The organism is Mesorhizobium sp. CO1-1-8, assembly GCF_020164875.1.
Taxonomy (GTDB): Bacteria; Pseudomonadota; Alphaproteobacteria; order Rhizobiales; family Rhizobiaceae; genus Mesorhizobium.
Map to the genome: position 1 here is coordinate 165,457 of NZ_JAIUGZ010000004.1, position 57,671 is coordinate 223,127.

Genomic DNA, 57,671 nt, shown 5'->3' on the forward strand with positions numbered 1-57,671 from the left:
ACCGAACGCGGCGGCATTGCCGAAAGCCTGTGGGTGAACCGGGCGCTGGGCGCCGTCATCAACGGCTTCCGCTCGGTGCCCTTCATCATCCTTCTGGTGGCGCTGATCCCGGTGACGCGGCTGATCGTTGGCACCTCGATCGGCACATGGGCAGCCATCGTGCCGCTGTCGATCGCGGCCACGCCCTATTACGCGCGCATCGCCGAAGTGTCGCTGCGCGAAGTCGATCGCGGGCTGATCGAGGCGGCGCGCGCCATGGGCGGCAACCGCTGGACGATCATCCGCGAGGTGCTGGTGCCAGAAGCCCTGCCCGGCATCGTCGCCGGCTTCACGGTGACGCTGGTGACGCTGATCGGTGCGTCAGCCATGGCCGGCGCGATCGGTGCCGGCGGCCTCGGCGACCTCGCCATCCGCTATGGCTATCAGCGTTTCGAGACGTCGGTGATGATCGCTGTGGTCATCGTGCTGATCATTCTGGTCTGCGGCATCCAGTGGGTGGGGGATCGGTTGGTGGCGCGGCTGGATAGACGGGGATGAGCCGGCTAACTAGATTAGCTAATGATGTCTTCGATGAGGGCTTTCAGTGGCGCCTCGGAACCAACGAAACTGTCGACCATGGCTTGGATCACGCGATCGCGGTCGAGCATGTCCGCATTGAACGGGAAGCCCGCGTGCTCGGCGAGCATGGCAAGGAATGTGAGCTGGGTGCGGCCATTGCCTTCACGAAACGGATGCACGGCATTGATCTCGGCGACTATGTGCGCCAGATGCTTAGCAAAGCTGGTGCCGTCAAGATCGGCCAGGCGCTCAGGGTTGCCTAGTTCCCGGAACACCCGCGCCATCTCGCTGGCGATGTGTTCGGGATAGCAGAACCAATTGCCGGCCTTGCCGATGCGGATGGTGCGCGTCTGACCGGCCCAGCCATATACATCCTGGAACAGGTGCCGATGCAGACCAAGGTAGTGACGGTAATCGAGTTCGCCTGCCGGCAAGGGCTCGTCAGCGCGAGTCAGGAAAAGGGCGAGTTCGACTTCATCAAGTTCGGCCTGGTCGCGGATGTCCAGCAGATTGATGAGCACCGTCGTGCCAGGGTAGCAGAGCGGGTCGAACTCGGCAGCGTAGACCAACGTCTATTTCTTTTTGCGGATTTCTTCCTTGATGAGCGAGCGTCGCTCGTCACCGGACAGTCCCCGCTGCACGCCCTGTCTGAGTACCTCACTCATACGGGGTGACAGCTTCATGCCTTCCACGGCGCTGATTTTCTCGCCGCGCGCGCTCGTCAGCACGAACTGGCCGGTCTTTGCTGAACGGCCGATTCTCGAATTAGGAGACTTCATTCGCAAACCATATCATACCCTAGGAGAGACCGAAACGATTTCCGGGACAGCTGTGCTAGCCGCGTAGTTTGGCCCCTTTCGGATCGAAGAACGGTATCGGCGCCACGACCGATCGCGTCGGCTTGCCGTCGATGACGATGCTGAGTTCGGTGCCGATCGCGGTGAACGGCAGCCGCAAATGCGCGGTGGCCAGCACCTTGCCGAGGGAATAGCCGTGGTCGCTGTAGGTGACGACGCCGGCATCCACGCCATCGGCCAGAACCCGCGCATTCATCGCGGCCGGTCTGTCGCCGTCGAGGATCAGCCCGACCCATTGCTCGTATAGACCCTTGTCGCGGACCTTGAGCAGCGCTTGCCGGCCGACGAAATCGCCCTTGTCGAACTTGATCCAGCGGTCGAGCCCGACATGAAACGGCGTGCGGGTCTCGTCCATGTCGATGCCGTGCGCCGGATAGGCCTTTTCCAGGCCGAGCGTGAACATCGCCAGCACGCCATAGGGTTTCAGGCCAAAGTCCCGGCCGGTTCGCATCACAGCGTCCCAGACGGAGGCCGCCTCGTCGGCCGGCACGAACAGTTCGAAGCCGAGTTCGCCGGTGACGCCGGTGCGCGAGATCAGCACCCGCGTGCCGTTGATATGGCCCGACGTGAACGACCAGCGCTTCAACCCGTCCAGATCGGCATCCGCAATCAATGCTTTCAGCAGGTCGCGCGAGCGCGGACCCTGGATGGTCGGGAAGGCGATGGCCGCCGTGATGTCGGTGACATAGGCCTTGCGACCCTGCGCATGATGCAACAGCCAGGGCAGCATCTTCAGGCGGTTGACCGAGCCGGTCACCAGCATGAAATGCTCCTGCGCCAGCCGGAACACGGTGAGGTCGTCCATGATGCCGCCGTCCTCCCGACAGACCGTGGAATAGCGTACCTGTCCGGGCTTCATCGCAGCGGCGTCGTTGACGATGACATGGTTGACCAGCGCCTCGGCATCCGGCCCCTTGATGTCCATCTTGCCCATGGTGCTGAGATCCTGCACGCCGACATTCTTGCGCGTGTTGAGGTGCTCGTCGGCAATGCCGGAATAGGTTTTGGCCGAGATGAAATCGCCGCCGACACGACCCATGGTCGCGCCCAACCCGACGATGCTGCTGTAGAAGGGGGAGCGCCGCTCAGCCAAGGAAGTCTCCATCACTCATTACCGTCCCGAGACCGTTTCGAAATTCGCTCTGGCGAGTCATATGATGGTGGTTTCGAGAGCCGGAGCGCAGCGGACATTCAGGTCCGTGAGCACCGGAAGCGCAGAAATCGCCTTCAGATGGCCGCCAGAGTAGAGTTTCCAAACGGTCTCAGCTGCCATAGACGTCGAAGGAAAAGTACTTGTCGTTGATTTCCTTGTATTTTCCGTTGGCGCGCAGCGCGTCGATGGCCGCATTGAGCTTGTCGGCCAGCTCCTTGTTGCCCTTCTGCAGCGCGATGCCGACGCCAGGGCCGTGAATGGCCGGATCGGCCATCAGCGTGCCGAGCAATTTGCAGCAGGCGCCGTCGGGCTTCTTCAGCCATTCGGTCAGGATGATCGAGCCGTCCATCATCGCATCGAGACGGCCATTGGCCATGTCGGTGCGGGCATCGTCTCCGGTCGGATAAGCCTTGACGGTCGAGCCTGCGTATTTCTGCTCGGCGAATTTCTGGTGGATGGTCGCGGTCTGCACGCCGAGCGCCTTGCCTTTCAGGTCATCGGGCGAAGTGCCTGCGATGGTCGAATCCTTCGGCACCGCGATAGCCGGCGGCGTCTGGTAGTATTTGTGGGTGAACTCGACCTTCTCGGCCCGCTCCGGCGTGATGGTGATGTTGATGATGGCGTCGAACTTGCCGGCCTGCAGCGCGGGGATCGAGCCGTCGAAATCCTGCACGCTGAACTCGCACTCGGCCTTCATCTCGGCGCACAGCGCCTCCCCCAAGTCGATGTCGAAACCGCCCAGCGTGCCGTCGGCACTGGCGTAATTGAAGGGCGGATAGGCGCCTTCGGTGCCGATCCTGAGTTTTTTGTCCTGGGCGGAGGCGGCGCTCGTGGCAAGGGTGAGAGCGACGGAAGCGGCAAGCACGAAACGACCGAAAAGACGCATGTTCCAGATCTCCGTTGAGCGCGAGAAGTCTACGGGCTTCCAAGCGTGCGGCGGAGACGGAAACGACATGCGCTGCGGCGATCGCGGCGCGGCGCGCGATCGCGCCATCGCGATCGGTGGTGCGTTAGCCAGCGCCCCGCTTGTTCGTCGCCGTCCGGTCGATGGCGAGTTCGCCTGCCGAGAGGACAACGCCAAATTTTTCGCTGGCTTCCTCGGCCGTATAGTAACCCAACGCCACGTCGCGCAGCACCAGATCCGGATCGCGCTGACGCGGATCGCCATAGCCACCGCCGCCCGGCGTGCCGACACGCACGCGGTCGCCGGCCTTCAAAGCGATGTCCTGCTCCTTGGACAGGTGCGGCGGTACATGTTCCTCGCCGTTGCGGACGACGGTCACCGTGTTGACCGCGCCGTCCTTGCCGCCGAGCGCACCCTGCGGGCCGAACCGGCCATGGTCCATGACGAAGGAAGCACGGGCGTCGCCACGCAGGATTTCGACCTCATAGGCGAGGCCGAAGCCACCGCGATGCTTGCCGGCGCCGCCGGAGCCCTCGCGCAAGGCGTAATGGCGGTAGAGCACCGGAAATGCCTGTTCCATGATCTCGACCGGCGGCGATTTGGAGATGCCGATAGTCGAGCAGCCATTGGTTAGGCCGTCATGGCCTGAATTGCCGCCATAGCCGCCGCCGGAGATCTGGTACATGACGTAATCGCGGTCGCGCGCCGGGTCGTTGCCGCCGAGCGCGAAATTGCCGCTGGAGCCGGCGGGAGCCGCCGTCACCTTCTCCGGCAGCGCCTGCACCATCGCAGCGAACACCGCCTCGGCGATGCGCTGGGAAACCTCGGCGGCACAACCCGATACAGGTCGCGGATATTTCGCATCGAGGAACGTGCCCTCCGGCCGCTTGACGATCAGCGGCTCGAAAGCGCCGGCGCTGATCGGCACATCGGGGAAGATGTGGCGCATGGCGAGGTAGACCGAGGACAAGGTGGTCGCCAGCACGCTGTTCATCGGCCCCGCGCAGGGCTTTGATGAACCGGCGAAATCGAAGGTCAGCGTATCGCCTTGCTTCTCGACCGCGAGCGCGATGGTCAGCGGCTCGTTGACCACCCCGTCGGAATCGACAAACGCCTGGGAGCGATAGGTGCCGTCTGGGATGGCCGCTATGTTGGCGCGCATCTGTTCGGCGGCACGGCGGCGCAGTTCGGCGATCGCCTCGACAACGGTTTCGTCACCGTAACGATCCAGGATTCCGTTGAGCCGGTCCTGGCCGATCAGCAGTGCGGCGGCCTGGGCCCTGATGTCGCCGATGCGCTGGTCGGCAACGCGGATGTTGGAGCAGATGATGGCGTAGATTTCCGGATCGAGCACGCCCTTCTTGAACAGTTTTACGGGCGGCAGCCGCAGCCCTTCCTGCTCGACCGCGGTCGCCGAGGCTGAAAATCCGCCCGGCACCGAACCGCCAATGTCGGGCCAATGGCCGGTGTTCGACAGCCAGCAGAAGATCTTGCCATTGCGGTAGACCGGCATGGCGAAGCGTACATCCATCAGATGCGTGCCGCCGAGATAGGGATCGTTGACGATATAGATGTCGCCCGGCTCCGGGGCCAAGCAGCGGCCATCGGCGATCATCTCGACCACCGTCCTGGTCGAATACTGCATGACGCCGACGAACACCGGCAGGCCTTGGCTGCCTTGCGCGATCAGCGAGCCGTCCACGGCCGAATAGATGCCGTCGGAGCGGTCATTGGCCTCGGCGATGACAGGCGAGAAGGCGGCGCGCGAAAAGGTCAGATCCATCTCGTCGCAGACTTGCTGCAGAGCCGCCTGGAGGACCGAAAGGGTGATGGCGTCGAGTTTTTCCATCTCAGGCCTCGCCGATATCGATGATGATGTTGCCGTCAGCGTCGCTGCGTGCGCGGTCGCCGGGTTCGAGCACGGTGGTGGCGTCCATTTGTTCGAGGATCGCCGGGCCTTCGATGACCGCGTCGAGCGGCAGTTTTTCGCGTGCGTATACTGGCGTGTCGTGCCAGCGGCCGGCATACCAGACCGGCCGGATTTCGCGCCGCGCCTCGTCGAGCGTTTTTTCGCGGCCTGCCGGGTCGATCAATCGGGAAAGATCTATCGCCGGGCGGACGCCGGTGACCGATGTGTTGAGGTTGACAAGATTGGCGCGGATTTCCGGCAGCTCGACCTTGAAGCGGGCGAAATAGGCCTCTTCGAAAAGAAGCTGCAGCGTCGCCCGCGTCACCGACGACGACGGCAGCGCCACATTGATGATGTGGGTCTGGCCGACGAACTGCATGTCGGCGGAGTGGGTGACGCGGATCGTCTCCGGCTTCACAGCTTCCTTGGCTATCAGCTCCTCGCCTTCGTTTCGGTGCCGTTCCAATATCTCGTAAAGGTGCTTTTCGTCGAGGACCGCCACCGGCTGGTTGATGGTGTTGACGAAGTCGTGGCGCAGATCGGCAACGACGCAGCCGAGCGCGTTGGTGATGCCGGGACGCGCAGGCACCAGCACCCGGGGCAGGCCGAGTTCGCGCGCCAGAGCGGTCGCATGCAGCGGACCCGCCCCGCCAAAGGCAAACAGCGCGAAATCTCTGGGATCGTGGCCGCGCGACACCGAGACCATGCGGATGGCGCCGGCCATCTTCATGTTGCCGAGCCGCAGCACCGCGCCCGCCGCCTCGACGCCGGACAGGCCGGTCGGCTTGCCGATCTTTTCCTCGAAGATGCCGGTGACGCGCTCTGATGTGACCGGGTTTTCGACCGCCAGCAGCTTCTTCGGCGCCAGCCGGCCGAGCACGAGGTTGGCGTCGGTGATGGTCGGCTCCAGGCCGCCTCGGCCGTAGCAGATCGGGCCGGGATTGGCGCCGGCACTTTCGGGGCCGATCTGGATCAGGCCGGCTGCATCGACGCGGGCGATCGAGCCGCCGCCGGCGCCGACCGTGTGCACCGCCACCATCGGCACATGGATCGGCATCGCATATTCGATCTCGATCTCGTTCGAGACAGCCGGCTCGGCATTGCGGATCATCGCCACATCGGTCGAGGTGCCGCCCATGTCGTAGGTGACGAGGTTTTCGAAGCCGGCGCGCTTGCCCGTATAGGCGGCGGCGATGACGCCCGAGGCCGGGCCGGACATCACGGTCTTGGCCGACTCACGTGTGACGAAGCGTGCCGAGATCATGCCGCCATTGCCGTTCATGATCAGGAAGTCGCGGGCATAGCCTTTTGCAGCCAATTCCTTGCGCAGCCGCTCGACATAGCGCTCAAGGATCGGCTGCACGGAGGCGTTGACCGAGGCGGTGACGCCGCGCTCGAATTCGCGTGCTTCCGACAGCAATGCATGGCCTGCCGTGATGTAGCCGTTCGGCCAGGATTCCGCGGCGATTTCGACGGCACGCCGTTCATGTGCCGGGTTGGCGTAGGAATGCAGGAAATGGATGACAAGGGATTCGCAACCGGCCGCGATCAGCGCCTGCACGGCGTCGCGCATCTCCGCCTCGTCGAGCGGCGTGCGTATCGCGCCCGAAGCCTCGACGCGCTCCGACACTTCGAGCCTGAGATTGCGCGGAATGATCGGCACGAAGCTGCCGGTCATGCCATAGGCCTGCGGCCGCGTCCGCCGACCAAGCTCGATCACGTCGCGAAAGCCGCGCGTGGTGATCATGCCGGTTTTGGCCAGCCGGCGTTCGAGCACCGCATTGGTGGTGGTGGTGGTGCCATGCACGATGAGGTCGATGCCGTCGATCGGAAATCCGGTGGCGCCGAGTGCCGAAACGACACCGAACGCCTGGTTGTCGACCGTGGTCGGCGTCTTGGCTAGATACACCCTGCCACCATCGCGTCCGTCGATCAGGAGCAGGTCGGTGAAGGTGCCGCCGACATCGATACCGGCAACGACATTTCCCTGGGAATCGCGCGCTTGCGCCGAAAAATTCTCTTTCATCGTCGAAACCCGAAATGCACGGACTACGGATATGCGTCAGTTTGGAAAGCTGTTTTAAGGGAGCACCTTGACGCAAATATCGTTTGTATACTAATAAATTCCGGACACAAGAGCTTGCCGCTTTGCAGTGTGCGAACAGCACGCCGGAACCTGAATGGTTCGGGCGTGCAGGTGAAGGTTTGGCGCCCGCGTCCGTGAGTTGGGCCAGAAGGTTGGATTTGATGAACACCACATCCGCTCTCAACACCGTCGGTGCCCGCCCGCTGCAGTTCCCGATTCCGGCCAACGTCTATGCCGAGACCGTCGTCTCGGTGAAGCACTACACCGACCGGCTGTTCTCGTTCCGCATCACACGTCCGCAGTCGCTGCGTTTCCGCTCCGGCGAGTTCGTCATGATCGGCCTGCCCAATGCCGAGAAGCCGGTTTACCGCGCCTATTCGGTGGCGAGCCCAGCCTGGGACGAAGAGCTGGAATTCTTCTCGATCAAGGTGCCGGACGGCCCGCTGACCTCGGAACTGCAGAAGATCCAGGTCGGCGACACCGTCATCATGCGGCAGAAGTCGACCGGCACTTTGGTGGTCGACGCGCTGACGCCGGCCAAGCGGCTGTTCATGATCTCGACCGGCACCGGCATAGCGCCTTTCGCCAGCCTGCTGCGCGACCCCGACACCTATGAGAAATTCGATCAGCTGATCCTGACCCATACCTGCCGCGACAACGCCGAATTGACCTACGGCCAGGAATTGGTGGCGGCGCTGGAAAGCGATCCGCTGATCGGCGAACTGACCACTGGGCGCGTCACGCTCTACAATTCGACGACCCGCGAAGAGTCGGCCTGCATGGGCCGCATCACCGCGCTGATCGGCTCCGGCAAGTTCTATAGCGATCTCGGTATCGACAAGCTCAACCCGGAAACCGACCGCATCATGATCTGCGGCTCGATGCACATGCTGAAGGACGTCAAGGAGCTGGCCGAAAGCCTCGGTTTCGAGGAAGGCTCGCTGAGCCATCCAGCGACCTTCGTTGTCGAGCGCGCTTTCGTCGGCTGAGCCGCACCTAACATCTCGCAGTCTACGTTTTGACTGCACGGTCAAAAATTGCTGCTTCCGCCGCCTTTTTCGATTATGACCGCCCGCAGGACTCGTGAAGTGCAACTTCACGGGCTATCTTCGGCACACGTCGCTGAATGAAAGGGCAGGAGATGAGCAGCACAATCCGCGAAGCCGACGTCGGCTCGTCCAAGGTGACGCCGCTGCCGGCGCGCGCCGCCGCCAATACCCCCCTCCCGCACGACCATCGCATTGCGCGCAATCCAGGCATGAAGCTCGACCTCGGCTTCATGGAATCGGTGCGCAGCGTCAATCGCTCGGCGCTTGAACGCCGTGTTGCCAGCCTGACCAAGCGACGCTCGATCAAGGCCGACAACCAGGCGGCCTGGCTGCTAAAGGCCGTCGCCTGCATGGATCTGACGACGCTGAATTCCAACGACACCGAGGAGCGCGTGCGCCGGCTCTGCGCCAAGGCGATCAATCCGTTCCGCCGCGACATTGTCGAAGGTCTCGGCATATCGGGTGAAACCATCCGCCCGGCCGCCGTCTGCGTCTACCATCCCTTCGTCGCCACCGCCGTCGATGCGGTGCGCGGCACCGGCATCCATGTCGCCGCCGTCTCCACCGCCTTCCCGCATGGCCTGGCCCCCCTGTCGACCCGCCTGCAGGAGATCGAGGCCTCGGTCCGCGACGGCGCCGACGAGATCGACGTCGTCATTCCGCGCGGCCTGGTGTTCGGCGCCAAGTGGCGCGAGCTTTACAATGAGATCGTCTCGATGCGCGCCGCCTGCGGTGACGCGCATCTGAAGGTCATCCTCGGCACCGGCGACCTCGCCACGCTGCGCAATGTCATGCTGGCCTCGATGGTGGCGATGATGGCGGGCGCCGACTTCATCAAGACCTCGACCGGCAAGGAAAGCGTCAATGCGACGCTGCCCGTCGGCCTCGCCATGGTGCGCGCCATCAGGGCCTATTTCGAAGAGACCGGCTATCTCATCGGGTTCAAGCCGGCCGGTGGCATTTCCACGGCCAAGGTCTCGCTCGACTGGCTGGTGCTGATAAAGGAAGAACTCGGCCGGCCGTGGCTGGAGCCCGAGCTGTTCCGCTTCGGCGCGTCGAGCCTTTTGACCGACATCGAGCGCCAGCTCGAGCACCATCTGACCGGACACTATTCGGCCAATCATCGCCACGCGATGGCTTGAGCGCACCACACCCACCCCGATCGGCTATGCCGATCGACCCTCCCCACAAGGGGGAGGGTGAAGGAGGCCCCTGATGAACATTCTCGAACGCTATCACGCCATGGAGTACGGCCCGGCGCCGGAAGCCCGCAACGAGGCCGATGCGTGGCTTGCCGCGCGCGATTTCGGCAAGGCGCTGTTCATCGGCGGCGACTGGAAAGCCGCGTCCGGCGGCAAGACCTTCGAGACCAGCGACCCCTCATCCGGCAAGCTGCTGGCCAAGGTCTCGGACGCCAGTGCCGCCGATATCGACGCGGCGGTTGCGGCCGCCGCCAAGGCGCTGCCGAAATGGTCGGCCGCCTCAGGCTATCAGCGCGCCAAGGTGCTTTATGCCATCGGCCGCGCCATGCAGCGGCATCAGCGGCTGTTCGCAGTGCTGGAGACAATCGACAACGGCAAGCCTATCCGCGAAAGCCGCGATATCGACGTGCCGCTGGCGATCCGCCATTTCATCCACCATGCCGGCTGGGCGCAGGCGCTGGACAAGGATTTCCCCGGCCATAAGGGTGTCGGCGTGGTCGGCCAGATCATCCCGTGGAACTTTCCGCTGCTGATGCTGGCCTGGAAGATCGCGCCTGCGCTCGCCGCCGGCTGCACGGTGGTGCTGAAGCCAGCCGAGTTCACGCCGCTGACATCAATCCTGTTCGCCGAGATCTGCGAACGCGCCGGCGTGCCGAAGGGCGTCGTCAACATCGTCCAGGGCGGCCCTGAGGCAGGCGTCGCCATCGTCAACCATCCCGGCATCCAGAAGATTGCCTTCACCGGCTCTTCCGAGGTTGGCAAGATCATTCGCAAGGCGACCGCCGGCTCGGGCAAGAAACTGTCTCTCGAGCTGGGCGGCAAGTCGGCCTTCATCGTCTTCGAGGATGCCGATCTCGACAGCGCCGTCGAAGGCCTGGTCGACGGCATCTGGTTCAACCAGGGCCAAGTCTGCTGCGCCGGCTCGCGGCTGCTGGTGCAGGAAGGCATAGCCGACGCCCTGATCGCCAAGGTCAAGACGCGGATGAGCCGGCTGCGCGTCGGCAGCCCGCTGGACAAGAACACCGATATCGGCCCGCTCGTCGACTTGACCCAGCTTGACCGCGTCAAGGGGCTGGTTGCCGAAGGCGCCAGACAGGGCGCCGTCTGCTGGCAGCCGGATGCGGCGCTGCCGTCCTCCGGCTACTACCATCTGCCGACGCTCGCCACCGGTGTTTCGCCGGCTAACATCTTGGCTCAGGAGGAGGTCTTCGGCCCGGTCTTGGCGACCATGACCTTCCGCAATACCGAGGAAGCGATCGAGCTTGCCAACAATACGCGCTACGGGCTGGCCGCCTCGGTGTGGAGCGAAAACGTCAATCTGGCCCTGCACGTCGCGCCGCAGCTCAAGGCCGGCGTCGTCTGGGTCAACGGCACCAACATGTTCGATGCCGCCTGTGGCTTCGGTGGCTACCGCGAAAGCGGATTCGGGCGCGAAGGCGGGCGCGAGGGCATGTTCGAATATCTCACGGCGAAGCTGCCGCTCGGCCCGGTCATCAGACCGGCGACGGTCTCGGCGCAACCGGTCGAGCAATCCGACGGCGGCGCGATCGACCGCACGGCAAAGCTGTTCATCGGCGGCAAGCAGGTTCGCCCGGATGGCAAATATTCGCTCGCCATCGCCACCGCCAAGGGCAAGCTTGCCGGCGAAGTCGGGCTCGGCAGCCGCAAGGATATCCGCGATGCCGTCTCTGCCGCCCGCGGTGCCAAGGCCTGGCCGGAGGCGACCGCCTATAACAGGTCCCAGGTGCTCTATTATCTGGCCGAGAACCTTTCCGGCCGTGCCGGCGAGTTCGCCGCCCGTCTCACCGAATTGACCGGCGCTACGCCCAAGGCCGCGCGGGAAGAAGTAGAACAGTCGATCGAGCGGCTGTTCCTCTATGCCGGCCTTGCCGACAAGTTCGAGGGCCGCGTGCACCAGCCGCCGGCGCGTGCTGTGACATTGGCGCTGCACGAGCCGGTCGGCGTCGTCGGCATCGTCGCCCCCGATAGCTCGCCGCTGCTCGGCCTGATCTCGCTGGTCGCACCGGCGCTGGCCATGGGCAACACGGTGGTGGCAGTGCCGTCCGAGCGCTATCCGCTGCTGGCGACCGATCTCTACCAGGTCATCGAATATTCCGATGTGCCGGCCGGCGCCATCAACATCGTTACCGGCCGCAGCGCCGAACTTGCCGGCGTGCTGGCCAAGCATGACGATGTCGACGGGCTCTGGGTGTTCGCCGATGCGGAGACCTGCGCCAAGGCGGAAGCCGAGTCCATCGGCAACCTCAAGCGGGTCTGGAGCGGCAATGGCCGCGGCCTCGACTGGGCATCCGACGAAGCCGCCGGCGACGCCTTCCTGCGCCGCGCCGTCGAGGTCAAGAATGTCTGGGTGCCTTACGGGGATTGATGTCCCGCCGGTGCTGTTGAGATCGTGTTCGGGCTTGACGCACGGACAGATGTTCTTTAAGGAGAAAAAACATCTTTATCAGTGAACGGTCAACGGCGCAGGCTGCACGATCACGCGTGACTGGCACATGACGCCTTGGCCAGCCGCAGGTAGACCCGGACTATCCCCAGTGGACGAGGAGAGCAGTATGGCGGACCTGGCAGGCAAGGTCGTTGTCGTCACGGCAGCGGCGCAAGGCATCGGCAGGGCGAGCGCACTGGCCTTCGCAAAGGCTGGCGCCATCGTCCATGCCACCGACATCAACGAGGCACTGCTGGCGGAACTCGCCAAGACGCCGGGGATCAAGGCCCGCAAGCTGGACGTGCTCAACGACGAAGCCGTCAACGCCGCCTTCGCCGAGATCGGTGTCGTCGACGTGCTGTTCAATTGCGCCGGTTTCGTCCATTCAGGCTCGATCCTCGAGATGAAGGAAGCCGATCTCGATTTCGCGCTGAACCTCAATGTTCGCGCCATGATCCGCACCAGCCGGGCCGTGCTGCCTGGCATGCTGGAACGCGGCGACGGATCGATCATCAACATGGCCTCGCTGGCCAGTTCCACCAAGGGTGTGCCCAACCGCTTCGTCTATGGCCTGACCAAGGCCGCCGTCATCGGCCTGACCAAGGCGATCGCCGCCGACTATGTCGGTAAGGGCATACGCTGCAACGCCATCTGTCCCGGCACGGTCGAGAGTCCGTCGCTGCAGGACCGCATGCATGCGCAAGGCGACTACGATGCCGCCCGCGCCGCCTTCATCGCCCGCCAGCCGATGGGACGGCTCGGCACGCCGGAGGAGATCGCCGATCTCGCCGTCTACCTGGCCGGCGCCACCTATACGTCAGGGCAGGCCTACAATATCGACGGCGGCTGGTCGATCTGACTGCGGAAATCTTGCGCGAGCAGGACGATCTGGCCCTTTCCCGGCGTTTAACAGGGGATCGAAGAGTCTGAAAATCCCGCGCGCCGGCTATCTTGCATGGCGATCGCGCTTGTCCGTAGTCAGGTCGATGGGTACGGTCCGCCGGTTCCTTGAGGAGCAATCGCCTTGGCGGAAAGTTTGCAAAAGGCCGCGAGGCCGCAATCAGGAGAAGGATTTAGATGAAACTGCTGCGCTATGGCGAGGTGGGAAGCGAACGTCCCGGCCTGCTCGATGGGGATGGAACGATCCGTGATCTGTCCGCTCACGTCACCGATATCGGTGGCAAGGCACTCGATCCGGCATCGCTGGCGGCACTCGCCAAGCTTGATCCGAAGTCGCTGCCGGCGGTTTCCGGCAGCCCGCGCCTCGGCGCCTGCGTTGCCGGCACCGGCAAGTTCATCTGTATCGGCCTGAACTATTCCGACCATGCCGCCGAGACCGGCGCCACCGTACCGCCGGAGCCGATCATCTTCATGAAGGCAAGCTCGGCCATTGTCGGGCCGGACGACGACGTGCTGATCCCCCGCGGCTCGGAGAAGACCGACTGGGAAGTCGAGCTGGCCGTGGTCATCGGCAAGACCGCCAAATATGTCAGCGAGTCCAATGCGCTCGACTATGTCGCCGGCTATAGCGTTGCCCACGATGTCTCCGAACGCGCCTTCCAGGCCGAGCGGCAGGGCCAGTGGACCAAAGGCAAGAGCTGCGACACGTTCGGCCCGACCGGCCCATGGCTGGTGACCAAGGACGAGGTAGCCGATCCGCAGAACCTCAAAATGTGGCTGACCGTCAACGGCAAGACGATGCAGAACGGCTCGACCAAGACCATGGTCTATGGCGTCAAATATCTGGTTTCCTATCTCAGCCAGTTCATGTCGCTGCACCCCGGCGACATTATTTCGACAGGCACACCGCCCGGCGTTGGTCTCGGCATGAAGCCGCCGGTGTTCTTGAAGGCTGGCGACGTGGTAGAGCTGGGTATCGAAGGGTTGGGCCAGCAGAAGCAGACGTTCAAGGCTGACGTTTAGGGGCGCCGACTCCCCTTCTCCCCTTGCGGGAGAAGGGGAGAGCGCAAAGCCGCGCTACTTCAGCACCTTCCCATCAGCACCAAACCGATACGTCTTCGCCGGATCCGGCGTAGCATAGAGTGTGGCGCCCGGTTCGGCATCATAGACACCGAAAATCCTGACCGTGATCAGCCCGGCCTTCTCGCAATCGAGATAGAGATTGGTGTCGGCGCCGAGATGCTCGGCGTGCACCACCGTTCCCTTCCAGGCACCGGATTTCGGATCGACGGTCAGATGTTCCGGCCGCACGCCTATGGTCTTGGCGGTTTCACCGAGCCTGGCGCCGTCGACGAAGTTCATCTTCGGCGAGCCGATGAAGCCGGCGACGAACTCGTTTGCGGGCGAATTGTAGAGTTCCATCGGACCGCCGATCTGCTCGATTTTCCCAGCGTTCAGCACCACGATCTTGTCGGCCAGCGTCATCGCCTCGACCTGGTCGTGGGTGACGTAGATCATCGTCGCCTTCAGCCGGCGATGCAGCTGCGCGATCTCCAGCCTTGTGTTGACGCGCAGTGCCGCATCGAGGTTGGACAATGGCTCGTCGAAGAGAAAAAGCTTGGGTTCGCGCACCACGGCGCGGCCAATGGCGACGCGCTGGCGCTGGCCGCCGGAGAGTTCGGCCGGCCGCCTTTCGAGATAGGGTTCCAGCGACAGCATCGCCGAGGCGATGCCGATGCGACGCTCGATCTCCGGGGCGGGCGTGCCGGCCTGCTTGAGCCCGAGGCCCATATTGTTCTTCACCGTCAGATGCGGATAGAGCGCATAGGTCTGGAACACCATGGCGATGCCGCGCTTGGCCGGCGGCGTGGCCGAGACGTCCGCGCCGTCGATGACGACGCGGCCCGAAGTCGAATCCTCCAGTCCGGCGATGACCCGGAGCAGGGTCGACTTGCCGCAGCCGGACGGCCCGACGAAGACAACGAACTCGCCGTCGTTCACTTCGAGGTTGATGCCCTTCAGCACCTCGACCGGCCCGAAGGCCTTCTTCACGTTCTCGATGTTCAGCGAGCCCACGGCTTCGTCCCTGTTCTAGAGTTTGACGGCTGCGCCACTGCGCACGCTCTCATCGGCGGCAAGGCAGACGGCGAGCGATTTGACCGCGTCGTCCATGTGTTTGGTGAGATCCAGATCCTCGCGGATCGCCTTCAGCACGAAGGCCTGTTCGAGGTCGCACAGGTCCTGATGGCCGGGTTCGCCCTCCATCGACAGCATTTCGTCCGGCTTGACGAACCTGCCGTCCGCACCGGTCGCGGCGCTGTGCAGGCGGATGGTCGAGGTCTTGGTGTGGGTGTCGATGTCATCCGACTTCACACCCTCCTTCATGACGATCGACACGCAGCCATTCGGCGAGATGACGTCCTTCACGAAGAAGGCCGTCTCCGAAATCATCGGTCCCCAGCCGGCCTCATACCAGCCGACCGACCCGTCATCGAACAGCACCTGCAGATGGCCGTAATTGTACATCGAGGGCGCAACCTCTTCAGTCAGCCGCACGCCCATGCCGCGCACCTCGACCGGCTTCGCATCGGTGATCTGCAGCATGACGTCGAGATAGTGCACGCCGCAATCGACGATCGGCGAGGTCGTCTGCATCAATTGCTTGTGCGTCTCCCAGGTATGGCCTGAGGATTGCTGGTTGAGGTTCATGCGGAAGACGTAGGGGCCGCCGAGCTTGCGCGCTTCGGCGATCAGCCTGATCCAGGACGGGTGATGGCGCAGGATGTAGCCGATCACCAGCTTCCTGCCGTTGGCCTTGGCCGCCGCGACGACGCGCTTGGCGTCGGCCACCGTCGTTGCCAACGGCTTCTCGACGAAGACGTGGCAGCCGGCCTCGAACGCCTTCACCGCGTAATCGGCATGGCTGTCGGAATAGGTGGCGATGCAGGCGACATCGGGTTTTTCGTCGCGCAGGGCGTCATCGAAGGAGCGCCTGATGCCGTAACCCGACAGCCCGTCCGGCAAGGGCACGTCGGAGCGGTTGACCAGCGCCGCGATCTGGAAACCTGGATTGGTGTGATAGGCCAGCGCATGGCTGCGACCCATATTGCCAAGCCCGGCGACGACGACGCGAAGAGGTGTTTCAGAGTTCACCGAGCTGCTCCAGATATCCGTATTGCTCTCGTCGAGGTCGCATCACCCCGCCCGGCGCTGGGCGCCGACCTCCGCGAAGCGCCGGGTGGGGTGAAGCGCCGGCCTAACGGGTTCACTTGACTGCCCCCGATGTGATGCCGCGGATCAGCTGCCGCGAGAAGATGACGTAGAGGATCAGCACGGGCATGATCGCCAGCGACAGCGCGGCCAGGATGGCGTTCCAGTTGGTGACGAACTGGCCGAGGAACAGCTGCGCGCCGAGCGTCACCGTCTTGGTCTCCTCCGACGGCGCCAGGATCAGCGGGAACCACAGATCGTTCCAGATCGGGATCATGGTGAAGACAGCGACCGTCGCCATCGATGGCCTGACCAGCGGCAGCACCAGCCGGAAGAAGATGGTGTATTCGGACAGGCCGTCGATACGGCCGGCATTCTTCAGATCGTCGGACACCTGCTTCATGAATTCCGACAGGATGAAGACGGCAAGCGGCAGGCCTTGCGCGGTGTAGACCAGGATCAGCGCCGTCAGCGTGTTGACCAGCCCGCTCGCCACCATCAATTGCAGGATGGCGACGGTGCCCAGCCGGATCGGGATCATGATGCCCAGCGCCAGATAGAGCCCCATCAACGAATTGCCGCGAAAGCGGTACTCCGACAGAGCGAAGGCTGCCATGGCGCCGAACAAGAGCACGAAGAACAGCGAGGCGACGGTGACGACTAGGCTGTTCTGGAAATAGTGGATGAAGTCGCCCTGGCCGATCACGGTCGTGTAGCCGATCAGGTCGAAGGTTTTTGGCGTCGGCGGCGTCAATGGCGCGCCGAAGATGCCCGCGCGCGACTTGAATGAGTTCATGATGACGAGGATCACCGGAAACAGTGCGATCATCGTGTAGGTCAACAGGATCGCGTGGGCGCCGATGGTGCGGGGCATGGAACGGGTGGCGGTGCTCATCTCTTGCCTCCTCAGAACTGGTAGCGACGCAGGCGCGTCTGCACGAGGAAGAGATAGACGCAGACGCCGCCAAGGATGATCAGGAACATCATCGTGGCGATCGCCGCGCCCATGTTGGGATCGCCGACCTGCAGCTGGAAGCCGAAGAAGGCGCGGTAGAGGAAGGTGCCGAGAATGTCGGTCGAGTAGTTCGGACCGGCGAGCGCGCCTTGCGCGGTGTAGATCAGGTCGAAGGCGTTGAAATTGCCGACGAAGGTCAGGATCGAGATGATGCCGATCGACGGCAGGATCAGCGGCAGCTTGATCTTCCAGAACTGCGACAGGCCGGTAATCCCATCGCATTCGGCGGCCTCGATCACCTCTTCGGGAATCGACAACAGGGCGGCGTAGATCAGCATCATCGGGATGCCGACGAACTGCCACACCGAGATGAGGCTGAGCGCGGTCAGCGCATATTGCTCCTTGCCGAGCCACGGCGTGAACAGGCTTTTCAGGCCGACGAGATCCATCAGATGCGGCGCCACGCCCCACAGTGGCGACAGGATCAGCTTCCAGGCGAAGCCGACGATGACGAAGGACAAGATGGTCGGCACGAAGATCGCCGTCCGATAGAAGGCCGCGAATCTGAGTTTGGGACTGGACAGCAGGGCGGCCAGCATGACGCCGATCGGGTTCTGCACCAGCATGTGGATGATGAAGAACCAGGTGTTGTTCCTGAGCGCGTTCCAGAAGCCCACCGACCAGTTGGGGTCGCCGAACAGCATGCGGAAGTTTTCCAGCCCGACGAAGACCTGGTGCTGCTCGATGTTGCGGAACAGCGACAGCTGCAGCGTGCCGGCGAGCGGCAGGATCATGATCGCCGTGTAGACGAGCACCGCCGGCGCCAGGAAGATGCCGATGTGCCAGCGGAACGGTCTTTTCGGTCTGATATCTGCGGCCATGAGTTCGGTCCCCGCCGTCTCTCGGTTCCAAAGGGTGTCGATCTAGATGATGCCTCGATACACGGCCCGAACACTCTCGCCCGATGCGGCAAGAACAAAGGCCTGCGACTGATCAGCTAGCCTTTCCCCACAAAGGGAGGGTAAGGCCGAGAGGCGGTGCCGACAATCGGTATCTGAATGGACGCACTTTGAATGATCAGGCTGGTCCGGAACCGGCCAGGCATGCGCCCGGCCGGCTCCGTTGCCTGAGCTCTTACTTGGCCGGATGATACCAGCTGTCGAGACCGGTCTGCAGCTTCTTGGCCGCTGCTTCCGGCGTATCGGTGCCATTGATGACGTTGGCCGATTCAACCCAGGTCTCGTTTTCGAGGTTCGGCGTGCCACGCGACAGAATCTGGTAGGTCGAGCGGATCGTCGACTTGCACTTGCCGCGCCAGGAGACGAATTCCTGCGCCAGCGGGTCTTCCATCTTCACCGGCGAGGAGTTCAGGCTGAAGAAGCCCGGCAGCGCGTTGGCGTAGATGGTGGCGAAATCAGGCGAGGCGACCCAGGACAGGAAGGTCTTGGCTGCATCGACGTTCTTCGAAGCCGCATTCAGGCCCATGCCGATATCGGTATGGTCGGAGATGTAGCAGGTGTCGCCGGCCTTCTCGACCGGGGGCGGGAAGGCGCCCATCTTGAACTGCGCCTGGGTGTTGAACAGGCCGATTTCCCACGAGCCGGCCGGGTAGATGGCGGCGCGGCCGAGCGTGAACAGGTTCTGGCTATCCGGATAGGTCTGCGCCTCGAAGCCATCGCCGAGATAAGGCTTCCACTTGGCCAGTTCCTCATACGGCGCGACCCAGTCCTTGTCGGTCAGCTTCTGATCGCCCTTGATCAGCGCCGCGCGGCCGTCCTCGCCCTTCCAGTAGTTGGGGCCGATGTTCTGGTAGCCCATGGTCGCGGCTTCCCAGAGATCCTTGGTGCCCATCGCCATCGAGATGTAGGTGCCGTCGGCCTTGATCTTGTCGAGCGCGGCGAAGAACTCGTCGCGGGTCTCCGGCACCTTGATGCCGAGCTTTTCGAAGGCGTCCTTGTTGTAGATGAAACCGTGGATGACCGAGGCCATCGGCACGCAGAAGCTCGCCTTGCCGTCGTCGGTCTGCCAGGCGGACTTTGCCACCGGCGAGAAGTTCTCCATGCCGGGCAGTGCCGAGAGGTCGGCAAGATTGCCCTTCTTGAACAGCTCAAGCGACTTGTCGAACGGGCGGCAGGTGATCAGGTCGCCCGCCGAGCCGGCGGCGAGCTTGGCGCCGAGCGCTGCGTCATATTCGGTCGGAGCCGACGGTGCGAACACCACCTTGATGCCCGGGTTCTTGGCTTCGAAAGCCGGGATCAGCTTGTCCTTCCAGATGGCAAGGTCGTCGCCGCGCCAGCTTTCGATGTTGAGCGTTACGTCGTCGGCATAGGCAACCCCGGCAGAGCCGAGAATGCTGGTGCCCAGAAGCAGTGCCGTCAGTAGTTTCGTTGTCATGCTCAGTCTCCCTGTTGACCTTTTTCAGGTTCGGTTTTGATGAGAACGGAGGCTTTTGACGCCTTGCTCCCCTCGCAAGCCTGCTTCACCCGATGGAATCGGGACGAAACAGGCTCTATTTCTTTGTTCGAGCATGATCTTTTCCGAAAAGCGGTTTCCACTTTTCGGGATCATGCCCCAGCGCGGAAAGGGCCGGCCGCAGCTTCTGGCCGGCCTCTTCCAGTATCTTCTGCGCCGCGTCAGTGCTGTCGGCGCCGGCGGCGAGCAGAATGGCGGTCTTGACCGCGCCGCCGCTCTTCTCGAGCAGGCGGGCCGCTTCGTCCGTGCCGCGCCCGCTGACGGCGGCGACGATGCGCGCCGCGCGGTCGCGCAGCTTGATGTTGTCGGCCATGAGATTGACCATGTAGCCGTCATGGACATGGCCGAGATGGATGGCGGTCAGCGTCGACAGCATGTTGAGCGCGATCTTCTGGGCAGTGCCGGCGCCCATGCGCGTCGAGCCGGCGATCAGCTCCGGCGGCGTTTCGAGCAGGATGGCGGTTTGCGCCTGACGCAGCAGCGCAGAGTCCCTGTTGTTGGCGATGCCGATGGTGGCAGCGCCGCAGCGAGCCGCTTCCTCGATGGCCCGCACCGCATAGGGCGTCGTGCCGCTGGCGGAAATGGCGATCAGGCAGTCGCCCTTGCCGAGGCCAGCCTTGGCGACCGCTGCCGCGGCCTCCTCGGTATCGTCTTCCGGCCCGCCGGCCAGCGTGCGGAAAGCGTCGTCGCCGCCGGCGATCAGGATAGCGATGCGGTCACGGTGAATGCCGAAGGTGCCCGGCAGCTCCAGCGCATCGGCCAGTGCCATCAGGCCCGAGCTGCCGGCCGCGGCGTAGGCAAGCTTGCCGCCGCTCTTCAGCCTGCCGGCGATGATCTCGGCGGCCCTGGCGATGGATGGGATGGCATGGCGTACGACCTTGGCGGCTTCGATCTGCGCGTCGGCCAAATAGGAAAGGATGGCTTCCGGGGCCTGGATATCCAGCCCCTCGGCATTTTTGTGAAGCGCTTCGGTGCGCGTTTCGGCCATCCCGGTTTCCTCCAATACCAGAACAATACCAAAAAAATACCACTTGTCCACACGCATTAACGAACTCACTGGTCGGAAATCGCTGAGCCAACGAAATACGTAGATTGTTCGATGGAATATTGCTTAATCTTTCTGAAGCGGAAATTAACCCTTGGCTATTGGTATTTTATTGGTATTATCCGCCCGGAGGAGAACTCACGTGAATTTCGTGCTCGGAATCGATGGTGGCGGCACCAGCTGCAGGGCCGCCCTGGCAACAGCGGAGGGCACGGTGATCGGCCGCGCCAAAAGCGGCGCCGCCAACATCCGCACCGACCTTACTGGCGCCCGCTCGAACATCGTCGAGGCCGCGCGGCTGGCGTTTCTCGCCGCCGGGCAGGATGCGGACCTGATCCCGCAAACGCCCGCAATTCTCGGCCTTGCCGGCGCCAACGTCGGCACCTACCGTCAGCAGCTCGAGGCGATCCTGCCGTTCAGCATCAGCCGTGTCGAGACCGACGCCGAAATCGCTCTGGAGGGCGCTGTCGGCTCCGGTGACGGTGCCATGGCGATCCTCGGCACCGGCACCGCCTATATGGCGCGCAAGAACGGCAAATCGCGGGCCATCGGCGGCTGGGGCTTCCAGGTTGGCGACCAGGGCAGCGGCGCCCGTATCGGTCGCGACCTGCTCGAACAGACACTGCTTGCCTATGACGGCGTCCGCGCGGGTTCACCGCTGACGCAGAGCATGCTGGCGGTTTTCCGCAACAACCCGGAGGACGTGGTCGAATTCACCACCAATGCCAAACCAGGCGATTTCGGCGGCTTCGCGCCCAAGGTGTTTGAACACGCCGAGAAGGGCGACAGCGTCGCCAACTGGATCCTCGACAGGGTGGTCGCCGACGTCGAAGCTTCGCTCGGCGCGCTCGATCTCGCCGACGACGCGCCGCTGTGCCTGCTCGGCGGGCTGGCGCCGCTCTACGCGCCGCGCCTGTCTGCCCGCTACCGGGCGCTGCTGAAGCCTCCGCTCGACGACGCGCTGGGCGGCGCGGTGCAGATGGCGGTTCGACTTTTCGCCGGACAGGCGGAGGCAACTCGATGAGCGAGGCCGCCGACCAGATCTTCGCCACGCTGAAACATCAGGCGCAAAGCGGCGCGCCGCTCTATCTGCAGCTTCGCAAAAGCATCGAGGACGCGGTCAATCGCGGCCTGATCGGGCCCGGCGACGCGCTGCCCTCCGAGCGCGACATCGCCACCAAGGCCGACATTTCGCGGGTTACCGTGCGCAAGGCGGTGCAGGACCTGGTCAAGGGCGGCATACTGGTGCAGCGCCACGGCTCCGGGACCTTCGTGGCGCCACGCATGGAGCGTGTCGAACAGTCGCTGTCGCGGCTGACCTCGTTCACCGAGGACATGGCGCGGCGCGGCATGGCTGTGCGTTCGGCATGGCTCGACCGCGGGCTTTACGCACCTTCGCCCGACGAAATGATGGTGCTCGGCCTGTCGTCGAGCGAACTGGTGGCGCGGGTGGCGCGCCTGCGCATTGCCAACGACACGCCGCTGGCGATCGAGCGCGCCTCGCTGTCAGCCAGCGTCTTGCCCGACCCAACCGATATAGGCTCCTCGCTTTACGCGGCGCTGGAATTGACCGGCAACCGGCCGGTGCGCGCCGTGCAGCGCATTTCCGCCGCCAATCTCGGCGACATCGACGCGCGTCTGCTCGAAGTGCCGCCAGGCATCGCCGGCCTGCACATCGAACGCATCTCCTATCTGACGAGCGGCAAGGTGATCGAATTCACCCGCTCCATCTACCGGGGCGACGCCTATGATTTCGTCGCCGAACTGCGGCTGACAGGGCCGAGCGAAGAGGGCCGACCATGAACACGACAGAAATGACCCACATGCGGCGCGAGATCGAGGAGGTCCCGCAAGCGGTCGCCCGCCTGCTCGACGGCTCCGGCGCGGTGCTGACCGAGGCCGGGCGCGGCATCCGCGAACGCGACCCGCAGTTCGTCGTCACCGTGGCGCGCGGCTCGTCCGACCATGCCGCCACCTTCATGAAATATGCCGTCGAGCTGACCGCGGGCCTGGCCGTGGCATCGGTCGGACCGTCGATCGCCTCGATCTATGGCCGCAAGCTCAGGCTCGCCGGCTCGGCCTGCCTGGCGATCTCGCAGTCGGGCAAGAGCCCCGATATCGTCGCCATGGCCGAAACCGCGCGGGCGGGGGGCGCGCTGACCCTCGCCATCACCAACACCGCCGATTCGCCGCTGGCGCGTGCTTCGGACTATGCGATCGATATCCTGGCCGGCCCCGAGCGCAGCGTCGCGGCCACCAAGACCTTCATCAATTCGGCCGTCGCTGGCCTCGCTCTGATGGCGCATGCCACGGGCGACAATGCGCTGCTGGCGGCGCTTGCCCGCCTGCCGGAGCATTTCGGCAAAGCAATCGCCTGTGACTGGATGAGCGTGCTCTCTGAGACGATCGAGAAGCAGAAGTCGCTGTTCATCCTCGGCCGCGGACCGTCGGCGGCGATGGCCAATGAGGCGGCGCTGAAATTCAAGGAGACCTGCGGCATGCATGCAGAGGCCTACAGCGCCGCCGAGGTCATGCACGGCCCGCTGGCGCTGATCGGCCCCGATTTTCCGGTGCTGGCGCTGGCCGCGCGCGACGCCTCCGAACCGTCCATTGCCGAGGCCGCCGACAGCCTGGCGGCCAAGGGCGCGCCGGTGTTCGTCACCTCTGAACTTGCCCAACGCGCCGTGCGCCTGCCGCATGTCGCCACCGGCCATCCGCTGACCGATCCGCTGACGCTGATCGTCTCCTTCTACATGTTCGTCGAGGCCTTTGCCCGCCATCGCGGTCTCGACCCCGACGCGCCGCGCAATCTTCGCAAGGTGACGGAGACAGTATGAGCGATCGCTTTGCCCTGACTGGCGCCCGGATTTTCGACGGCGACGACTGGCATGAAGACCACGCACTTGTCGTCCGCGACGGTCTCGTCGAGGCCATTTTGCCCACCGGGGCCATCCCCTCGGATATCCGCGTCGTCGACACCGGTGGCGGCACGCTGACGCCGGGCTTTGTAGATGTGCAGGTCAATGGCGGCGGCGGCGTCATGCTCAACGACCATCCCGATGTCGCTTCCATCGAAACCATCTGCCGCGCGCACGCGCCCTTCGGCACGACGGCGCTGCTGCCGACGCTGATCACCGACACGCCCGCAATCACGGCCGCCGCTGTCGCCGCCGGCGAGGCAGCGGCGCGCCAAAAGGTGCCTGGGTTTCTCGGGCTGCATCTCGAAGGCCCGCATCTGTCGGTCGCCCGCAAGGGCGCACATGATCCGGCGCTGATCCGGCCGATGACGGATGCCGATCAGGCGATGCTGATCGCCGCGCGGCAAAAACTGCCGGTGCTGCTCACCACCATTGCCCCCGAATCCGTCGAGCCGGTGCGCGTCGCGGCACTCGCCAAGGCCGGCATCATCGTCAGCCTTGGCCATTCCGATACCGGCTATGCCACCGCCAGCGCTTTTGTCGCGGCCGGCGCCTCGATGGTCACCCATCTGTTCAATGCGATGAGCCAGATCGGCAACCGCGAGCCCGGGCTGGTGGGCGCGGCCATCGACATCGGCACCTTGTCGGCCGGTCTCATCGCCGACGGCATCCATGTCGATCCGGCCACCATCAAGATCGCACTGCGCGCCAAGCAGGGACCGGCCAGGATCGTGCTGGTCACCGACGCCATGGCGACAATCGGCACCGACATGATGTCGTTCACGCTCAACGGCCGCACCATCTATCGAAGGGATGGCAGCCTGAGGCTCGCCGACGGAACGCTGGCGGGCGCCGATCTCGATATGATCTCGGCCGTTCGTTTCATCCACCGCGTCGTCGGGGTCGAGCTTTCCGAGGCCTTGCGCATGGCCTCGCTCTATCCGGCGCAAGCAATCGGCCAGTCGCACCGGCTTGGCCGATTCGCCAACGGCACGGCTGCGGATATTGTCGCGCTGTCGGACGATCTCGACACGAAGGGCGTCTGGATTGGCGGCGAAAAGGTTTTTGCGGCCGGCTCCGGCACTGCGCGTTGATTTTAGGTTCAAGTCGGCTGACGACATGAAACCTTTTGATTTTGAGGTCGTTGTCGGAGCGTATGTCCGAGGCGAAACCCAAATTGAAACAGGCCGACGGCATCAAACCGCGCGGTGCCTTGAAGCCGCGACAGCAAGCGCTGCGTGACCAGAGGCCGCGCCACGAGGATTTGCGCGAAAAAAAGCTGCCGACCGCCGAAGCTGCCCCGGAGGTCGACGGCCAGCCGGGGCCGCCGCCGGAGGCTGTCGAGCCCGATCCGCAACTGACGCCCGAAGAGGCCGAGCAGGCGCGCAGGAAGTACCTGCTACGGCGTTTCTGGATCAGTGGGCGCGGCTACTGGGCCCGGAGCGGCGATGGGCTTGCCTGGCCGCTCACGGTCGGGCTGTTGATCCTGATCTGCGTCAATGTCGGCTTTCAGTACGGAATAAACGTCTGGAACCGCGCGTTCTTCGACGCCATCGAGCAACGCAACGTCCACACCGTCTATGGGCTCAGCGCCATATTCCTGCCGCTCGTGGCTGGAAACGCGGGCCTTGTGGTCGCGCAGGTTTATCTGCGCATGACAATCCAGCGCCGCTGGCGTTCCTGGCTGACCACCGCCGTCATCGCACGCTGGCTCGCCAATGGCCGCTACTATCAGTTGAACCTCGTCGCCGGAGACCACTCGAATCCCGAAGCCCGCCTCACGGAGGATTTGCGGATCGCCACCGAGTCACCCGTGGATTTCATCTCCGGCGTCCTCAACGCGTTCCTGTCGGCCTCGACCTTCATCGTGGTGCTGTGGACGATCGGCGGCGCGCTCACTTTGCCGATCGGCGGCGAAAACCTCACCATTCCCGGCTTCCTCGTCATCACTGCGGTCATCTATGCCGCCATCACCTCCACGTCGATGGTGGTCATCGGCCGCCATTTCGTCCGGCTCTCGGAGCATAAGAACCAGGCGGAAGCCGAATTCCGCTATACGCTGACGCGGGTGCGCGAAAACGGCGAGAGCATCGCACTGCTCGGCGGCGAGGAGGAGGAGCGCAGCGGCATCGACAGGAATTTCGGCCATGTGCTCAGGCAATGGGCGCTGCTGACGGGCCAGCACATGCGCACGGCGCTGGTGTCGCAGGGGTCGAGCCTGTTTGCGCCGGTCGTGCCGGTCCTGCTTTGCGCGCCGAAATTCCTCGAAGGCTCGATGTCGCTCGGACAGGTGATGCAGGCTGCCTCCGCCTTCGCCATCGTGCAGGGCGCGTTCGGATGGCTGGTCGACAACTACCCGCGTCTTGCCGACTGGAACGCCTCGGCGCGGCGCATCGCATCCCTGATGATGTCGCTCGACGGGCTCGAGCGTGCGGAGCAGAGCGACGCGCTCGGACGCATCCAGCATGGCGAAACCGAAGACGGTGCGATGCTCAGCCTCGACGATCTCTCCGTCACGCTCGACGACGGCACCTCCGTGGTCAAGGAAACCGAGGTTGCGATCGAACCGGGTGAGCGTGTGCTGGTGGCTGGCGAATCCGGCTCGGGCAAGTCGACGCTGGTGCGGGCCGTTGCTGGCCTGTGGCCATGGGGCGGCGGCAGCGTCAATTTCCACGCCGACAGGCGACTGTTCATGTTGCCGCAACGCCCCTACATCCCCTCGGGCACGCTTCGCCGCGCAGTCGCCTATCCCGCGGCCGCGGACAAGTGGACGATCAAACAGATCAAGGCCGCCCTCGACAAGGTGGGCCTTGCCTATCTTGCCGAAAGGATCAAGGAAGAAGCGCCATGGGACCAGACGCTCTCAGGCGGCGAAAAGCAGCGTCTCGCCTTTGCGCGCCTGCTGCTGCACCGCCCCGATATCGTCGTGCTGGATGAAGCGACCTCGGCGCTCGACGAGAAGAGCCAGGACACAATGATGGCGACGCTGATCCGTGAATTGCCTGATGTCACCATCATCAGCGTGGCGCACCGGGCCGAGCTGGAAGCCTTCCACAGCCGCAAGATCACCCTCGAACGGCGCCAGGGCGGCGCCAAGCTTGTCAGCGACATCAACCTCGTCCCGCGCAAGCGCAACCTGCTGAAGCGCGCCTTGTGGGGTTCCGGCAGTCGGGTCGAAAGGCCGCGCAAGGAGTAAGGCGCCCCTGCGCCAGGCACCGAGCAACTATGATGCATATATGTCTTTGTAGGTGTCGCGCAGCAGGTTCTTCTGTACCTTTCCCATGGTGTTGCGCGGCAGTTCATCGACGAAGATCACCCGCTTCGGGTGCTTGTATTTCGCCACCCGTCCGGCGATGGCACCGAGAATTTCGGCACCGGTGATCCGCGATGACGGAGCACGCACGACGACAGCGGTGACGCCTTCGCCGAAATCTGGATGGGCAACGCCGATGACGGCGCTTTCGCTAACCCCGTCGAGCGCGTCGATCTCGGTTTCGAGTTCCTTCGGATAGATGTTGTAGCCGCCTGATATGATCAGGTCCTTGCCGCGTCCGACGATATGGACGTAGCCGTCGGCGTCGATGATGCCGAGGTCGCCAGTGATGAAGAAGCCGTCAGCGCGGAATTCCGCCTTGGTCTTCTCCGGCATGCGCCAATAGCCGCCGAAGACGTTGGCGCCTTTGACCTCGATCATGCCGACCTCGCCTTGGGCAAGCGCTGCACCGCTGTCGGGGTCGGCGACGCGAAGCGTGACGCCGGGCAAGGGGAAACCGACCGTACCGGCGCGCCGCTCACCCTCATAGGGGTTCGAGGTGTTCATGTTGGTCTCGGTCATGCCGTAGCGTTCGAGGATCGCGTGGCCGGTGCGCTCGCGCCAGGCCCTGTGCGTCTCGGCCAGCAGCGGCGCCGAACCGGAAATGAACACACGGATGTTTTTCGCCGCCTCGCGGTCCAGCCCGTCCTGCTGCAGCAGGCGCACGTAGAAGGTCGGCACGCCCATCATGGCCGTGGCGCGCGGCAGCAGCGAAACGATGCGGGCCGGATCGAACTTCTGCTCGAACAGCATCGAGGCGCCAGCCATCAGGACGACGTTGGTGGCGACGAACAGGCCGTGCGTGTGGAAGATCGGCAATGCGTGGATCAGCACGTCGTCTCCGGTGAAACGCCAGTGCTCGACCAGCACGCGCGCGTTGGAGGCAAGGTTCTCGTGGCTGAGCATGGCGCCTTTCGAACGGCCGGTGGTTCCCGACGTGTAGAGGATTGCCGCGAGGTCATCCAACCCGCGCGCCACGTCATGAAAATCCGTCGGCAGCCGCGAGGCCTGGTCGGTCAGCGATCCCCGGCCGTCGCGGCCGAGCGTGACGGTGGTGGCGCCCGTCTTTTCCGCCAGCGCGCCGATGTCGGCCGCTCTTGCCGGATCGCAGACGACCAGGCGTGGTTCTGCGTCGCCGAAGAAATACTCCAGCTCGGCCAGCGTGTAGGCGGTGTTGAGCGGCAGGAAGACGGCGCCGGCTCGCAAGCAGGCGAGATAGAGCATGACCGCTTCCGGGCTCTTCTCGACCTGCACGGCAACGCGGTCACCGGGTTCGACATCCAGTTGCAAGAGCGCATGCGCAAGCTGCGCCGAGCGGGCCAGCATATCGCCATAGGTGAGCGAGCGGCCATCATCGGTTTCCATCAGCAAGCGCGCTGGCGCCGGCATCCGGGACCGGAACGCATCGAACAGATGATTGCTCATGAAGACTTCCCTGGGGTGCTACGGCGCTGAGCATCCGCCTGTCGCGGCATGCCTCGGCGGCGAGAGTTCGCGGTTCTTGGCCGCGCCGTCAAGCCCGCCGACAGCGGTTCACGCCAGCCACGCCGACGCAGGTTTAGCGCAAGAAACGAGCGCAAGAGACCCGCCAGGAAACGACTGCTATCGCCGAGCGCGTTTGCCGGCGAGTTCCTTCGTTTCGTCGTCCTGCTCGAAGTGCTTCATGCACATGGCGGCAGTCAACTGGTAGTGGTTGAGCAGTGCCTCGACGGCACCGTCGGCATTGCCGTCCAGGGCACATTCGGCGATCAGACGATGCTCGCCGAAATCGTCGCGCTGGACCCCTTCGCCATCATTGGCCATTTGCCGGTAGCGGTAGGCGTGATCGGAGAGCTGGTCGCAAAACCCCACCAGCCATTGTGACCGGCAGGCCGAAATCAGCACCCTGTGGAAGACGCGATGCAGCCGCTCCCAAGCGGGATTGAGCGAAAAGAGATTCTGCGGAGACAGACGTGACGCGCGTCCCAAGCGATGCAGCGCCAGCACGAGCTGTTCTTCCCATTCGGCGGTGCGGTGGGCGATGGATTCGCGAAGCGCCCGCTCCTCGAGCCAGCAGCGGGTGCGCGTCAGCTCCTCGAGTTCCGACGCACTGACCGGCATGATGAAGAAGCCACGCTGGTCGTGCCGGCCGAGAAGCCCTTCCGAGGCGAGGCGATTGAGAGCCTCGCGGACAGGTGAGGCACCGGCCCCATATTTGGAGACCACCCATTCGACCCGCAGCTTGCTCTCGGCTTCAAGGACACCTCCGAGAAGATCGTCCCGCAATTGCTGATAGACCGTAGTGGCAAGCGTGCTCTTGGGTCCGGCAGCGTCGTCGTTCAGATTGGCAGCTCCGTATGTCACAGCGACTCCTTGTCGTCAGGACTTGTCCTGGGCGATTCGAGTCCGAAAGCATTCGCCTTCTCGTACTTGTACCATACAGCGCGAGCATTCGCCCGCTCAAGCAAAAGATCACGTTATTGTACTTTAGCACAAAGGAATATGCGGCATTCCGGAACTGAATGCTGTAATTCCGCGCATTTTCACAACCTGTGGAAACTTAACATGTTTTGTATGCACGCAGGAGAATCTGTCTTTCAGTTCTTTTGTATGCGCGCGAGATCAACTGTCTGCTTTGGGCACAGACCGGCGGACCTTGAGACCGAATCAGGCACAGTCAGATCCGATGCCGTTGCGCATCAGATCTTCACAAGCCCCGCCCGGCACCAGAACCTTAGCCGCCATGCCGGGCTGACCGCGGGAACACCGCTGGTTAGCCGGCTGCGTTGTCGGCTGCCGTCCTGATCGCCTGGATGTTCTGACGATAAGCCTCGACGCTGCCGCCTTTGAAGATGGCGGCGCCCGCCACCAGCACGTCGGCGCCGGCAGCGGTGACCAGCGGCGCGGTTTCGGCTGAAACACCGCCGTCGATCTCGATGCGGATCGGCCGGCTGCCGATCAGGGCCTTGACCCGCTTCACCTTGTCGACAACAGCCGGGATGAAGGCCTGGCCGCCGAAGCCCGGATTGACGGTCATGATCAGGATCAGGTCGAGCCGGTCGAGCACATATTCGACCACGCTTTCCGGCGTCGCCGGATTGAGCGACACACCGGCCTTCTTGCCAAGGTTCCTGATGGTCTGCAGCGAGCGGTCAAGATGCGGGCCGGCCTCGGCATGGACGGTCAAACCGTCGCAGCCGGCCTCGGCGAAAGCGGCCAGATAGGGGTCGGCCGGGGCAATCATCAGATGGCAGTCGAAGAAGGCCTTGGTGCGGTTGCGGATCGCCTTGATCACCGGCGGGCCAAAGGTGATGTTGGGCACGAAATGCCCGTCCATCACATCGAGATGGATCCAGTCGGCGCCGGCCGCCGCCACCGCTTCGACCTCATCGCCGAGTTTGGAAAAATCCGACGCCAGCACCGAGGGTGCAATCAAGGTCTTTCTGCTCATGGGTGCGGCCTTTCCGAGTGCCCTTCTCGTTGGCCACCCTATCGACTGCCTAATGCGCCACAGCCGACTTGTCGAGGGTGCAGGCGCGGTCGGCGCGCAGGCTGGGGTGAGTGCCGTTATCCGCGATCATGGTGCGGCCAATACCCGCTTGTCCCCACAGCTACGAAGAAAACCCGCCGGATTGCTCCGGCGGGTTTCTGGTCTCGTGTCAAGCAGGTGGTTATTGCTGCTGGAGCTTCAGGATTCTGTCTTGAACCGGATCCTGCTGCTGTTCGACCTGCGGCCTGCGCCGTGGCAGGACCTGCTGCAGCAGGAGGCCGGGATTGAGCTCCAGCGACGGTTGTCCGCGGACCGGCCGGCAGTTCGGATACCGTCCGATCGTGCCTTCCGGGCAGCGCCTCCTGATGATCGGCTGGCACTGGCCATTGATCATCTGCGAGCCCGGTGCGCATTCCACCTCCTGCCTGCGGCATGCGCCGTTGATCACCTCGGTCCCACGCGGGCAGACACACTCGCCGCGCTTGTTGTGGACCTGGCCGCGTATGTCGCATTGCTCCGGCGTGGGCTGCTTGCGCCGGCAGGCATTGCCCCGCACCTCGGTACCCCTCGGGCAGACACAATTGCCGTTGGCGTCGTGGACCTGACCACGGATGGTGCACTGGTCAGGCTTCGGCCGGATCGGGCGGCAGGCGCCGTTTCTGACCTCGTTCCCTTGCGGGCAGACATAGTCTCCATCGGCGTCGTGGACCTGCCCACGGATCTTGCACTGCTCCGGCTTCGGCTGGATCGGGCGGCAGGCATTGCCCCTGATCTCGGTTCCCCTGGGGCAGACACAATCGCCATCCGCATTGTGGATCTGGCCACGGATGGTGCACTGCTCGGGCCTGTCGGTCCTGACACATCTGCCGTTCTCGAGCCCGGTTCCGCGGGGGCAGACGCAACGTCCGTCCTCGGTGCGGATCTGGCCTTCGAGCAGCACACAGCGCTTCGGCTGTTCCGGCTTCGGCACGATACCACCGCCCGGCGAGCACTGGCCGTTGCGGTAGGTGGTGCCTTCCGGGCAAACGCAGCGGCCGGCATCGTTCATGACGAAGCCTTGCGAGCATTCCTTCTTCGTCTCCTGGCTAATGGTGAAGGGATGACAGGCATAGGCCTTGCCGCGATCGCCCTGCACATTGGTCTGATCGCCGCCAAGCACGTCGCCACCGCCCTGCACCCGTGTGTCGGGAGACAGCACGCCGACGCAGTTCTGGCCGCTGACATTGCCCTGCAGATTGGCCAGGCGACCGTCGTCGGGAATGACCACGGTGACATGGTGCACCTGGCTTTCTCCGGCGCCGAGCGTCAGGTTGGCAATGCAGGACGCAGGCAAGGTTGCCGGTTCCGGCGAGCAGCCGAAGGGCGGATCGATCGAGGTGATCTCAACGCCTTCCAGCCTGCCGAGGCCATCCACGCCGATCGCATCGCCGATGCGGACCGGCCCGGAGAAGGCGGTCGCTCCGTCATTGGTGATGGTGATCTCGAACGAGCAGGGTCGGCCGAGCCGGCATTCACGGTCGCCGGTCTTCTCGACACGGATGGCCGAAGAGCCGCCGCCCTTGGCGCAGGCCTGGCCAAAGGGATAGACGACGTCGTCGCCCGGCGCCGGCCCAAAGGAGCCGCGCGCGCAGTTTTCGAACGCGCCATTGGCCGAGACCGTCACGTCGAAGTGGCGACTGGTTCCAGGTACCATGACGGCGCCGGGAATCTGGCATGACAGCGCATTGGCCGGAACCGGTCCGCATGCCCATTCCGCACCGTCAGTGGTGACGGTCTGGATCTGGACGGGCGCGCCGCCGGCCACCAGCGTGGCGGCATCGTTGACCCGCACCGGGCCGGTGGGGGCAGCGGTGCCAAGGCTGGTGACGGTGATGCGGCAAGAGATGACCGCGGCACCGGCGAGCGAGCCGTTGCACACCTTGGTGATGCGCAGGATCGGCTTGCCGCCATTGGGATGACGGAAGCGTTCCTTGGCGCAGGCCTTGTTGTTGGTGAGATCGTTTTCACCGGGGATGGGCTTCACCGTCGCGCAATTCTCGACAGTGTCCGACTGGTAGCCGGCCGGCATGACCGCCTTGACGACGATCGGCGTCGAGCCGCCAGGCACGAGAGAGATGCCCGCATGGTCGCAGCGGAACAGGCCGGGACCGGTCGGTACGCAGATCCATGGCGGGCTTGGGCCGAAGGTCGAGGAGGCCGGCGCGCCGGCCGGATAGCTGTCGATCACCGTCAGCGGCCCGTTATAGGTCGATGTGCCGTTGTTGATGATGTCGATCACGAAATAGCAGATGCCGTCGGCCGTGCAGACCGGGATACGGGCACGCTTCTTCAGGATCAGATCGACTTTCTTTTCGACCGGCGGCTGGCAGTCGCGGTCGCGGTCGCCACGACGGCAGATCGGGATCGAGGCACAGCCGCGATCGTTCGACTGGCTTCCGAACAGCGGCTTGCCGCTGGCGCCATAATTATAGGTGGCGCAGTTGCGCAAGACGCTGCCTTGCCAGCCTCCGGCCGGCTTGAAGCCGAGCTTGAGGTCGACGGAGGCTCCCGGATTGAGCGTGGTCACCGGATAGGTGCAAATCATCGGGGTGGTGCCGGGTACGCAGACCCAGGGCGGATTGGGCCCTGAATCGAGCGTCGATCCGGCCGGCAGCGTCACCTCGTCGAGCACGATCTTGCCGTGATAGGCACCGGTGCCGACATTGGTGACCCTGATGGTGAAGTCGCACCCGCCGCCCATCGTGCAACGCGTCACGCTGGCGCGTTTCTCGACCTTGAGGTCCGGCTCCTTGTCCTTGGGCGGGCACCTGAGGTCACGCGGGATGACGATGTCGATCGTCTGCGTGCAGCACAGGCCCCAGCCTTCCTTCGGACCGGCATAGGTTTCGATGCCGGTGACGATGAGGTGGACGGCGTCGCCTGGCGATGCGCCGACGATCTTCCAGTTGAGCACGCCGCCGCCCGCCGGCACCAGCTGGGTGTCGGGGATGATGGTGATGCCTGATGTGGTCGTCGAAACTTGCACCCATTTGCCGCCCATCTCCGGGCCGACCGGCATGTGATAGATGAAGACGCCGCCGCCGGGCACGCAGTCGACCGTGCCGCGTTCCACCTTGAAGCATTCCTTGCCGGGAGGTGGCGGCGGCGGATTGCACTTGGTGACATCGATCTTGATCGAGGTCTTCACCCCGGTCTTGAAGTCGCCGTCGTCGGGCTTGCCCGGATCCTGCGACGGGATGATGGTCCCCGTGCCCGGTCCGGCCGTCACCTTGATCATGCCCTGGTTGTCGACGATCGTCGGCGCGGGAAATGCCGCATGATCGATCTTGGCCGTGATCGTGAAGTTGATGACGCGCTCGTTGGGAGCGCCGACGCCGTCGAGATCGGAAGTGGAGATGCGGAAATCGGAAACAACAGCTGTGTCGTTCGGATTTGCCGACGTGCTGATCGTCGCCCCCGGCAGCGGTCCGCCGGACGCATCCGTGCCGTCGCCGGACACATTGACGTTGACGATGGCAAGACCGTGCGGAAGCTGGTCCTTGAAGTCGACCCGGACCTTCTTCAGCCTGGCCTCGAGGCTTGGGTCGGCAAGGCCCTGCGGATCGCCGCGCAGGCCGAAGCTCAGCGAATAGACGACGTAGTCGCAGCCTCGTTGAGTGCCTTTCTTGGTGAAGAAGGGCACGACCCGGTCGGGCCTCGGAGTGATGACGCGCGAACTGTCGAGGTCGAGCTTCAGCTCCGGGGTGATCGGGGCAGTGTCTTCCGCAAAGCCTTGCACCGGGGTGAGCATGGCGACCGCGATACCGGCCGCCATCAGCCAGCGCGCGCCGCGCCTGGCGTATGACAGGGGTTTCATGATCGTCTCCATGACGGTGGTTCGAGCGTTCGTTGCGAGCGGGGAGAGTGCGAGATTTTTCATCTTCCCCTCCTCAACGTTCGCAGCTGACGGCTGGGGTTCTGAGCGGCAAAGTCATCTTGCAGCAAGGGTAGTAGCCACCCTTGTCCTTGTCGGACTTCCTGTAGAAGCAGAGCCCGACATCGACTGTGTCGCCCGGATAGTGGCCGGTGATGTCGATTGTGTAAGGCTTGCCGGGCGCATGCGACTGGGATGATGTCACCCCGACGCCTGGTGTCCTGGACTTTGTCTCATTCGAAGGTTGGGCCTTGATCGAATCGCCGCCGAAGCCGGCATGGTCATGGAGATAGAGATCGGCCTGGAGGCCGCGAGGCGTGCAGTAATACCTGATATCCTCGACATCGATGCACGGAGGCAGATTGCCGGGCGGTGGGAAGTCCGGCGGGTAGAAGGGGGGCAGATAGCCGCCCGGGATTTCTTCATAATAGCCGGCGCGGCCCTCACAGGGATGCCAGACGGCAACGTCGCCGACATGACCCTCGACCTCCGGGTCTTCGAAATAGCCGTCGAAGTCGACGAACCAGGAGCCGAAAGGCGGCACATTGGCCGGCTTGACGAGCTCTTTCGGCGTGATCTGCACGCCATGCACGGCCAGCGGCCCGCCGGCGGCGAGCTGTTCGGCGAGTGAAGGATTGTCGCGCAGCTTGTCGCCGGTGTTGACCAGCGTCTGGGTGCAGACCGAGGTGTCGAGATTGCCGTCGGCGTCATAGCCATATTGCAGGTCTAGACCGCCGGCCGACAGCCTGAAACCCTGCGGGAAGCCGACCCCATATTCCTGCGGCACTTCGACCCAGACCGATTCCGTTTCCGGATCGTCCGGGCTCTCTCTGAAGTAGCGGATGACCTCGCCTTTGCCGGAATCGGCAAACTGGCTGTAATCGTAGCGGTTTTCGACCGGGCCGCGCTGGGCCAGGTACATGAAGCCGCTGTTGTCGAAGGCGATGTCGGTGACGGCGTAGTCCTTGTCGGCCTTGACCGTCAGTTCCCAGCGCGGGTCGCCGGCAAAACTGCCGTCGCGGGCAATGCCCACCGACCAGATTTCCGACTTTTCGCCGACCGAGTAGTAGAGCCGGCCGCCATGGTAGGAGACGCCCCAGACGCGGCGCTCGTCCTGCGTGTAGCCCCAGCTGTCGGGGTCTTCGCTGTCGAAGGCCGCGCCTTGTATGTCCATCACCGACCCGTCGTCGGCGACGGGAGCGAGCCCATGTGCGGGACGGCCGGCAACGCCGTGATCGAAGCTGTCGATCAGCCTGCCTTCGGCGTCGATGCGATGGATCAGGCCGGTATCGAGATCGGACGCAAAGAACTGGCGATGAGTGGCGTCGAAATTGAGATTGCCGATGCCGGGACCGCTGTTGGTGTCGATGTCGGCGAATTTGGAGACCTGGCCGGTGATGCCGTCGATCTTCCAGACGGTGCCCGGCCCGCCGCCGTTTTCGGTGCCGAACTGGCCATCCATGAAGGTGGCGCCGGCAGCGCCGCGGCGCTGCCGCTCGGGGCGGCCGTCATCGTCGGCGTCGGGCGTGACGATGCGGATGCCGTGCAGCGAGGTGGCGCCGGCATAGAGATTGGGAATGCCCGATGGAACGCCGTCGCGCACGCCATCGTCATAGGTGACGCCGAACACCTGGCCGATCTGCTCTGCCGTGACCTCGAAAGGCGGCGGCGTGTTGACCAGCTGGCCGGCGGCCGGTCCGCCCAGATGCGAGACGTCGAACACCCGCAAGGTGGCGCGCGTGGTGTCGATGAAGGTTTCGTCGACCGGATCGACGCCGGGCGGCAGGCCCCCCTTTTCGGAGTCAGAAGAATCGAAATTGGGAATGACGGTGCCGGAGAATCCGGTCACCGCCATCGAACCGGGATAGATGATCCGGGTTTCCTGCGCCTGGGCGGCGCCCAGCCATAGGCCGAGTGCCAGCGCCAGCACCCCGCCTGGATGCACGGCGCGACGCAAGCCGTCATCAAGAGACGACACGAACGAGCCGCGGATGCGAGACATGACACTACCCCCCGTAGTCGACGGGAGAACGTCGGATCTGGCCGCGCAAATCAGGGCAAGGCGCGGCGGTCCGGCTCGTTCTTCCCTGATCGAATTGTCTGCTTTCCTCATTGTCACGATACGCCTGCTCTTACGCAGGGTCAACGGAATCAGCGGAAAGCCCAGCGCATCGACCCTGTCCCGAAGGCGGTGGTCGCGCCGAGCTCCTGTTGTTCCCGGAGACCGCTGAGCCTCTGGGTTATTGGTCATGGGGGCTTCCTTTCCGGGCCGCACCATGCGGCACCTGGAGATCAGTCGCAGGCGGAGACGGAAAGGTTCATGGAAGCCTTGCGCAGAATGCTTGCGCGCGATGCCGGCTGTTCTTATATACGCGCCAAGCCGTTCGGCGCCGGAATGCCGGTTGCCGGAACGGGATTTCTTGTGAACAGGGGCTTTCGTCGGAACGCCTGTACGGGTCCAGAGAGCCTGCTTAGCGGAGAGACTAGAAAAATGGCAAAAGTAATCGGTATCGATCTCGGCACAACCAACTCCTGCATCGCCATCATGGATGGCAAGGAGCCGAAGGTAATCGAGAATGCGGAAGGCGCGCGCACGACGCCTTCCATCGTCGCCATCAGCGGCGACGACGAACGTCTGGTCGGCCAGCCGGCCAAGCGCCAGGCGGTCACCAATCCTGAAAACACCATCTTTGCGGTCAAGCGCCTGATCGGCCGCCGCTATGACGATCCGGTGACGGAGAAGGACAAGAAGCTTGTCCCCTACAAGATCGTCAAGGGCGACAATGGCGATGCCTGGGTCGAGGCCGGCGGCAGGAAGCAGTCGCCCTCGCAGATTTCGGCCATGATCCTGCAGAAGATGAAGGAGACGGCGGAAGCCTATCTCGGCGAGAAGGTCGAGAAGGCGGTCATCACCGTTCCGGCCTATTTCAACGACGCCCAGCGCCAGGCGACCAAGGATGCCGGCAAGATCGCCGGCCTTGAAGTGCTGCGCATCATCAACGAGCCGACCGCGGCAGCGCTTGCCTATGGCCTCGACAAGAAGGAAGGCAAGACCATTGCCGTCTATGACCTTGGCGGCGGCACGTTCGACATTTCGGTGCTCGAGATCGGCGACGGCGTGTTCGAGGTCAAGTCGACCAATGGCGACACCTTCCTCGGCGGCGAGGATTTCGACATGCGCCTGGTCGAATACCTGGCGGCCGAGTTCAAGAAGGAACAAGGCATCGACCTGAAGAACGACAAGCTTGCCCTGCAGCGCCTCAAGGAGGCGGCTGAAAAGGCCAAGATCGAGCTGTCGTCGACCACCCAGACCGAAATCAACCTGCCCTTCATCACCGCCGACGCGACCGGGCCGAAGCACCTGACGCTGAAGCTGACGCGCGCCAAGTTCGAGCAGCTGGTCGACGACCTGGTCCAGCGCACGATTGCCCCTTGCAAGGCAGCGCTCAAGGATGCCGGCCTGAAGGCCGGCGAGATCGACGAGGTTGTCCTGGTCGGCGGCATGACCCGCATGCCCAAGATCCAGGAGATCGTGAAGCAGTTCTTCGGCAAGGAGCCGCACAAGGGCGTCAATCCGGATGAGGTCGTCGCTCTCGGCGCCGCCATCCAGGCCGGCGTGCTCCAGGGCGACGTCAAGGACGTGCTGTTGCTCGACGTGACGCCGCTGTCGCTCGGCATCGAGACGCTGGGCGGCGTGTTCACCCGCCTGATCGAACGCAACACGACGATCCCGACCAAGAAGAGCCAGGTGTTCTCGACGGCCGAGGACTCACAGTCGGCCGTGACCATCCGGGTTTTCCAGGGTGAGCGCGAAATGGCCGCCGACAACAAGGCGCTCGGCCAGTTCGACCTGGTCGGCATTCCGCCGGCGCCGCGCGGCGTGCCGCAGATCGAGGTCACCTTCGACATCGACGCCAACGGCATCGTCAACGTTTCGGCCAAGGACAAGGGCACCGGCAAGGAGCACCAGATCCGCATCCAGGCATCGGGCGGTCTTTCGGACGCCGACATCGAGAAGATGGTCAAGGACGCCGAGGCCAATGCCGAGACGGACAAGAAGCGGCGTGCGCTGGTCGAGGCTCGCAACCAGGCCGAAGCGCTGCTGCATTCCTCGGAGAAGTCGCTGAAGGACTATGGCGACAAGGTTTCGGAAGGCGAGCGCACGGCGATCTCCGACGCGATCGCGGCGCTGAAGACCGCGACCGAAGGCGACGACGCGGCCGACATCGAGGCTAAGAGCCAGGCGCTTGCCGAGGCTTCGATGAAGCTTGGTCAGGCCATGTACGAGGCTTCGCAGAAGGAAGCGGCGGAAGCCGACGCCGAGGCGGACGCCGCCAAGGACAGTGACGTTGTCGACGCCGATTTCGAGGAAATCGACGAGGACGACGACAAGAAGAAGTCGGCCTGAACCGTTTGACGGCAAGATAAAGCGAAAAGCCCGGCGAAGGCCGGGCTTTTTTGCAACCCGTTGCAGAAAAACAGCGGGCCTTGCTGAAAAAATGCAGGCAAAGCCGCGTCGACACTGGCATCCCCCTTCCATCGCACCTAAATCGAAGCGTCAGTGCCGGCAAGAGACGCAACAATGCTTCAAGACGTTGAGCATCCGGACAGCGGGAAAAAATGAAAGCTGATTTCTACGAGACGCTGGGCGTCCAAAAAGGCGCCGACGAGAAGGAGCTCAAGAGCGCTTTCCGCAAGCTCGCCATGCAGTTCCATCCCGACCGCAACCCCGGCGATCATTCCTGCGAGCACAAGTTCAAGGAAATCAACGAGGCCTACGAGACGCTGAAAGACCCGCAGAAGCGCGCGGCTTATGACCGCTTCGGCCACGCCGCCTTCGAACAGGGCGGCATGAATGGCGGCGCGCAAGGTTTCGGCGCCGGCGGTTTCGCCGATATCTTCGAGGATATTTTCGGCGACATGATGGGCGGGCGCCAGCGCCGCTCGTCGGGCGGCCGCGAGCGCGGCGCCGACCTGCGTTATAACATGGAAATCACCCTGGAGGAGGCTTTTGCCGGCAAGACCGCGCAAATCCGGGTGCCGGCGTCGATCTCGTGCTCCGAATGTTCGGGCAGCGGCGCCAAGCCCGGCACCCAGCCCGTCACCTGCTCGATGTGCAACGGCCACGGCAAGGTGCGCGCCACGCAAGGATTCTTCTCGATCGAGCGCACCTGCCCGCAATGCCAGGGGCGCGGCCAGACGATCAAGGATCCGTGCCCGAAATGCGCCGGCCAGGGCCGCGTCACCGAGGAGCGTTCGCTGTCGGTCAACATCCCGGCCGGCATCGAGGACGGCACCCGCATCCGCCTTGCCAATGAGGGCGAGGCCGGCCTGCGCGGCGGGCCCTCGGGCGACCTCTATATTTTCCTGGCGGTCAAACCGCACGAGTTCTTCCAGCGCGACGGCGCCGATCTCTATTGCAAGGTGCCGATCTCGATGACGACGGCCGCCCTTGGCGGCTCCTTCGAGGTGACGACGCTGGACGGCACGCAGACCAAGGTCAAGGTGACCGAAGGCACGCAGAACGGGCGCCAGTTCCGCCTGAAGGGCAAGGGCATGCCGGTGCTGCGCCAGCCCAATATCGGCGACCTCTACATCCAGACCGCGGTCGAGACGCCGCAGAACCTGACCCGCCGCCAGCGCGAACTGCTGGAGGAGTTCGAACAGCTCTCCTCGCAGGACAATTCGCCCCAATCGAGCGGTTTTTTTGCCCGCATGAAGGATTTCTTCGAGTCCTTCGGCGAGCGTTGATGCACTTTGGCCCGCGTAAGCCGATTTGCGACGCGTAAATCCTTGAATCGCGTCACCGCTTGAGACGCGACGAAAATTATCTTATCCACGACATGCGTCCGGCCGCGCCTTGCCTAGCACCGCTCAGGTGCTAAGTAACTTGCGGGGAGCGCTGAGGAGAGCTTGCATGACACGTGGCCCTGGACTGCGGAAGGCGCTTGTCGAAAAGTTCGACGACGAACTCAAATTCTTCAAGGGCTGGATCGACAAGCCGAAGACGGTTGGCTCGATCGTGCCGACCAGTTCGATCACCGCGCGCAAGATGGCTTCGATCGTCAACCCTAAATCCGGCCTGCCGGTGCTCGAGGTCGGTCCCGGTACCGGCGTCATCACCCGCGCCATCCTCGCCCAGGGCGTACCGCCCGAGAACCTCTACGCTGTCGAGTATTCCACGGATTTCGTCCGTCACCTGCGGCGGCTTTATCCCGGCGTCAACGTCATCGAGGGCGATGCCTTCAACCTCAACGCCACGCTTGGCGACAAGAGCGGGATGATCTTCGATTCCGTCGTTTCTGGCGTGCCGCTGCTCAACTTTCCAGTCGCCCAGCGCATTGCCTATATCGAGAGCCTGCTCGACCGCATCCCGGCCGGACGGCCGATCGTGCAGCTGACCTATGGCCCGATGTCGCCGATTCCGGCCGGCCGCGGCGACTACACGGTCAAGCATTTCGACTTCATCTTCCGCAACATTCCGCCGACGCAGCTGTGGATCTATCGGCGCGAGGCGCACTAATTCCTCGGTGCAGAGCCGTTCGCGATTCCTAGCGGTGACTGCATAGCTCAGCGATTGGCGGAAACATCCCTCACGTCGTCATCCACGGGCGGAGCAAGGAGCGCAGCGACGCGGCGCAGATCCGAGGATCCATGCCGCGACATCAAAGCGCTGCTGCTGTGCAAAACTCTGCTCCGCGGCACTCTTCGTCAAAGGTCGCGGCATGGATCCCAGGGTCTCCGCGACGGAGCTTCACCCCTGCTTCGCCCAGGAATGGCGAAGTTGGCGTTGATTTGGGCGGCCTCTGGCTGTACCTGTCCGGGAACAAGGGTGGCCAATGGCAGTGATCCCGAAAATCCTCGTCTTCGCCGGCTCGGTGCGCAGCGGCGCCTACAGCGGCAGGACGGCCGACGTGGCGCAAAAGGAACTTGCCATGCAAGGGGCCGAGGTGACCCGCATCTCGCTTGCCGACTACCCCCTGCCGATCATGGACGAGGACCTGGAAAAGGAAAAAGGCGTTCCTGAAAACGCCCAGAAACTCGGCCGTCTGATTGTCGCCCATGACGGGCTGCTGATCGCCACGCCCGAATATAACGGCTCCATTCCGCCGCTGCTCAAGAACACGATCGATTGGGTGAGCCGGGTGCGCAGGGATGCCGGTCGGCCGGTCAGGCCGCTGGCCGGCAAGGTCGTTGGCCTCTGCTCGTCCTCCAGCGGCCACTTTGCCGGCATTCGCTGTATCAACCATCTGCGCGCCGTTCTGGTGCGCTGCCAGATGGAAGTGGTGACGCCGGAATGCTCGGTGCCCGAGGGCGGCGACGCCTTCGACGAGGACGGGAATTTCCGTGACGAAAGATTGCACAAATCGATGGAGCATCTATGCCGCACGCTGATCGAAACCTCGCGCATGCTGTCCACCCGGATAGAGACATGATCGCCGGTGCCTTGCAGGCCAAATCCATGCAGGAAAGACTGATCGTCGGCCTCGACGTGCCGACTGTGAGAAAAGCCGAGCAGGCGGTGCGCGAACTCGACGGCGTCGTCTCATTCTACAAGATCGGCTATCAGCTGGCCTTCGCGGACGGGCTCGACTTCGCCAGGGAACTGGCCAGCGGCGGCACCAAGGTCTTCCTCGACATGAAGCTGCTCGACATCGACCACACGGTGGCCAAGGGCGTCGAAAACATCGTCAAGATGGGCGTGACCATGCTGACCATCCATGCCTATCCCAAGGCGATGGCGGCGGCTGTGGAAGCAGCGCGCGGCAGCGACCTTTGCCTGCTTGCCGTCAGCGTGCTGACCTCGATGGACGAGCAGGACATGATCGACGTCGGCTATGAGTACGACCCGCATACGCTGGTGCTCAGGCGCTCGGAACAGGCGCTGCATGCCGGCATGGGCGGCATCGTCTGCTCGGCCGCGGAGGCCGAAGCGGTGCGCCGCATCGTCGGACCCGACATGGCGGTGGTGACGCCCGGCATCCGGCCGGCGGGCAGCGATCATGGCGACCAGAAGCGCGTGGTGACGCCGGGCCAGGCGATCCGCAACGGCGCCAGCCACCTCGTCGTCGGCCGTCCGATCGTGGCGGCGGCCAACAAACGGGAAGCGGCCGAAGCCATCCTCGACGAAATGCGCTCTGCCTGAGACTTCCAAGAACAAATTCGGAGACTAGGAAAATGCCCAAGGGATACTGGATCGCCCGTGTCGATGTGCGCGACGCGGAAGGCTACAAGGACTATGTCGCCGCCGCCAAGCCCGCCTTCGAGCGCTTCGGCGCGAAGTTCCTGGCGCGCGGCGGTGAGCATGAAAAGGCCGAAGGCCCCGGCCGCGCACGCAACGTCATCATCGAGTTCGAATCGCTCGCCGCCGCACATGATTGCTACCACTCGCCGGAATACCAGCGCGCCGTAGCCATCCGTCAGAAGGTCGCCGACGGCGAAATCGTTCTGGTCGAGGGCGCCTGAGGTCCTGCAAGCATAGGTCCGAAGAAGTCATTCCGGTTTTCGCCGGAAATCATGCTCAAAATCGGATAAAGCCTGGCGGCGTTTGAAGCCCGCAGGCTCATCTTCCATATTTTTGCTCCGCGATTTCACGGTGATCTGCCTGGCGCAGCTGCCAATTGCGGAGCCGTGCCGATGAGCGGTCAACCCGAAAAGTGTTCGCTCGAGGTCATTCCGCGCGGGTCGAATTGCCGGTTGACATGCAGGTTTTTACCTGCCTATTATGCCCTACAACAGAGTGAGGCAGATGGACGCCGACAAGGTTTTCAAAGCGCTGGGCGACCCGACACGCAGAAGGCTGCTTGACCTTCTTTGCGAGCAGAACGGGCAGACGCTCAGTCAGCTTTGCGAAAACCTGGACATGGCCAGGCAATCCGCCACCCAGCACCTCGACCTGCTGGAGGCGGCCAATCTGGTGAGCACGGTCAAGCGCGGCCGAGAGAAGCTGCATTTCATCAACCCCGTGCCGCTGCACGAAGTCTACGAGCGCTGGGTGCGTAAATTCGAACGGCAGCGGCTCAGCTTGCTGCACGACCTGAAGCAAGAACTCGAAGGAGAAGACCAATGACCAGGGAAACGACCAGCTTTGTCTACGTGACCTATATCCGCTCGACGCCGCAGAAGGTGTTCGAGGCCATAATCAAGCCCGATGTCGCAAAGCGCTACTGGGGCCACGAGAACGTCTCCGAATGGACGCCGGGCTCGAAATGGGAGCACATCCGCGCCAATGACGAACGGACCGTCGAACTCGTCGGCAATGTCGTCGAGATTTCGCCGCCGACCCGCCTCGTCATCACTTGGGCGAACGCTTCTCAGGCCGACGATCCATCGAAAACCAGCCGGGTGACGTTCGCCATCGAGGAATACGACACCATGGTGCGGCTGACCGTCAGCCATGACGAACTCGAGGCCGGCAGCGGCATGGCGAAAGGCGTCAGCCAGGGCTGGCCGGCGGTGCTGTCCAGCCTGAAATCCTTCCTCGAAACCGGCAGCGGCATCGACATTTTCGCCAAGCCGAAATCGGCCTGATGCGACCTCAAGCAGAATCAGGCCCGTGGAGAATGACAATGACCAAGCGCTATACCGGCGGCTGCGCATGCGGCGCGATCCGTTACGAAACCAATGACGAGCCGATCTTCCAGAACCACTGCCAGTGCAGCGATTGCCAGAAGCGCTCAGGCACCGGCCACGGATCCTACCTGACCTTCGGCCAGCGCGCCGATATGGCAATTACCGGGGAGGTGAGTACCTGGCGCGTGGCGGGCGCCAGCGGCAATGAAAAAATCCACACCTTCTGTCCAACCTGCGGAACGCCGGTGTTTCTGATATCCGTCGCCATGCCCGAATTTATAGTGGTCCACGCGGCCAGCCTCGACGATCCGGAACAGTTCAGCCCGCAGATGGTGACCTACACGAGCCACGGCCATGCCTGGGACAAGATGGATCCGTCCTTGCAGGCAGTCGAGCGAATGCCGTAGTGAAACGCGTCTGCTGATCGGCCCGCGATCTGCCCCCGCGCCTGTTAGAGCATTCACCGTTTCACGGAAACGGCGAGCTGCTCTACTCTTTGTTTTGACGCAATTCTAGACGGAAAACCGCTTCACACTTTTCCTAGAATTGCTCTCGGCGCGATGCTCTTGGCCGATCAGCCGGCTGACCGCGGTTTCGGCCATGGCGTCGACAAGCTCAAGGCCCCATTGCTGGCGGCAATAGGCGCGAAAATCGAAGCAGGGCAGGCCGGGGCAAACCTCGAACTCGATGAGGTGGACGGTGTCGTCGGCCTCGACCCTGAGATCTATGGAAAACACATCGCGCAGGCCGAGCCCGCTCATCAGCCGCCCGGCGATCGCACGTATCGTGGCGTCGGCGGCCGGCTGGCTGTCGGCGACCGCGACGAGTTCCGGTTCGGCATAATGTCCCGCCGCTTTCGCTGCCTCGCCGGTGTCGCCGTAGAGCGCCAGACTATCCGCCATGGTCTGGAAATCGGCGCCTGAATCGACAAAGGCGACGCCAAGCACCTCGACCCCGGCAGCTGGCACGAGGCTAAGGAAACTGGCGCGCACGTTGCGGCCGGCGACATAGGGCTGGACGACGACATCGTCGCGATAAGCCGAAAAGACACGCCGGCTAAGCTCCAATGCATGGTCGAGCTCGGTGACACGCGAATCCGGCCAGATGCCGATCTTAGCGCCGAGCCGGTTGGGCTTGACGAACCAGCCGGCGCGCGAGGCCGGCGGCTCGACCAACCATCTGCCGTCGCGCGAAAGACCAGCCTGCGGCACCGGCAGGCCGAGCGCGCCGAGCACGGCGCCTGAGCGGAACTTGTCCTGGCAGAGCGCGAACAGCGCATCGTCTGCGCCTATCGTCTTGAAACCGCCCAATCGCGCCAGAGCGGGCGCCGCGCCGCCGCGGAAATAGGCGATGCCATCGGTCAGCGTCCAGACCAGTGTTGTGCTGGGGTGCTCGCCGGCGAGCACGCTGGCGGCCTCGTCGAGCGCCACTGCGGCAAAAGACAGGCCGCGCGCCTGGCAGGCGCGGCCAAGCGCCTCGAATTCAGCGGCGAGGTCGGTCGACTGCGCCAGATAGGACGCGATTTCGGCGGCTCGCCGCGGCGCATGACCGTCGGCGACCAGACGGTCCAGGCAGGCCTTTTCCGGCTCATGGACGAGGATCAGTTTCGGCTTGCGGCTGGGCATGAGATGACGATCCCCGGCAGTAGGATTGCCTACCATCGCACGGTGAAGACGTCAGGCTCTCGCGAAACCGACACGGTGCGGGCGGTTGCGTGACAACGCACCGTCCGACCGCAGAATCCAGTTCGCTCAGGCGATCAGCACGCGCGGCTCGAAGCGGCCGTTGACGGGAATATCGAGCAGAAAGGTCATGCCGCCCTGCAGATCCAGCAGGCGCTGTTTCTCATCCTTGCCCGACCAGGCGGAGGTAACCGCCAGCCGGTCGGCCTTGGCGCCGACAAAGGCCGGGCAGGATGGCTGCGTCACCGGCATGGCGACCGTGCGGACGAGCTTGCCGTCGGGTCCATAGGCTTCGATGACACTGCCGCCCCAGACTGCGTTCCACAGGATGCCATCGCGGTCGAGCACAGACCCGTCGATATAGCCCTTGGCCGAGCGGTGATCGACGAACAGCTTCGGCTCACCTGCGGGCAGACCGGTCGCCGGGTCGCAGGCGACGCGCATCAGCAGCCCGGTCGAGGTGTCGGTGTAGTAAGCGAGAGCGCCATCTTCGGTAAAACAGATCGAATTGGAGACAGTGATGTCCGAAAACAGCTGGCGCAGTTCGCCCTTGAAAAACCAGTAGATCGAACCCGCGCCTTTTTCCTCACCCTTGCCCATGGTGCCCATCCACAAGGCGCCGCAGGGGTGGACCCGGGAATCGTTGGAGCGCGTGACTGGATTGTCGGCCTCGACGGGCGTGTGCAGCGTCAGTTTGCCGGTCGCGACATCGCGGACATAAAGGCCGGTCTCGGCGGCGATCAGCTGGCGCTTGTCGTCGATGACGGCGATGGCGCTCGCCATTTGGCCAAGCTCATGGACGGTGGTCGCGCCGCCGGAAAGCCGCTTTTGCAGAAGCTGGCTGTTGACGATGTCGAACCAGTAGAGCGTATCGGTGGCGGGATCGTAGCTCGGCCCCTCGCCGAGCTGGCAGACGTGATCGGAAAAAACCGAAACGATCGCTTCGCTCATCCTGCTTCTCCGAACACCGCATCCCAGGCCGCGACGGCAGCATGCGCACGCTCGGCCACCTCGTCGACGCTCATGCCCGGCTTGAACAGGCTGGAGCCCAATCCAAAGGCGGTCACGCCGGCCGCCTTGTAGCCGGCAAAATCTTTTTCGGAGACGCCGCCGACGGCACCGATCAGCGTTTGCGCCGGCAACACGGCGCGCATCGCTGAAATGCCGCCGGCACCGAGCACGCTCGCCGGGAAGAATTTCAGGGCCGAGGCGCCGAGCTTGATCGCCTGGAAGGCTTCGGTCGGCGTGAACACGCCGGGCATCGTCACCATGCCGTAGTGCATGGCGCGCGCCATCACCTCGGCATCGATGTTGGGACTGACCAGCAGCCGCCCTCCGGCCTGGTGCAAGCCATCGACATCGGCCGGCGTCAGCACCGTGCCGGCGCCGACCAGGGCCGTTTTCGGCAGCACCTGGACGATGCGGGCGATCGACGAGAACGGTTGCGGTGAGTTCAGCGGCACTTCGATCGCCTCGATGCCGGCATCGAACAGCGCTTGGCCCATGGCCATCGCCTCGGTCGACTTGAGGCCGCGCAGGATGGCGACCAACCCGCGTTTGAGCTTGGGGAAAGGTGCGGTCTGGCTCATCGAGCTGCTCCAATTCTGGCGATCATGCCGTTCTCGCGCGCCGCCTCGATGAGTCCGGTACGCACCGCCTCGTCCGCGTCAACGGCCCGAACCTCAAGTCCGGCAAGGCCGAGTGCCTCGCGGTACAGAGTTCCCAGCGCGCCGGACGCAATCAGCACCACGGGTTCCGCGCCGGCGCCGTGACGGCGGCTGGCGGAGGCGATCTCGCCGCCGATCAGGAGGCCGGACAGGCAGGCGGCGGCATCGTCGGCTTTCAAATCCTGCAGCAAGCCGGCGGCGCGGATAGAAAACAGCCGCGAGGTGACATCGCCGCCATCACCCAGCGCCGTTTCGCACCAGCGGCGGAAGAACGGATTGTCCGATGTGACGGGCTTCGGATGTTCGCCGAGCGAATGGCGCAGGATCGAGTGCTCGGCAAGCACGGAAAACAGTTCTCCGGTCGGCCACGTGCCGAAGCCGGCAACCGCGCCATGCTCGACCAGCACCCATTTCGAATGGGTGCCGGGCATGCAGACCAGCTGGCGCCCCTTGGCCGGCAGGCCGGCGCCGGCAAGCTGGGTTTCCTCGCCGCGCATGACGTCGGGCGCATCGGTCAGGCGCTGGGCAAGGCCCGGAACGATGCGGATGTCGCGGCTCTGGCCGGGCACGCTGGCAGCACCTGCAAGGATGGCACTAAGCGGCGCCGGCACGGTGACGTAGGGTGCTTCGAGCCAGCCCTGGCGGGATCCGGCCATGCCGCAGATGATGACGGGCAGCGCCGCTGGTGCTCCCATCGCCGCCAGATGCCCTTCGAGGATGGTCGAAAAGCCCTTTTGCTGGGCGGTGATCAGGCCATCATCGCCACGGCGTTCGGCAAGCACCTTGCCTTGCCCATCGATCAGCCAGACCCGCATGCGGGTCGTGCCCCAGTCGACGGCGGCGACCGCCGGTGCGTTGCCGGCTGGGTTCACAGGAAACCTCCATCGACGATCAGCATCTGCGCGGTCAGCATGCGCGAGGCGTCCGAAGCGAGGAACAGCACCGTGCCGACGATGTCGTCGGGCTGCATCACCTGCTTGATGCACTGCTTGGCGACGTGGGCGGCAAGCCCCTGTTCGGTCACCCAGAGCTCTTTCTGCCGCTCGGTGATCACCCAGCCAGGCGCAATGGCGTTGACGCGGATGCCGTCCACACCGAGCTTGCCGGCCAGCCCCTTGGTCAGGCCGAGGATGCCGGCCTTGGCGGCCGTGTAGGACGGCATGTCGGGGTGGTTGATCAGATAGGATGTCGAGGTGAAGTTGATGATCGAGCCGCCGCCGGCCCGCTTCATGCCCGGCGCCACCGCCTGCGCGGTGAAGAAATGCGGCCGCAGATTAATGGCCTGGTTGTTGTCCCAGAACTCGACCGTCACGTCCTCGACGGCGTGGCGCTCGTCCCAGGCCGCATTGTTGACCAGCACGGTGACATCGCCATGCGCCTCGGCCGCCTGGGCCGCCGACGCACGCAAGGCATCGACGTCGCGCAAATCGGTCTTGAGATAGAGCGGACGCTTGCCGAACGCTATCTCGATGCGATCGGCGAGTATCGTGCTCGGACCGTCGGCGATGTCGATGAAGGCGACATTGGCGCCCTGGCGCACAAAACCCTCGGTCAGTGCAGCACCTATGCCGGAGCCGCCGCCGGTGATCAGCACCGAGGCTCCTTCGAGGTCGGCAAAATGCGCCGATGGCATCATATCTGTTCTCTCCAGCGCATGACCCCGAAAATCGGATCGATTTTCGGAAAGGGATCATGCGCAAATGTTAAATGTTACAGCGTCCTTTGCGCGTCTTGAAAGACGCGCGGCGTTGTTGCGTGACCGGCGCGCATCCTAGCCACGCAAGGCGCGCGGGCAAGGGCGAACCGTCGAATTTCAGGGCTTATGTCAGACAAAACGACAATGCGCCGCACCGGATGCGCATAGCGGCAGCATCAGGATTGCGGATCGCGGGGATCGCCGGTCAGATCGCCTTGGCGCGCAGGGCGCCGCGGAAAGAATCGCGGAGATAGCCGAGCGTGGCGTCGGCATCGACCGGCTTGCCGAACAGATAGCCCTGCCCGCCGGCGCAGCCGAACTGGACGAGGCGATCGGCCTGCGCTTCCTGCTCGATGCCCTCGGCGACGACGTCCATGCCGAGCCCCTCGCACATGGCGAGGATGGCGCGGATGATGTGTTCCGACGGCCTGTCATCGAGAATGGAGGAAACGAAGGCGCGGTCGATCTTGAGCTTGTCGAAATGGAATTCGCGCAGACGGCCGAGCGAGGACTGGCCGGTGCCGAAATCGTCAAGCGAGACGCGGATGCCGACGCGGCGCAGATCCTCGACGATCTGCGCCGCCGAGGCTGGGTCGTTCATCAGGCCGGTCTCGGTGATCTCGATCTCCAGCCGGCGCGGATCGAAGCCGGTGCGGTCGAGGATCGCCAGTATGTGCAGGCCGGTGTTCTGGTCGACGAGCTGCGATGGCGACAGGTTGAAGGACAGGAACAGGTCCTTCGGCCAGCTCCTGGCGGCCTCTGTCGCCTTGCGCAGCACCAGCTGCGACAACGGGCCGATGATGCCGCGCTCCTCGGCGATGGGAATGAAGACGGTTGGCGGCACCGATCCGAGATCGCGGTCGGTCCACCGCGCCAGCGTCTCGAAGCCTATGGTGCGGCGCGTGTTGAGGTCGACGATGGGCTGGAAATGCGGCTCCACCTCGCCGGCCGAGACCGCCCGGCGCAGCGCCTGTTCGATGCGGGTGACGCGCTTGGCCGCCTCTTCCATCTCACGGGTGTAGACGACGACGCGGCCACGGCCGGAACGCTTGGCGTGGTAGAGCGCCGTTTCGGCCTTGTTGATGAGGATCTCCGTGGTCTCGTCGCCCGAATAGAACAGCGAGCAGCCGACCGAGGCCGAAAGCCTGGCGGTGCGTTCGCCGACATCGTAGGGCGCCGACAGGATCTCGATCAGCATGCGGGATTTTTCGGCCGCCGCCTCCTCGCTGAACACCATCGGATAGAGAAAAGCGAATTCGTCGGCGCCGATGCGACAGACCGTGGAATGACCGTCCATCGAGGCGCGCAGCCGCATCGCCACCTGGATCAGGATATCGTCGCCGGCCTTGTGGCCGAACAGATCGTTGATCGGTTTGAAGCCGTCGAGGTCGAGAATGCCGACCGTAAAGGGCGCGGGATCGTCGGCACGGTCGGCGATCAGGCGATCGACCTTGTCGAAGAAGCGGCGATGGTTGCCAAGCCCGGTCAACGGATCTGTGAACGCCAGATCCGTGCTCTCCCTGTTTGCCTGACCGGTGCCAAACGAAGTTTGCATCGGTGTCCCTGTTTTGTGACGTCGGAATTTGTTTTCAGACTGGCAGCAAACCCTTTAGGAAACGTATCGCGAAATCGATTTTCCATGAGCACCCGCGACCTGTTTCGAAGGATCGATGTGAGGTGCGCATTCGGGGTTCAGATGCCAAGTCGCGATTGGCAGACGGGCAGCGAGCCTGTACAGGCAAGACAGTTGTCCATCCGAGCCGCCGGAGACCCGCCATGAAGCTGAAAATCGCCGTCCAGATGGACCACATCTCCACCGTGTCGATCGCCGGCGACACCTCGTTCGCGCTGTCGCTGGAAGCGCAGCGGCGTGGCCATGAGCTGTTCCACTACACGCCGGATCGGCTGTCGTTGCGCGACGGCAAGGTGTTTGCCCGCATCGAGGAAATGCAGGTGCGCGACGAGAAGGGCAGCCACTATTCGCTGGGCGAGAAGGTGCGCACCGACCTCTCGGAAATGGATGTCGTCCTGCTGCGCCAGGATCCGCCCTTCGACATGAACTACATCACCACCACGCACATCCTGGAGCGCATCCATCCGAAGACGCTCGTGGTCAACGACCCGGCCTGGGTACGCAACAGCCCGGAAAAGATCTTCGTCACCGAATTTGCCGACCTGATGCCGGACACGCTGATCACCAAGGATCCACTCGAAGTTGCCGCCTTCCGCAAGGAGTTCGGCGACATCATCGTCAAGCCGCTGTACGGCAATGGCGGCGCCGGCATCTTTCATCTGCTCGAGGGCGACCGCAACCTTGCCTCGCTGCTGGAAATGTTCGGCCAGATGTTCCGCGAGCCCTACATCGTGCAGCGCTACCTGAAGGATGTGCGCAAGGGCGACAAGCGCATCATCCTGATCGACGGCGAGCCGGTCGGCGCCATCAACCGGGTGCCGGCCGAGCATGATTCCCGCTCCAACATGCATGTCGGCGGCCGCGCCGAAAAGACCGAGCTGACGGAACGCGAGCGCGAAATCTGCGCCCGCATCGGCCCGGCGCTGGAGGAGCGCGGCTTCATCCTCGTCGGCATCGACGTCATCGGCGACTACATGACCGAGATCAACGTGACCTCGCCGACCGGCGTGCGCGAGGTCAAACGCTTCGGCGGCGCCGACATCGCCAGCCTGTTCTGGGACGCGGTGGAGGACAAGCGGAAGTAGGCCGTTTTCATTTTGTCTTAACCATGTTCCGTTTTTGCAACCGCGCTCAATTGTGCTGCAACCCAAGCGGTCATGTGTTCCCGTAATGTTCTTGATTTGACCGTGGAAGTGTGATTGTCTGCCCCAGGGGGCCGTTCCTGGCCTGAATGCAGGGCTGGGGCCAGCCTGAATTGGGGTTGCACGATGGTGGCGCGGGTTCGCACGGTCGCTTTCCAGGGCATCGAGGCCGTGCCGGTCGACGTGCAGGTGATGATCGCGCCCGGCAAGGTCAACATGCACATCGTCGGCCTGGGCGACAAGGCAGTGGCCGAAAGCCGCGAGCGGGTGCAGGCCGCACTGCATGCTTCCGGCCTGTCGATGCCGTCGAAGAAGGTGACTGTCAATCTGGCGCCGACCTGCCGAAGGAAGGCAGTCACTACGACCTGCCGATCGCGCTTGGCCTGATGGCTGCCCTTGGCGCCATTCCGGGCGACATGCTGGCCGGCTATGTCGTGCTTGGAGAATTGTCGCTCGACGGCACGATTGCCGCGGTCGCCGGCGCCTTGCCGGCGGCGATCGCCGCCAATGCCGAGGGCAAGGGCCTGATCTGCCCGTTCGCCTGCGGACCTGAGGCGGCCTGGGCTGGAAAGGATTTCGACATTCTGGCACCGCGCAGCCTGATTGCCATCGCCAATCATTTTCGCGGCACGCAGGTGCTGTCGCGCCCCGAGGCCGGCATCCACGCCGCGGCGCGCGACCTGCCCGATCTCGCCGACATCAAGGGCCAGGAGACCGCCAAGCGGGCGCTGGAAGTGGCGGCCGCCGGTGGGCATAATCTGCTTATGATCGGGCCGCCGGGCTCGGGAAAATCGATGCTGGCGCAGCGGCTGCCGTCGATCCTGCCGCCGCTGGCGCCGAAGGAGCTGCTCGAAGTGTCGATGATCGCCTCGGTGGCAGGCGAGCTCGGCGAAGGCAAATTGACCGACCGGCGGCCGTTCCGCGCGCCGCACCACTCGGCCTCGATGGCGGCCATGGTCGGCGGCGGCATCCGCGCGCGGCCGGGCGAGGTGTCGCTGGCCCATCACGGCGTGCTGTTCCTCGACGAGTTTCCCGAGTTCACGCCGCAGACGCTCGATGCGCTGCGCCAGCCGTTGGAGACCGGCGACTGCATGATCGCGCGGGCCAACCATCGCGTCACCTATCCGGCGCGCATCCAACTGGTGGCGGCGATGAACCCGTGCCGCTGCGGCATGGCCGGCGAGCCGGGCTATCGCTGCCTGCGCGGCGAGCGTTGCCGCACCGACTACCAGGCGCGCATTTCGGGCCCGCTGCTCGACCGCATCGATCTCAGGATCGAGGTGCCGGCGGTGTCGGCCAGCGACTTGATCCGGCCCGACCGAGCGGAGAAAAGCGCCGATGTGGCGATGCGGGTGGCACGTGCCCGCACCATCCAGCGCGAACGCTTCGAGCGGCTCGGCGCCACCCGCGCCACCACCAACGCGCATTGCGCGCCCTCGGTCATCGAGGAGATCGCCATGCCTGACGCCGCCGGGCTGTCGCTGCTCAAGGACGCCAGCGAAAAGCTCGCCTTTTCGGCGCGGGCCTATCACCGCGTGCTGAAAGTGGCGCGGACACTCGCCGATCTCGACGCCAGCGAAACCGTCGGCCGCATCCACCTGGCCGAAGCGATTTCCTATCGCATGAGCTCGGAGCGGATGGCGCAGGCGGCGTAGGTCACTCGCCGCCCGACAAGCCGACCTCGCCACATTTGCCTTCCGCGATCACGCCATAACCCGGCCCCCTGCGAATCGATCCTTTCCGCGGTGCGGCGGACCTGATTGTCCGCTTGGCCGGCGTCCTCACCGCCCAACGGCCCGACCGGGCGCCGGCCATTTTCTTCCTCCTCCAGAAGCGTGGACGTCATCGACGCCGGACCAAAGTCTTGGTCTCCGCATTGGACATTCCTTATTTAGACAATGCGAATATAATTGCGGTCGGGGAGCCCGCTATGTTCATTGACTATTACGAAGTTTTGGAAGTTAGTCCGAACGCCAACTCGGAGACGCTGGAGCGCATATTTCGCTATTTTGCGATGCGCTATCATCCCGACAATCGCGAAACCGGCGATGAAGCCCGCTTCAGTGAAATCGTGGAAGCCCACAACACGCTCAAGGATCCGGTCAAACGGGCTCAATACGACATCGCGCACAGGGACCATGCCGGCCTTCGCCGCGAATTGGCCGAGGAAGCCAGCAGCACCAAAGGCGTCGAGCGGGATGTCGTGATCCAGGCCAGGCTGCTGTCGCTGCTTTACGCCAAGCGCCGGCACGACGTCAGCAATCCCGGGATCGGTGATGTGGAGCTCGAACGCCTGTCAGGCTGTCCGCGAGAGCATCTCGAGTTTCATCTCTGGTATCTGAAAGCGAAGGGCTGGATAGCAAGGGTGGAAAACGGGACGATCGCGATTACGGTGGAAGGCGTCGATCGGGTCAACTCCGAACACCGTCGCGATCCCACCATCCGGCTCCTGGACCATGCAGCCTCCTGACGCCTCACTCCGGAGGAAGCCAGGCCGAAAACCCGCCGCCCATACACGGCAGCGCCGCTGGTTGAGAGAAACGCGGCTGATCAAGACCGTTGGCGGCAATCACGCCACCGATCCGCCGTTTGTGCCTGCTCAGCTCTGCTGCGCCTTCAGTTCCAGCCGCCGCGCGTGCAGCACCGGCTCGGTGTAGCCGTTGGGCTGGACGCGGCCCTTGAAGATCAGGTCGCAGGCGGCCTGGAAGGCGATCGATCCGTCGAAATCGGCCGCCATCGGCTGGTAAAGCGGGTCGCCCTTGTTCTGGCGGTCGACGATGTCAGCCATGCGCTTCATCGTCGCCATCACCTGGTCCTCGCTGCACACGCCGTGGTGCAGCCAGTTGGCGATGTGCTGTGAGGAAATACGCAGTGTCGCACGGTCTTCCATCAGGCCGACATCGTTGATGTCAAGCACTTTCGAGCAGCCGACGCCCTGGTCGATCCAGCGCACGACATAGCCAAGAATGCCCTGCGCGTTGTTGTCGAGTTCCTTCTGGATGTCCTCGGGCGACCAGTTCGGCCGCACCGCGACCGGCACCGACAGGATGTCGTCGAGCCTGGCCTTCGGCCGGTTCTTCAGCGCCGCCTGCACGGCGTGGACATCGACCTTGTGATAGTGCGTGGCATGCAGGGTCGCCGCCGTCGGCGACGGCACCCAGGCGGTGTTGGCGCCGGCCCTGGGGTGGGCGATCTTCTCGACCAGCATCGCCGCCATCAGATCCGGCATCGCCCACATGCCCTTGCCGATCTGGGCGTGGCCGGCCAAGCCGCATTCCAGCCCGATGTCGACATTCCACGCCTCGTAGGCGGAAATCCAGGCGGCCTGCTTCATGTCGCCCTTGCGGATCATCGGGCCGGCTTCCATCGAGGTGTGGATCTCGTCGCCGGTGCGGTCGAGGAAGCCGGTGTTGATGAACACGACGCGCTCTTTTGCGGCGCGGATCGCCTCCTTGAGGTTGACGGTGGTGCGCCGCTCCTCGTCCATGATGCCCATCTTGATGGTATTCTCAGTCATGCCGAGCAGCGCCTCGACGCGGTCGAATATCTCGACGGCGAAAGCGACTTCCTCCGGCCCATGCATTTTGGGTTTCACGACGTACATCGAGCCCGCGCGGGAATTGGCGCGGCGGCCGTTCGGCCCTACATCGTGCAGCGCGATCAGCGCCGTCATCGCCGCATCCATGATGCCTTCAGGGACCTCGTTGCCGTCGCGGTCAAGAATTGCCGGGTTGGTCATCAGGTGGCCGACATTCCTGACCAGCATCAGCGAGCGGCCGGGCACGGTCAGCGTGCCGCCGGCGGGCGCGGTGTAGGAGCGGTCGGGATTGAGCTTGCGGACAAAACTCTTGCCTCCCTTGGTGATCTCTTCCGCCAGGTCGCCCTTCATCAGGCCGAGCCAGTTGCGGTAGGCGACGACCTTGTCTGGCGCATCCACCGCGGCGACCGAATCCTCGCAGTCCTGGATGGTGGTCAGCGCTGATTCCAGGATGACGTCGGCGATGCCCGCCGGATCGGTGCGGCCGATCTGGTTGTTGCGGTCGATCACGATCTCGATGTGCAAGCCGTTGCGCACAAGCAGCACGGCATCGGGATTGGCGGCATCGCCACGATAGCCGACGAATTGCCTGGGGTCGGCCAGCGTCGTCGAGCCGGCGCCGGCGCTCAGCCGCAAGGCGCCTTGGGCCAGCGACAGACCATTGACGCCGGCCCATTTGCCCGAAGTGAGCGGGGCAGCCTCGTCAAGAAAGGCCTTCGTCCAGGCAACGACCTTAGCGCCGCGCGCCGGATTGAAGGCTTTGCCCTTTTCGGCGCCATCCGTTTCGGGGATGGCGTCGGTGCCGTAGAGCGCATCGTAGAGCGAACCCCAGCGCGCATTGGCGGCGTTGAGCGCATAGCGCGCATTCATCACCGGCACGACCAGCTGCGGGCCGGCAACGATTGATATTTCGGGGTCGACATTGTCGGTCGACACGCTGAAGGCCGGGCCTTCGGGAACGAGGTAGCCGATCTCTTTCAGAAAACCCTTGTAGACATCCATGTCGATGGGTGCGCCATGGTCGCGATACCAGCCGTCTATCTGTTCCTGGATGGCATCGCGCTTTGCCAGCAGCGCCCGGTTCTTCGGCGCCAGGTCATGGACGATGGCTGAAAAACCGTTCCAGAAGGCGTCCGCTTCGATCCCCGTGCCCGGCAGCGCTTCCCTGGCCACGAACTCATGCAGCTCGCGGGCAATCCGCAATCCGGCGATCTCGATGCGGTCGGTCATCAGGCTACTCCAGATGAAAGGCTTTGCGGGCCTTTGGCATGTCGGGTTTGCCGGGTCAATTCAGCTTAGGGTGAAGGTGGCGTATTTCGCCGTCTCGCTCAAATCGCAATGCGCGGCCTTCCCGAGGCCACGGCCACGACATGCGCCTCGATGAACATGCGCTGGGCCTCGACGGTCGAGACCCGGAATTCGGTGGCGACGTCGATCTCGGCGCTGTCGGTGCCGGCATCCCTGGCGCGCTCCGCGACGATGGCGCGGACATCGGCCTCGGCCGCCGCGATCGCCGTCGCCTCGTCGAGGAAATCGCGCACGGTCTCGCCCGAGGCGAGACGAAACAGCCCTTCCTGGGGCTGGCTGACGCGCGCTTCGGCCGATACCCTGACCTGGCCGACGACGGCGCCGAGCGCGTTGGCGACATCGGTATCCTCAGGCACCACGCAGTCATTGCCGATCAGGTCGGCCAAGCCGGCATAGTGCAGCGGCGCCGAGGCGCCGAGGCCGATGACCGGGCGGTCGAGCGCAACGCTCAGGCGGGCGATGCCGGGATGCGCGTCGACCGCGCGCTGCACCAGGGCGTGCGCCACCGTCGACGCGCCATCGAGCCCATCCTCGGCAAAGGCGGTTTCGAGGATATATTCGGCCGACCAGCGCGTCAGCGTCACCAGCACTCGTTCCGAGATCGCTTCGGGCGAAGCAGCGATGTTCTGGCCACGGCCGTCACGCTTGCGGGCGAACAGTTCGGCGCCGAGGCGCGCGGCGATGGGGTCCCAGTTCGCCTGCTTGCCCAGCACGTGGGCGGCGTCCGACGGGGTGAAGCCGGCGACATGCACCAGCCCGCGCGACACCAGCCGGTTCAGCGTCGCGTTCTGGGCGTTGGAGGTCAAAAGCCTGTCGACGGCGAGCGGCACGGCACCAATGGCCTCGTAAAGCCTGGCTTCGGCGCCGGTCAGGCCGGCGGCGAGCCGGTCGGGCACGCCGGTGCGCACCGCGAAACGGCCGTCCATGCGGCCGGGATTGGGCGCGCGCAGCTGGCGCTCCAGCTCTGAAATCACCGCTACGCCATGCGCCATGCCGGCCAGCGCCAGCGGCACCAGGCGGCGCGGCCCGAGCAGGATCTTCGGGTTGAGCGCGCCATCTTCCAGCGCCACTTC

General features: G+C 64.1%; 47 protein-coding genes and 1 pseudogene (2 of these 48 only partly in view). 23 read left to right on the forward strand and 25 right to left on the reverse strand.

All coding sequences use genetic code 11. The features are described from left to right. On the forward strand, window positions 1-537 hold the 3' portion of the coding sequence (locus LB558_RS09745) for a methionine ABC transporter permease (RefSeq protein WP_109667779.1). The gene continues 120 nt to the left of window position 1, outside the view; only the last 537 of its 657 coding nucleotides appear in the window; its start codon lies off the left edge, out of view; its stop codon occupies window positions 535-537. Between the two features lie 14 nt (window positions 538-551). Here LB558_RS09745 and LB558_RS09750 read toward each other — a convergent pair whose 3' ends face one another. From LB558_RS09750 to LB558_RS09775, 6 genes are all read right to left on the reverse strand, one after another. Continuing rightward, window positions 552-1,127 (reverse strand): Fic/DOC family protein, encoded by a 576-nt coding sequence (locus LB558_RS09750; RefSeq protein ID WP_224697364.1) that lies wholly within the window; start codon window positions 1,125-1,127, stop codon window positions 552-554. Window positions 1,128-1,130: 3 nt separating this feature from the next. After that, on the reverse strand, window positions 1,131-1,337 hold the full coding sequence (locus LB558_RS09755) for a hypothetical protein (RefSeq protein ID WP_224697365.1): 207 nt from the start codon (window positions 1,335-1,337) through the stop codon (window positions 1,131-1,133). Window positions 1,338-1,392: 55 nt separating this feature from the next. Further along, window positions 1,393-2,508: an aminomethyltransferase family protein gene (locus LB558_RS09760; RefSeq protein WP_224697366.1), complete on the reverse strand. Its 1,116-nt coding sequence runs from the start codon at window positions 2,506-2,508 to the stop codon at window positions 1,393-1,395. 169 nt (window positions 2,509-2,677) lie between these two features. After that, the gene (locus LB558_RS09765) at window positions 2,678-3,454 is read right to left on the reverse strand and encodes an ABC transporter substrate-binding protein (RefSeq protein ID WP_224697367.1); all 777 of its coding nucleotides are present in this window, start codon (window positions 3,452-3,454) and stop codon (window positions 2,678-2,680) included. 124 nt (window positions 3,455-3,578) lie between these two features. Then, window positions 3,579-5,321: a hydantoinase B/oxoprolinase family protein gene (locus LB558_RS09770; protein WP_224697368.1), complete on the reverse strand. Its 1,743-nt coding sequence runs from the start codon at window positions 5,319-5,321 to the stop codon at window positions 3,579-3,581. A 1-nt stretch (window position 5,322) separates the two neighbouring features. Beyond that, window positions 5,323-7,407 carry a hydantoinase/oxoprolinase family protein gene (locus tag LB558_RS09775; RefSeq protein ID WP_224697369.1) on the reverse strand — a complete coding sequence of 695 codons (2,085 nt, stop codon included), beginning with the start codon at window positions 7,405-7,407 and terminating at the stop codon, window positions 5,323-5,325. A 221-nt stretch (window positions 7,408-7,628) separates the two neighbouring features. Here LB558_RS09775 and LB558_RS09780 point away from each other — a divergent pair, with 221 nt between their 5' ends. The 5 genes from LB558_RS09780 to LB558_RS09800 all read left to right on the forward strand — a co-directional run bounded on the left by LB558_RS09780 (window position 7,629) and on the right by LB558_RS09800 (window position 14,087). Continuing rightward, window positions 7,629-8,456, forward strand: coding sequence for a ferredoxin--NADP reductase (locus LB558_RS09780; protein ID WP_224697370.1), 828 nt, complete (start codon window positions 7,629-7,631; stop codon window positions 8,454-8,456). 152 nt (window positions 8,457-8,608) lie between these two features. Beyond that, window positions 8,609-9,658 carry a deoxyribose-phosphate aldolase gene (gene deoC / locus LB558_RS09785; RefSeq protein ID WP_224697371.1) on the forward strand — a complete coding sequence of 350 codons (1,050 nt, stop codon included), beginning with the start codon at window positions 8,609-8,611 and terminating at the stop codon, window positions 9,656-9,658. A 73-nt stretch (window positions 9,659-9,731) separates the two neighbouring features. Further along, window positions 9,732-12,104, forward strand: coding sequence for an aldehyde dehydrogenase family protein (locus tag LB558_RS09790; protein ID WP_224697372.1), 2,373 nt, complete (start codon window positions 9,732-9,734; stop codon window positions 12,102-12,104). A 187-nt stretch (window positions 12,105-12,291) separates the two neighbouring features. Next, window positions 12,292-13,023 (forward strand): SDR family oxidoreductase, encoded by a 732-nt coding sequence (locus tag LB558_RS09795; protein WP_224697373.1) that lies wholly within the window; start codon window positions 12,292-12,294, stop codon window positions 13,021-13,023. A 218-nt stretch (window positions 13,024-13,241) separates the two neighbouring features. Next, window positions 13,242-14,087, forward strand: a complete 846-nt coding sequence (locus tag LB558_RS09800) for a fumarylacetoacetate hydrolase family protein (RefSeq protein ID WP_224697374.1) — start codon at window positions 13,242-13,244, stop codon at window positions 14,085-14,087. Window positions 14,088-14,141: 54 nt separating this feature from the next. Here LB558_RS09800 and LB558_RS09805 read toward each other — a convergent pair whose 3' ends face one another. The 6 genes from LB558_RS09805 to LB558_RS09830 form a co-directional block, all read right to left on the reverse strand. Then, complete coding sequence (locus LB558_RS09805; protein WP_318011625.1) at window positions 14,142-15,140, reverse strand: ABC transporter ATP-binding protein; 999 nt, start codon at window positions 15,138-15,140, stop codon at window positions 14,142-14,144. A gap of 15 nt (window positions 15,141-15,155) precedes the next feature. Beyond that, window positions 15,156-16,217, reverse strand: coding sequence for a Gfo/Idh/MocA family protein (locus LB558_RS09810; RefSeq protein ID WP_224697375.1), 1,062 nt, complete (start codon window positions 16,215-16,217; stop codon window positions 15,156-15,158). Between the two features lie 112 nt (window positions 16,218-16,329). Then, on the reverse strand, window positions 16,330-17,169 hold the full coding sequence (locus tag LB558_RS09815; RefSeq protein ID WP_224697376.1) for a carbohydrate ABC transporter permease: 840 nt from the start codon (window positions 17,167-17,169) through the stop codon (window positions 16,330-16,332). 11 nt (window positions 17,170-17,180) lie between these two features. Beyond that, entirely contained in the window at window positions 17,181-18,110 is a 930-nt protein-coding gene (locus tag LB558_RS09820; protein ID WP_127261473.1) for a carbohydrate ABC transporter permease, read from the reverse strand. Window positions 18,111-18,363: 253 nt separating this feature from the next. Beyond that, window positions 18,364-19,623, reverse strand: a complete 1,260-nt coding sequence (locus LB558_RS09825) for an ABC transporter substrate-binding protein (RefSeq protein ID WP_224697377.1) — start codon at window positions 19,621-19,623, stop codon at window positions 18,364-18,366. 115 nt (window positions 19,624-19,738) lie between these two features. Further along, on the reverse strand, window positions 19,739-20,689 hold the full coding sequence (locus tag LB558_RS09830) for an N-acetylmuramic acid 6-phosphate etherase (protein WP_224697378.1): 951 nt from the start codon (window positions 20,687-20,689) through the stop codon (window positions 19,739-19,741). A gap of 199 nt (window positions 20,690-20,888) precedes the next feature. Between LB558_RS09830 and LB558_RS09835 the strand changes: the two genes are divergently transcribed. From LB558_RS09835 to LB558_RS09855, 5 genes are all read left to right on the forward strand, one after another. Next, the gene (locus LB558_RS09835; protein WP_224697379.1) at window positions 20,889-21,770 is read left to right on the forward strand and encodes a BadF/BadG/BcrA/BcrD ATPase family protein; all 882 of its coding nucleotides are present in this window, start codon (window positions 20,889-20,891) and stop codon (window positions 21,768-21,770) included. Beyond that, window positions 21,767-22,549, forward strand: coding sequence for a GntR family transcriptional regulator (locus tag LB558_RS09840; RefSeq protein ID WP_224697380.1), 783 nt, complete (start codon window positions 21,767-21,769; stop codon window positions 22,547-22,549). The genes LB558_RS09835 and LB558_RS09840 overlap by 4 nt, the downstream gene beginning before the upstream one ends. Continuing rightward, complete coding sequence (locus LB558_RS09845) at window positions 22,546-23,583, forward strand: SIS domain-containing protein (RefSeq protein ID WP_224697381.1); 1,038 nt, start codon at window positions 22,546-22,548, stop codon at window positions 23,581-23,583. Before LB558_RS09840 ends, LB558_RS09845 begins: the two co-directional genes overlap by 4 nt. Continuing rightward, the gene (gene nagA, locus LB558_RS09850) at window positions 23,580-24,758 is read left to right on the forward strand and encodes an N-acetylglucosamine-6-phosphate deacetylase (protein WP_224697382.1); all 1,179 of its coding nucleotides are present in this window, start codon (window positions 23,580-23,582) and stop codon (window positions 24,756-24,758) included. Before LB558_RS09845 ends, nagA begins: the two co-directional genes overlap by 4 nt. Before the next feature lie 62 nt (window positions 24,759-24,820). Beyond that, entirely contained in the window at window positions 24,821-26,860 is a 2,040-nt protein-coding gene (locus LB558_RS09855) for an ABC transporter ATP-binding protein/permease (RefSeq protein WP_224697383.1), read from the forward strand. 27 nt (window positions 26,861-26,887) lie between these two features. Here the strand turns inward: LB558_RS09855 and LB558_RS09860 are convergent, their stop codons facing one another. The 5 genes from LB558_RS09860 to LB558_RS09880 form a co-directional block, all read right to left on the reverse strand. Further along, a complete protein-coding gene (locus LB558_RS09860) occupies window positions 26,888-28,402 on the reverse strand; it encodes a malonate--CoA ligase (protein WP_224697384.1) in 1,515 nt (504 codons plus the stop codon). Window positions 28,403-28,579: 177 nt separating this feature from the next. Beyond that, window positions 28,580-29,320, reverse strand: a complete 741-nt coding sequence (locus tag LB558_RS09865) for a GntR family transcriptional regulator (RefSeq protein ID WP_224697385.1) — start codon at window positions 29,318-29,320, stop codon at window positions 28,580-28,582. 409 nt (window positions 29,321-29,729) lie between these two features. After that, a complete protein-coding gene (gene rpe, locus LB558_RS09870; protein ID WP_127261464.1) occupies window positions 29,730-30,407 on the reverse strand; it encodes a ribulose-phosphate 3-epimerase in 678 nt (225 codons plus the stop codon). 220 nt (window positions 30,408-30,627) lie between these two features. Then, window positions 30,628-34,365 carry a DUF11 domain-containing protein gene (locus LB558_RS09875; protein ID WP_224697386.1) on the reverse strand — a complete coding sequence of 1,246 codons (3,738 nt, stop codon included), beginning with the start codon at window positions 34,363-34,365 and terminating at the stop codon, window positions 30,628-30,630. A 10-nt stretch (window positions 34,366-34,375) separates the two neighbouring features. Continuing rightward, window positions 34,376-36,361: a hypothetical protein gene (locus LB558_RS09880; RefSeq protein ID WP_412033456.1), complete on the reverse strand. Its 1,986-nt coding sequence runs from the start codon at window positions 36,359-36,361 to the stop codon at window positions 34,376-34,378. Window positions 36,362-36,850: 489 nt separating this feature from the next. Between LB558_RS09880 and dnaK the strand changes: the two genes are divergently transcribed. The 9 genes from dnaK to LB558_RS09925 all read left to right on the forward strand — a co-directional run bounded on the left by dnaK (window position 36,851) and on the right by LB558_RS09925 (window position 44,339). Next, window positions 36,851-38,767, forward strand: coding sequence for a molecular chaperone DnaK (dnaK, locus tag LB558_RS09885; protein ID WP_224697388.1), 1,917 nt, complete (start codon window positions 36,851-36,853; stop codon window positions 38,765-38,767). A 212-nt stretch (window positions 38,768-38,979) separates the two neighbouring features. Then, complete coding sequence (gene dnaJ, locus LB558_RS09890) at window positions 38,980-40,110, forward strand: molecular chaperone DnaJ (RefSeq protein WP_023810873.1); 1,131 nt, start codon at window positions 38,980-38,982, stop codon at window positions 40,108-40,110. 166 nt (window positions 40,111-40,276) lie between these two features. Next, window positions 40,277-40,882 carry a phospholipid N-methyltransferase PmtA gene (gene pmtA, locus LB558_RS09895; RefSeq protein WP_224697389.1) on the forward strand — a complete coding sequence of 202 codons (606 nt, stop codon included), beginning with the start codon at window positions 40,277-40,279 and terminating at the stop codon, window positions 40,880-40,882. 316 nt (window positions 40,883-41,198) lie between these two features. Continuing rightward, window positions 41,199-41,795, forward strand: coding sequence for an NADPH-dependent FMN reductase (locus tag LB558_RS09900; RefSeq protein ID WP_224697390.1), 597 nt, complete (start codon window positions 41,199-41,201; stop codon window positions 41,793-41,795). Beyond that, a complete protein-coding gene (pyrF, locus tag LB558_RS09905; protein WP_224697391.1) occupies window positions 41,792-42,505 on the forward strand; it encodes an orotidine-5'-phosphate decarboxylase in 714 nt (237 codons plus the stop codon). The genes LB558_RS09900 and pyrF overlap by 4 nt, the downstream gene beginning before the upstream one ends. Window positions 42,506-42,537: 32 nt before the next feature. Beyond that, on the forward strand, window positions 42,538-42,825 hold the full coding sequence (locus tag LB558_RS09910; RefSeq protein ID WP_023762651.1) for a DUF1330 domain-containing protein: 288 nt from the start codon (window positions 42,538-42,540) through the stop codon (window positions 42,823-42,825). 283 nt (window positions 42,826-43,108) lie between these two features. Then, window positions 43,109-43,429, forward strand: a complete 321-nt coding sequence (locus tag LB558_RS09915; RefSeq protein WP_027040204.1) for an ArsR/SmtB family transcription factor — start codon at window positions 43,109-43,111, stop codon at window positions 43,427-43,429. After that, window positions 43,426-43,890: an SRPBCC family protein gene (locus tag LB558_RS09920; RefSeq protein ID WP_224697392.1), complete on the forward strand. Its 465-nt coding sequence runs from the start codon at window positions 43,426-43,428 to the stop codon at window positions 43,888-43,890. Before LB558_RS09915 ends, LB558_RS09920 begins: the two co-directional genes overlap by 4 nt. A 38-nt stretch (window positions 43,891-43,928) precedes the next feature. Next, window positions 43,929-44,339, forward strand: coding sequence for a GFA family protein (locus tag LB558_RS09925; protein ID WP_224697393.1), 411 nt, complete (start codon window positions 43,929-43,931; stop codon window positions 44,337-44,339). A gap of 105 nt (window positions 44,340-44,444) precedes the next feature. Here LB558_RS09925 and LB558_RS09930 read toward each other — a convergent pair whose 3' ends face one another. The 6 genes from LB558_RS09930 to LB558_RS09955 form a co-directional block, all read right to left on the reverse strand. Further along, window positions 44,445-45,557, reverse strand: coding sequence for a D-alanine:D-lactate ligase-like protein (locus LB558_RS09930; RefSeq protein ID WP_224697394.1), 1,113 nt, complete (start codon window positions 45,555-45,557; stop codon window positions 44,445-44,447). Window positions 45,558-45,683: 126 nt separating this feature from the next. Continuing rightward, window positions 45,684-46,565, reverse strand: coding sequence for an SMP-30/gluconolactonase/LRE family protein (locus LB558_RS09935; RefSeq protein WP_224697395.1), 882 nt, complete (start codon window positions 46,563-46,565; stop codon window positions 45,684-45,686). After that, window positions 46,562-47,203 carry a 2-dehydro-3-deoxy-6-phosphogalactonate aldolase gene (locus LB558_RS09940; RefSeq protein ID WP_224697396.1) on the reverse strand — a complete coding sequence of 214 codons (642 nt, stop codon included), beginning with the start codon at window positions 47,201-47,203 and terminating at the stop codon, window positions 46,562-46,564. Before LB558_RS09940 ends, LB558_RS09935 begins: the two co-directional genes overlap by 4 nt. Beyond that, window positions 47,200-48,153 carry a 2-dehydro-3-deoxygalactonokinase gene (locus tag LB558_RS09945; RefSeq protein ID WP_224697397.1) on the reverse strand — a complete coding sequence of 318 codons (954 nt, stop codon included), beginning with the start codon at window positions 48,151-48,153 and terminating at the stop codon, window positions 47,200-47,202. The genes LB558_RS09940 and LB558_RS09945 overlap by 4 nt, the downstream gene beginning before the upstream one ends. Beyond that, window positions 48,150-48,917, reverse strand: a complete 768-nt coding sequence (locus LB558_RS09950; RefSeq protein ID WP_224697398.1) for an SDR family NAD(P)-dependent oxidoreductase — start codon at window positions 48,915-48,917, stop codon at window positions 48,150-48,152. The genes LB558_RS09945 and LB558_RS09950 overlap by 4 nt, the downstream gene beginning before the upstream one ends. A 265-nt stretch (window positions 48,918-49,182) precedes the next feature. Further along, window positions 49,183-50,532, reverse strand: coding sequence for a putative bifunctional diguanylate cyclase/phosphodiesterase (locus tag LB558_RS09955; protein ID WP_224697399.1), 1,350 nt, complete (start codon window positions 50,530-50,532; stop codon window positions 49,183-49,185). A gap of 221 nt (window positions 50,533-50,753) precedes the next feature. Between LB558_RS09955 and gshB the strand changes: the two genes are divergently transcribed. The 3 genes and pseudogenes from gshB (at window position 50,754) to LB558_RS09970 (ending at window position 54,222) form a co-directional block, all read left to right on the forward strand. After that, a complete protein-coding gene (gshB, locus tag LB558_RS09960; protein WP_224697400.1) occupies window positions 50,754-51,695 on the forward strand; it encodes a glutathione synthase in 942 nt (313 codons plus the stop codon). Between the two features lie 183 nt (window positions 51,696-51,878). Beyond that, window positions 51,879-53,407, forward strand: a pseudogene (locus tag LB558_RS09965) (YifB family Mg chelatase-like AAA ATPase). A gap of 275 nt (window positions 53,408-53,682) precedes the next feature. After that, window positions 53,683-54,222 (forward strand): J domain-containing protein, encoded by a 540-nt coding sequence (locus LB558_RS09970; protein ID WP_127261448.1) that lies wholly within the window; start codon window positions 53,683-53,685, stop codon window positions 54,220-54,222. Between the two features lie 129 nt (window positions 54,223-54,351). Here the strand turns inward: LB558_RS09970 and LB558_RS09975 are convergent, their stop codons facing one another. Then, window positions 54,352-56,520: a malate synthase G gene (locus LB558_RS09975; protein ID WP_224697402.1), complete on the reverse strand. Its 2,169-nt coding sequence runs from the start codon at window positions 56,518-56,520 to the stop codon at window positions 54,352-54,354. 98 nt (window positions 56,521-56,618) lie between these two features. Continuing rightward, window positions 56,619-57,671: the 3' portion of a hydantoinase/oxoprolinase family protein gene (locus LB558_RS09980; protein WP_224697403.1), read on the reverse strand. It continues 990 nt past the right edge of the window; only the last 1,053 of its 2,043 coding nucleotides appear in the window; the start codon falls outside the window, past its right edge — the gene reads right to left on this strand; its stop codon occupies window positions 56,619-56,621.

Excerpts from the sequence above, each read along its gene's own strand:
- LB558_RS09855 (WP_224697383.1), top strand. The coding sequence starts at position 24,821 with ATGTCCGAGGCGAAACCCAAATTGAAACAGGCCGACGGCATCAAACCG.
- LB558_RS09940 (WP_224697396.1), bottom strand. The coding sequence starts at position 47,203 with ATGAGCCAGACCGCACCTTTCCCCAAGCTCAAACGCGGGTTGGTCGCC.
- pyrF (WP_224697391.1), top strand. The coding sequence starts at position 41,792 with ATGATCGCCGGTGCCTTGCAGGCCAAATCCATGCAGGAAAGACTGATC.
- LB558_RS09775 (WP_224697369.1), bottom strand. The coding sequence starts at position 7,407 with ATGAAAGAGAATTTTTCGGCGCAAGCGCGCGATTCCCAGGGAAATGTC.
- LB558_RS09930 (WP_224697394.1), bottom strand. The coding sequence starts at position 45,557 with ATGCCCAGCCGCAAGCCGAAACTGATCCTCGTCCATGAGCCGGAAAAG.
- LB558_RS09950 (WP_224697398.1), bottom strand. The coding sequence starts at position 48,917 with ATGATGCCATCGGCGCATTTTGCCGACCTCGAAGGAGCCTCGGTGCTG.
- gshB (WP_224697400.1), top strand. The coding sequence starts at position 50,754 with ATGAAGCTGAAAATCGCCGTCCAGATGGACCACATCTCCACCGTGTCG.
- LB558_RS09815 (WP_224697376.1), bottom strand. The coding sequence starts at position 17,169 with ATGAGCACCGCCACCCGTTCCATGCCCCGCACCATCGGCGCCCACGCG.
- LB558_RS09860 (WP_224697384.1), bottom strand. The coding sequence starts at position 28,402 with ATGAGCAATCATCTGTTCGATGCGTTCCGGTCCCGGATGCCGGCGCCA.
- LB558_RS09765 (WP_224697367.1), bottom strand. The coding sequence starts at position 3,454 with ATGCGTCTTTTCGGTCGTTTCGTGCTTGCCGCTTCCGTCGCTCTCACC.
- LB558_RS09840 (WP_224697380.1), top strand. The coding sequence starts at position 21,767 with ATGAGCGAGGCCGCCGACCAGATCTTCGCCACGCTGAAACATCAGGCG.
- LB558_RS09920 (WP_224697392.1), top strand. The coding sequence starts at position 43,426 with ATGACCAGGGAAACGACCAGCTTTGTCTACGTGACCTATATCCGCTCG.
- LB558_RS09900 (WP_224697390.1), top strand. The coding sequence starts at position 41,199 with ATGGCAGTGATCCCGAAAATCCTCGTCTTCGCCGGCTCGGTGCGCAGC.
- LB558_RS09915 (WP_027040204.1), top strand. The coding sequence starts at position 43,109 with ATGGACGCCGACAAGGTTTTCAAAGCGCTGGGCGACCCGACACGCAGA.
- LB558_RS09795 (WP_224697373.1), top strand. The coding sequence starts at position 12,292 with ATGGCGGACCTGGCAGGCAAGGTCGTTGTCGTCACGGCAGCGGCGCAA.
- rpe (WP_127261464.1), bottom strand. The coding sequence starts at position 30,407 with ATGAGCAGAAAGACCTTGATTGCACCCTCGGTGCTGGCGTCGGATTTT.
- LB558_RS09970 (WP_127261448.1), top strand. The coding sequence starts at position 53,683 with ATGTTCATTGACTATTACGAAGTTTTGGAAGTTAGTCCGAACGCCAAC.
- LB558_RS09755 (WP_224697365.1), bottom strand. The coding sequence starts at position 1,337 with ATGAAGTCTCCTAATTCGAGAATCGGCCGTTCAGCAAAGACCGGCCAG.
- LB558_RS09975 (WP_224697402.1), bottom strand. The coding sequence starts at position 56,520 with ATGACCGACCGCATCGAGATCGCCGGATTGCGGATTGCCCGCGAGCTG.
- LB558_RS09790 (WP_224697372.1), top strand. The coding sequence starts at position 9,732 with ATGAACATTCTCGAACGCTATCACGCCATGGAGTACGGCCCGGCGCCG.
- LB558_RS09955 (WP_224697399.1), bottom strand. The coding sequence starts at position 50,532 with ATGCAAACTTCGTTTGGCACCGGTCAGGCAAACAGGGAGAGCACGGAT.
- LB558_RS09800 (WP_224697374.1), top strand. The coding sequence starts at position 13,242 with ATGAAACTGCTGCGCTATGGCGAGGTGGGAAGCGAACGTCCCGGCCTG.
- pmtA (WP_224697389.1), top strand. The coding sequence starts at position 40,277 with ATGACACGTGGCCCTGGACTGCGGAAGGCGCTTGTCGAAAAGTTCGAC.
- LB558_RS09910 (WP_023762651.1), top strand. The coding sequence starts at position 42,538 with ATGCCCAAGGGATACTGGATCGCCCGTGTCGATGTGCGCGACGCGGAA.
- LB558_RS09830 (WP_224697378.1), bottom strand. The coding sequence starts at position 20,689 with ATGGCCGAAACGCGCACCGAAGCGCTTCACAAAAATGCCGAGGGGCTG.
- LB558_RS09925 (WP_224697393.1), top strand. The coding sequence starts at position 43,929 with ATGACCAAGCGCTATACCGGCGGCTGCGCATGCGGCGCGATCCGTTAC.
- dnaK (WP_224697388.1), top strand. The coding sequence starts at position 36,851 with ATGGCAAAAGTAATCGGTATCGATCTCGGCACAACCAACTCCTGCATC.
- LB558_RS09825 (WP_224697377.1), bottom strand. The coding sequence starts at position 19,623 with ATGACAACGAAACTACTGACGGCACTGCTTCTGGGCACCAGCATTCTC.
- LB558_RS09845 (WP_224697381.1), top strand. The coding sequence starts at position 22,546 with ATGAACACGACAGAAATGACCCACATGCGGCGCGAGATCGAGGAGGTC.
- LB558_RS09770 (WP_224697368.1), bottom strand. The coding sequence starts at position 5,321 with ATGGAAAAACTCGACGCCATCACCCTTTCGGTCCTCCAGGCGGCTCTG.
- LB558_RS09880 (WP_412033456.1), bottom strand. The coding sequence starts at position 36,361 with ATGTCTCGCATCCGCGGCTCGTTCGTGTCGTCTCTTGATGACGGCTTG.
- LB558_RS09820 (WP_127261473.1), bottom strand. The coding sequence starts at position 18,110 with ATGGCCGCAGATATCAGACCGAAAAGACCGTTCCGCTGGCACATCGGC.
- dnaJ (WP_023810873.1), top strand. The coding sequence starts at position 38,980 with ATGAAAGCTGATTTCTACGAGACGCTGGGCGTCCAAAAAGGCGCCGAC.
- nagA (WP_224697382.1), top strand. The coding sequence starts at position 23,580 with ATGAGCGATCGCTTTGCCCTGACTGGCGCCCGGATTTTCGACGGCGAC.
- LB558_RS09780 (WP_224697370.1), top strand. The coding sequence starts at position 7,629 with ATGAACACCACATCCGCTCTCAACACCGTCGGTGCCCGCCCGCTGCAG.
- LB558_RS09935 (WP_224697395.1), bottom strand. The coding sequence starts at position 46,565 with ATGAGCGAAGCGATCGTTTCGGTTTTTTCCGATCACGTCTGCCAGCTC.
- deoC (WP_224697371.1), top strand. The coding sequence starts at position 8,609 with ATGAGCAGCACAATCCGCGAAGCCGACGTCGGCTCGTCCAAGGTGACG.
- LB558_RS09875 (WP_224697386.1), bottom strand. The coding sequence starts at position 34,365 with ATGAAAAATCTCGCACTCTCCCCGCTCGCAACGAACGCTCGAACCACC.